Here is a 53820-nt window from a genome sequence, read left to right on the forward strand (position 1 = left end):
GGAGCCCTCCACCGCGTACCAGACGGGTGTCGCGACCCCCGTGCCGTTCCTGCGGAAGGTGGTCAGACTGACGTAGCGGCCGCGCCGCAGCTCCTCGGGAATCATGCCCGGAGCCTAAGCCCGGGGGCACCCCTCCCCCTCAGGCGGGGACCGGGACGCAGAGCGTCACCAGTTCGTCCATGGAGAGCCGGAGGACTCCGGCGAGGGCCGCGACGGTGAAGAAGGCCGGGGTCGGGGCCCGGCCGGTCTCGATCTTGCGGAGGGTCTCGGCGGAGAGGCCGGCGGCCGCCGCGATCTCGGCCATGGACCGCTCGCCGCGCGCCTCGCGCAGGAGCAGGCCCAGGCGCTCGCCGCGCTCGCGCTCTTCGGGGGTCAGGGGTGTGCGCACCATGACGCCATTCTAATACCGGTATAGTAATTGGCATGGTGGAGATCAAGACGAACGAGTCCCTGGCGGCCATGCGCGAGAGCGGACGGGTGGTGGCCCGTGCCCTGGCGGCCGTGCGGGAGAAGGCCGCGCCCGGCGTCCGGCTGACGGAGCTGGACCGGGTCGCGCGCGAGGTGCTGGCCGAGGCGGGCGCCGACTCGCCCTTCCTCGGCTACCACCCGGAGTGGGCGCCGGTGCCGTTCCCTGCGGTGGTGTGCGTCTCGGTGAACGACGCGATCGTGCACGGCGTCCCGGACGACACCCGGCTCGCGCCGGGCGACCTGGTGTCCGCGGACTGCGGGGCGCTGCTCGGCGGCTGGGCGGGCGACTCGGCCGTCAGCTTCACGGTCGGCCGGGCCCGGCCGGAGGACGCCCGGCTGATCGCCACGGCGGAGGAGGCCCTGGAGGCCGGCATCGCGGCGGCCGTCGTCGGCAACCGGATCGGGGACGTCGCGCACGCGATCGGCCGGGTCTGCCGGGCCGCCGGGTACGGCATCCCGGACGGCTTCGGCGGGCACGGGATCGGCCGCACCATGCATGAGGACCCGGGCGTCCCCAACGAGGGACGCCCGGGCCGGGGCATGAAGCTGCGCCACGGGATGACGCTCGCGATCGAGCCGATGCTCGTCGGCGGCGGCACGGACGACTACTACACGGCGCGGGACGGCTGGACGATGCGCACGGTCGACGGCTCGCGCGCCGCGCACGCCGAGCACACGGTGGCGATCACGGACGACGGCCCGCGCATCCTGACGGCGCTGTAGGCGCCTCCGGATCGCCCCGCGAGAAAGCCGCCTACCTCCCCGCCGGCCGCACCACCATCGCGGACCCCCCGCCCCGGCGGACCTTCTCCGCGGCGGCCACCCAGCGGCCGTCCGGCAGGCGCTGGACGCCGGTCGCGGCGCCGATCTCCGGGTTCTGTCGGAAGCCGTGCCCGATCGCCTCCAGTTCGGCGCGGACGGGGCTGTTCCACAGGGCGGGTTCGAGTTCGGTGGTGGCCTGGTTGCGCTGGCTGGCGCGCGGCGCGGCGATCGCCTCGACGAGCGGCAGGTGCCGGTCGACGACCCCGGTGAGGGTCTGGAGGACGGTGGTGATGATGGTCGCGCCGCCCGGCGAGCCGAGCGCGAGGACGGGCCTGTCGTGCCGGTCGAGGACGATCGTCGGGGAGATCGAGGAGCGCGGCCGCTTGCCGGGTCCGGGCAGGTTCGGGTCGTGGACCGCCGGGTTCGCCGGGGCGAAGGAGAAGTCGGTCAGCTCGTTGTTGAGTAGGAAGCCCCGGCCGGGCACGGTGATCCCGCTGCCGCCGGTGGACTCGATGGTGAGGGTGTACGCGACGACGTTGCCCCACTTGTCGGCCACCGTCAGGTGGGTGGTGTTCTCGCCCTCGTACGTGGTCGGGGCGGCGGTCCCGCCGGGGGCGCACGGCGCCGGGTCGCGGGGGTCGCCGGGCGCGAGCGGGCTGGTCAGGGCGGCGTCGTCGCGGATCAGGCAGGCGCGGGAGTCCGCGAACCGCTGGGAGAGCAGGCCGCGCGTCGGCACGGACTCGAAGGCCGGGTCCCCGACCCAGCGGCCCCGGTCGGCGAAGGCGATGCGGCTGGCCTCGACGAAGCGGTGCAGGTAGCGGGTCTGCGAGGCCCGGGAGAGATCGGTGCCCTCCAGGATGTTGAGCGCCTCGCCGACGCCGGTGCCGCCGGAGGAGGAGGGGGCCATGCCGTAGACGTCGAGGCCCCGGTACGAGACCTTCGTCGGCGCGCGGAACACGGTCCGGTACGACGCCAGGTCGCGTTCCGTCAGGTCGCCGGAGCGGACGTTCCGGGTGGCGCCGGGGCGGACGGGGGGCTTGCGGACGGTGGTGACGATGTCCCGGGCGAGCGGCCCCTCGTAGAGCGCGCCGACGCCCTCGCGGCCGAGCTTCTCGTACGTACGGGCGAGGTCGGGGTTCTTGAAGCGGGAGCCGACCGCGGGCAGTCGCCCGCCGGGCAGGAAGAGCCGCGAGGTGGCCGGGAAGTCACGGAAGCGGGCCTCGTTGGCGGCCGTCTGGGAGCGGAAGGTCTCGTCGACGGCGAAGCCCTCGCGGGCGAGCCGCTCGGCTGGTTCGAGCAGGGCGGAGAGCCGCTTGCTGCCCCAGGCGTCGAGGGCGGACTCCCAGGTCGCCGGGGTGCCGGGGGTGCCGACGCCGCGGCCGCTGGTCATGCCCTCCTCGAACGGGATGGGGGCGCCGTTCTCCACGAAGAGGTGCGCGTCGGCGGAGCGGGGCGCGGTCTCGCGACCGTCGATCGTGTGCACGGAGCGGCTCTTCGCGTCGTAGTAGACGAAGTAGCCGCCGCCCCCGATGCCGGCCGAGTAGGGCTCGGTGACGCCGAGCGCGGCCGCGACGGCGACGGCGGCGTCGACCGCGTTGCCGCCCTTGCGGAGCACCTCGATCCCGGCGGCCGAGGCGTCGGCGTCGACACTGGCGACGGCGCCGCCGTATCCGGTCGCGACGGGCTCCTTGAGGGGTGGTTTCGCCACCGCCGCCGGCGGAGCGGCGGCACCCATCGAGAGGACCGTCGCCGTGACGGCGAGAACGGAGACCTTGCCAGCGGCGGAGCGACGCATTCGTACCTCCAGTCAACAACCGTCCGCGCAGCGTAACTTCCTCCGCCCCCTCCCGTCAGGAACGCCTCGAACGACAGGCCGAACGGCCGCTAGCATGCGCGCCCATGAACGAAGACGTGCGCAACATCGTGCTCGGGGTGCTCGCCACCGGTGTCAGCGCCTCCCTCGGCTGGCTCGGCCGCACGTACGGGTGGCGGCGGAGACTCCGCCGCAAGCAGGCGTTCTTCGGGCTCCCCGGGGGCTCGGAGTGCCTGCTCGTGGTCAACAGGGAGTCCGGCGGGGACAACGTGGTGCACCGCTACGACGTCTTCGCGCTGCTCGAACTCTCCGCGCTCGTCAAGGACTGCGGCGCGCAGGCCCGCATCCTGCCGCACGACCGGGCCCACCAGGGCTTCGGCGACCGCACGGAGTTCTGCGTGGGAGGCCCGTACTCGAACAGGCGCATGGCCGCTCACCTCACCACCCTGCTGCCGGGCGTGCGGATGAACGTGGAGGTCGAGCCGCCCGAGCTCCGGGGCTCGGTCACGATCGGCGGCGAGCGGTACCTCATGGAGAAGGGGCTGTCGGAGTACGTGCTCCTGGCCCGGCTCACGGCCGGGGAGGACCACCGGCCGGTCTTCCTCTTCTGCGGCCAGCGGGCGATCACCAACCAGGCCGCGACCCGCTATCTGGCCCGTCACCACGAGGCCCTGAGCCGGCGTCACCGCGACGGCTCGTTCGTCCTGCTCCTGAAGGTGGTCAACTCGGAGGCGTACGGCCCCGACGTGGTCGAACTGGTGGCCGACGTGACGCGCGCGGCCCGCACGGCTCCCCCGGCTCCCGAGCCCTCCGCCGCCGAACCGGCGGCGACGGCCTGACCGGCAGGGGTCCGACGAGGTGAAGACGTCACCATCATGACAGGTCAGAGGCGTTTTTCGTAGGACCGAACGCACAGTTCGCGAGCCTTGTCCGGTCCCTCCTCCGGCTTCCAGAATCGCCGTCATGAATCACTCCGGGAACATCAGTCAGAACATCGATCAGGACGCGGTCCTGCGGGCGAGGACGATGCTGCTCGGATCGGGCAGGCTCAGCCTGACCGAGGAGTTGGGGGCGTACCGAATCCTGGCGGAGGTGAGCCCGGCGGCCTATCTGCCGAAGCTCGTCGGAGCACTGCTCTCGTACGGGTCCGGGGCGAGCCACGGGCACGACATGGAGCGGAGGCTGGCGCTGCGCGCGGAGGCCCTCGACACGGCCCGGCGCATCGACGCCGACCACCCGAAGAGGACGGAGGTGCTCACCGACGCCCTGAAGCACTACGGACACGCGCTCATCCAGTCGGGGCGGCGGGCCGAGGGGCGGGCCGCGTACGAGGAGATGGCCGCGGTCGGGCGGGACGGCTTCGAGCGGGGACAGGTGAAGCACCCGTCGTACGGAAGCGGCCGGCTGGCGGTCGTACTGGCCGAGGAGGGGCGCCACGGGGAGGCGGCGGACCTCCTGCCGCAGGGCAACCGCTCGCACAGGGACTTCTTCTTCTGGTCCGTGGTCGAGAAGACGGCGGAACTGGAGGCGGCCGGCCGGCGGGAGGAGGCGGTGGAGGTCTTCACCGACCTCGTGGACGACACGAGGAAGGAGCGGAGACAGAACCTCCTGGTGTGGGAACTCGTACACCGCTCCCGGATGCTGGACGCCGCCGGGCGGCACGGGGAGGCCGGCGCGGACCGGTGGGAGGCCCTGTCGGTCCTCACCCGGCTCGCCGATCCCGACGCGTCCGAACGCCAGGACGGGCTTCACTCCTGGTGGAACGTCCTGCACGGCCTGTCGGCCCGGGCGGTGGAGCCGGACGGGTCCCCGGACGCCCCGATGCCGGCGTTCGGCAACTCGCTCCTCCACTGGTCGTGGGACGTACGGACGGCCTACTTCGACGGCATCCCCGCCCTGGAGGCCGAGGCCGCGCGCCTCTCGGCGGCGGGGCGGCTCACCGAACTCGCGACCGTGCACCACCGGCTGACCGTACGGTCCACCCTGATGTGGACCGACCGCACCCACCTGTTCGAGGAGCCGCTCCGGCCGCTCTTCGACGAGGAGGTGGCGCTCGCCCGGCGTTCGGCACGGGAACTCCCCCGGGCCCTGACCGACCGGGCGATGTTCTTCGTCGCGGCCGAGCGGTACGAGGAGGCCCGCGCGGACTTCGCGGAGGCCGTGGGCCTGCTCGACGGCACCGACCGGGCGCCAATCGTTACCGCCACGTAACTTACCGAGGAGTTACCTCCGGTAAGTCTCCGCCGTTACCGTCGGGTCACTTTCACTGCCCCCCCATCGCCGACCACCCATCGGCGCCCCCAGTGAGGAGTGCCCCGTGCGCACATCCCTGGTCCTCGCCGTCTCGGCCGCGCTCGTGGCCGGGACGGCCCTCGGGCTCGCCCCCGCCGCCCAGGCGGCTCCGGCCTCTCCGGCCTCTCCGGTCGCGGAGGCCGGTGCCGCCGACTCGGCCGGCATCCGCTTCGTCGACATCCCCGGTGAGGGCGGCACCGTCCTCAAGGCGAACGTCCTCACCCCCGCCGGGTCCGCACCCGGCGCCCGCCACCCCCTGATCGTGCTGCCCACCAGCTGGGCCATGCCCCAGATCGAGTACCTCGTCCCGGCCCAGAAGCTCGCCGACTCCGGTTACGTCGTGGTGAGTTACAACTCGCGCGGCTTCTGGCAGTCCGGCGGGGAGATCGAGACCGCGGGCCCCAAGGACGTCGCCGACGCCTCCAAGGTGATCGACTGGGCCCTCGCCCACACCCCGGCCGACCCCGCCCGGGTGGGCATGGGAGGCGTCTCGTACGGCGCCGGAATCAGCCTGCTCGCCGCCGCGCACGACCCGAGGGTCAAGGCCGTCACCGCGCTCAGCGGCTGGGCCGACCTCATCGAGTCCATCTACAGCGGCCGGACCCAGCACCTCCAGGCCGCCGCCCTGCTCGGCGGCGCCGGGTACCTCACCGGCCGCCCGGGACCCGAACTCAAGGAGGTCCTGGGCGACTTCCTCTCCTCCAACCTGGCCAAGGAGGGGGACATGATCGCCTGGGGCGCCAAGCGCTCCCCCGTGACGTACCTGGACCGCATCAACGCCAACGGCGCCGCGATCATGCTCGGCAACGCCTGGGGCGACACCATCTTCCCGCCCAACCAGTACGCGAGCTTCTACGAGAAGCTGACCGGCCCCAAGCGCCTGGAGTTCCGCCCCGGCGACCACGCCACCGCCGAACTGACCGGTCTCTTCGGACTGCCCAACGACACCTGGACCAACGCGCAGCGCTGGTTCGACCGCTACCTCAAGGGCGCCGACAACGGCATCGACCACGAGCGGCCCGTCCAGCTCAAGTCCCGCTCGGACAACGGCTACGAGGGCTACCCGGACTGGAAGTCCGTCAACGCGAACCAGAGGAAGTTCGACCTCGGCGGTACGCAGCGGGTGTGGGCGAACGTCGACTCGGGCGCCAACGGCGGGGTCACCCTGCTCACCAACGCCCTGGACCAGTTCCTCCGCACCCCGCCCGTCGTCTCCGTCCCCCTCCTCCCCCGCTCCTTCGCCGGCGTCTGGCAGTCCGAGCGGTACGACACCGCGCAGCGGGTGCGCGGCACGGTGGAGGTGCACACCACGGTCGCCTCCACGAAGGAGAGCGGCACCCTCGTCGCGTACCTCTACGACGTGGGCCCGCTCGGCGTCGGCAAGCTGGTGACCAACGCCCCGTACACCTTCCACGGGAAGACCCCGGGACAGCCGTTCGGCGTCGACCTGGAGCTGTTCTCCACGGCGTACGACGTGCCCGCCGGGCACCGGCTCGCGCTGGTCGTCGACACCGTCGACCCGCTCTACATCGAGCACAACCCGACCGGCGCGCAGCTGACCTTCTCCTCCCCGGCCGCCGACCCGTCGTACGTGTCGGTGCCGCTGCGGGAGGAGTGATCTCCGGCTGCCGCCGGGCGGGTGCGGCTCGTACCCGTCACCGCCGTCCCGGCGGCGGCCCTCCCGGTCCGGCCGGAGCGACGTCCACGGCCTTCGTCCTCGGGTCGCGGCGCTCCCGCCGGGCCACCCAGGTGGCGCACCAGGAGAGCAGCATGCACATCCCGATGTAGATCGGCGAGACGACGAGCACGACGGGGATGAACGGCAGGTCGTAGTCGAGGTTGGACGCGATCAGCTTGCCCGCGTGCAGGAACTCCTCGTAGGTGATGAGGAATCCGAGCGAGGTGTCCTTCAGTGCCACCACGAGCTGGCTGATGATGGCGGGGAGCATCGCGCGGACGGCCTGGGGCACCAGGACGTGGGTCATCACCTGCGTCTTGCGCATGCCGAGCGCGTACGCGGCCTCCCCCTGTCCGCGGGCGACGGAGTGGACGCCGGTGCGGAACACCTCGGCGAGCACGGAGCCGTTGTAGAGGGTCAGTCCGGTGACCAGGGCGGGCAGCGGCTGGACCTTCAGCGCCACGAAGACGAAGAAGATCATCACGAGGACGGGCATGGCGCGGAAGAACTCCACGAAGAGGGTGGAGGTCCAGCGCAGGGCGCGGTGTTCGGAGAGGCGCCCGCAGGCCAGGAGGGCGCCGAGGGCGAGCGAGAGGACAGACGCGCAGGCGAAGGCCTTCAGGGTGTTGCCGAGCCCCCTGAGCAGCAGCTCCTGGATGCCCTCGTAGAGGAAGGGCGACCACTTGGCGGAGGTGAACTGGTCGGTGTCGAGGAGGAGGTACAGGATCCAGCCGGCCAGGGCCAGGATCACGACGGTGGAGGCGGTGCCGTAGAGGAGGTGGCGCCGCCGGGCGCCGGGCCCGGGGACGTCGTAGAGGGCGGTGGACTCGGTGGTCATCGGGCGACTCCCCAGCGCTTCTCCATGACGTGGAAGAGGGCGCTGATGGTGAGGGTGATGATCAGGTATCCGACGGCGATCCAGACGAAGGTCCAGACGATGTTGTAGCCGAGTTCGCTCAGCGTCTTGTAGGTGCCGAGGAGTTCGGTGACGCTGAACGCCCCCGCGATCGCCGAGTTCTTGGCGAGGGCGATGAGGGTCGAGCCGATGGGCGGGATGACGCTGCGGAAGGCCTGCGGCAGGACGACCGTGCCGAGGGTCCCGGTGAAGGTCATGCCCAGGCTGCGGGCCGCCTCGCCCTGGCCGCGCGGGACGGTGTTGATGCCGGAGCGCAGCACCTCGCAGACGAACGCCGAGGTGTAGCAGCCGAGGGCGAGGACCGCGAACAGCTGGAAGGGCAGGACGAGTCCGAAGCGGGGCAGTCCCAGCATGACCGCGAAGAAGAGCAGGGTCAGCGGGGTGTTGCGCAGGACGGTCACCCAGACCGTGCCGAAGACCCGGAAGGAGCCGACGGGCGCGACGCGGAAGGAGGCCATGACGAAGCCCAGGACGAGGGCGAGCGCCGAGGCGTAGACGGTGAGTTCGACGGTGCCGAGGAATCCCTTTCCGTAGAGCGAGAAGTTGTCGGTCAGGACGTCCATGTCGGAAGGCTCCTGCGGATCAGCCCGCGGGGTAGCGGTCGATGGCGGGCGGCGGCGGGGCGGGGACCCCGGAGAGGCCGAGGGTGGCGTCGTACGCCTTCTTCCAGTCGCCGTTCTTCTCGTGGGCGGCGACGGCGTCGTCCAGGGCGAAGCGCAGGGCGTCGTCGCCGCGCGGGACGCCGATGCCGTACGGCTCCTCCGAGAACGGCTTCCCGACCACCTTCAGCTCGTCGGGGACCTTGGCGGCGTAGCCGAGCAGGATCGTGTCGTCGGTGGTGACCGCGTCGACCTGGTAGGTCAGCAGGTTGTCCACGCAGGCGGAGTACGTGTCGTACGCGACGAGTTCGGCCTTCGGGTGGTCCTTCTCGATCCGCTGGTACGGGGTGGAGCCGGCGGCCGAGCAGACCCGCTTGCCGTCCAGGTCCTGGGGGCCCCGGATGTCCTTCTCGTCGGCGCGGACCAGGAGCGACTGCCCGGCCCGGTAGTAGGGCCCGGCGAAGCCGACGAGCTTCTTGCGGTTGTCGTTGATGGTGTACGTGCCGACGTAGTAGTCGATCTGGCCGTTCTGCAGGGCGGTCTCGCGGTTGGCGGAGGCGATCGTGCGGAACTCGACGCGGGCCGGGTCGAAGCCGAGGGAGGCGGCCATCATCCTGGCGATCTCGATGTCGAAGCCGGAGTAGCGGCCGGAGGCGGGGTCCTTCTCGCCCATGTAGGGCTGGTCCTCCTTGACGCCGACGACGAGCCGGCCGCGCTTCTTCGCCCGGTTCCAGGTGGGCGAGTCGGGCAGGGTGAAGTCCGACCGCACCTGGTAGACGGGGAGTTGGTCGGGCTGCGGGCCCTTGACGGGCGGGCTTCCTTCGCGGCCGCAGCCGCCGAGCGCCGCCGTCGCGGCGAGCAGCAGGGCGAGCGCGGCCAGGGTCCGGTGCGTACGCTGCATGGTTCCCACCCGGTCAGTGCTTGAGGATCTTGGAGAGGAAGTCCTTGGCGCGCTCGCTGCGCGGGGCGGTGAAGAACTCCTCCGGCGTGCGGTCCTCGACGATCCTCCCGTCGGCCATGAAGACGACCCGGTTGGCGGCGGAGCGGGCGAAGCCCATCTCGTGGGTGACGACCACCATCGTCATGCCCTCCCGGGCCAGTTGCCGCATGACCTCCAGGACCTCGTTGATCATCTCGGGGTCGAGCGCGGAGGTCGGCTCGTCGAAGAGGAGGGCCTTGGGGTCCATGGCGAGGGCGCGGGCGATGGCCACGCGCTGCTGCTGGCCGCCGGAGAGCTGGGCCGGGTACTTGTCGGCCTGCGCGGCGAGTCCGACCCGGTCGAGGAGGTCGCGCGAGCGCCGGTCGGCCTCCTCCTTCTTGCGCTTGCGGACCTTGATCTGCGCGAGGGAGACGTTCGCGAGGACGGTCTTGTGCCCGAAGAGGTTGAAGGACTGGAAGACCATGCCGACCTCGGCCCGCAGCCGGGCGAGCTCCTTGCCCTCCTCGGGGAGCGGCTGCCCGTCGATGAGGATCTCGCCCGACTCGACGCTCTCCAGGCGGTTCATCGCCCGGCAGAGGGTGGACTTGCCGGAGCCGGAGGGGCCGATCACGACGACGACCTCCCCGCGGCCGACGGTGAGGTCGATGGACTGGAGGACGTGCAACGTGCCGAAGTGCTTGTTGACGCCACGCAGTTCGATCAGCGGATCGTCGACGGCCATGCGCTGCCCTGCCCCCTTTCTCAGCGGTGTCGCGGTCCACGCAAACTATCCACCGGAAAAGGGACTTCAGGGACGACACGCACCAAACGGCAATAAGCCGTATTTACTGCGGAAGGGTGGCGCCGACGGGGGTGCGCGTCAGTACTCGGCGGCCTCCGCGTACACCTGGGAGAGCTGCGGCGCGCCCGTCATCGCCCAGTCGAGACCGGCCTCGACGACCTGGATCTCCCGGCCGGAGGCGAGCCGCACCACCGGGCCGCCGCCGGGACGCATCTGCCAGCGGGCGGCCGGGACGTTCCGGACGATCACCGTGCCGAGGTAGAGCCCGGCGTCGTTCCCGAACCAGGGCAGCTCCTCCGGGTCGTCCCGCCAGCGGGGCGGCAGCTGGTCGAGCGCCTGGAGCGAGCGCGGGGTGTCGTCGAGCGCCACCCCGGCCTCCGCGACCCGGGCGCGCAGCAGCTCGCACTCGGCGAACAGCTCGGCCATCCCGTCCGGGGCGCGGTCGAAGGCGGCGACCGGCGGGGTGGCCGGGGAGCCGGGGCGGTGCCGCTTGCGCCAACTGTCCAGAAACGGAATGTTCATCCGAACAGCCTCGCACCGGCACCTCCCGGTCCACCACTCGGCGCGCGGAGATCGTTTCCGGGCAGCCCTCAGACGTCGAGGTCGACGACGACGGGGGCGTGGTCCGAGGCGCCCTTGCCCTTGCGCTCCTCGCGGTCCACATAGCCGTCCGTGACCGCCTCGGCGAAGGGCTTGTTGCCGTAGACCAGGTCGATGCGCATGCCCTTGTTCTTCGGGAAGCCGAGCTGGCGGTAGTCCCAGTAGGTGAAGGGGTGGTCGTACTTGAGGGGGCGCGGGACCACGTCGCGCAGGCCGGCCTCGCGCAGGCCCGCGAGCGCGGCCCGCTCCGGCTCCGTCACGTGCGTGGCGCCCTCGAAGACGGTGATGTCCCAGACGTCCTCGTCGGCCGGCGCGATGTTGTAGTCGCCGAGGACCGCGAAGGGCCTGTCCCCCGCCGCGTCCTGCGCGACGGCCGCCCTGAGCGCCTCCAGCCAGCGCAGCTTGTAGGCGTAGTGCTCGTGAGTCACCTCGCGGCCGTTCGGCACGTAGACCGACCAGACGCGGACCGGGCCGCAGGTCGCGGAGACCGCCCGGGGCTCCTGCGCCCCGTCGTACTCCGGGCCGCCGGGCAGGCCCGTGACGACGTCGTCGAGGCCGACGCGGGAGAGCAGTGCGACGCCGTTCCAGCGACCGGTGGCGTTGACCGCCGACTCGTAGCCCAGTGCGCGCAGCTCCTCGGTGGGGAACTGCTCGGCGGTGCACTTGGTCTCCTGGATGCACAGCACGTCGGTGCCGCTGCTCTCCAGCCAGGCCAGGAGGCGGGGCAGCCGGGCGGTGATCGAGTTGACGTTCCAGGTGGCGATGCGCATGGGCGCCAGCCTACTGGCGGGCACCGACAACGGCCGGTCGCCGGCGTTCTAGACCTCGGTGGAGTTCCCGGGGGCGAGGCGGGAGTGGTCGGTGCCGCCGAGCTCCCCGATCTGACGGTCGTAGATCGGCCGGGCGAGGTCGGTGAGGAGGGCGTCGTGGATGTCGTACGCCCGGCGCGGCTTCAGCTCGCGCACGTAGTCGATGACCTCGGAGATCTTGTTCCAGGGGGCCATGACGGGGAGCAGCAGGGTGTCGACGGGGTGGTCGGGCACGGTGAGCGCGTCGCCGGGGTGGAAGACCGAGCCGTCGACGAGGTAGCCCACGTTGGTGATGCGCGGGATGTCCGGGTGGATCACCGCGTGCAGCTCGCCGTGGACCTGGACGTCGAACCCGGCGGCCGTGAAGGCGTCGCCGTGGCCGACGGTGTGCACCCGGCCGGGGAAGGCCGCCGAGATCCGTTCGGCGACGCTGCGCAGCGTCCAGATCTCGGCGGCCGGGTTGGCCTCCAGGGCGGCCCGCAGCCTGCCCTCGTCGAAGTGGTCGGCGTGCTCGTGGGTGACGAGCAGCGCGTCGGCCCCGAGGACCGCGTCCTCCTCGGTGAACCCGCCGGGATCGAGGACGAGCGTCCTTCCGTCCTTTTCGAGGCGGACGCAGGCGTGGGACTTCTTCGTCAGCTTCACGCCACCAGGCTACGCCGGGGGCGTGGTCTCCTCCGCGATGACGCGGGCGACGACGCGCAGGGCGGTCTCGGCGGCCGGGAGGCCGCAGTACACGCCCGCGTGGAGCACGATCTCGCGGATCTCGTCGGGCGAGAGGCCGTTGCGGAGGGCGGCCCGGGTGTGGTCCGCGAGGGCCTCCCGGTGGCCCCCGGCGAGGAGGGCGGTGAGGGTGACGGCGCTGCGGACGCGCCGGTCGAGGCCCTCGCGGCTCCAGACCTCGCCCCACTCGTACCGGTTGGCGAGTCCCTGGAGGGCCCCGTCGGGGTCCTCGGCGAGGGCCCGGTCCACCTGGGCGTCGCCGAGCACCTCGCGGCGCAGCCCGAGCCCCTTCTCGTACGGGTCGGGGCGCCCGTCCCCGGCGGGCTCGGCGACCGGGGCGGGGGCCGCGGGCTCGGCGGCGGGCGCCGGTCCCGCGGGGTGCGGCGGCACGGCCAGGGCGCCGCTGGTGTCCTGGGCCGTCCCGGCGAAGTGGTCGAGGAGCAGGTCGGTAACGGCGGCGGGCTGCTCGACGGGGGCGAGGTGGGAGGCGCCGGGGACGACGGCGAGCCGGGCGTCGGCGATGCCGGCGACGAGGGTGCGGGCCTCGGCGGGCCCGGTGACCTGGTCCTCGGAGCCGACGAGCACGAGCGCGGGGACGCCGATGCGGCCGAGGGCCTCGCGGACGTCGAAGACGGCGAGGGCCTCGCAGGCGGCGATGTAGCAGGCGGGGTCGGTCGTACGGACCATCTGCACGGCCCAGTCGACGATGGCGGGCTGGGCGCCGGCGAAGAGCGGCGTGAACCACTGCTCGGGGGCGGTGCGGGCCATCGGCTCCAGACCGTTGGCCCGCACGATGACGCCCCGCTGCCGGAACTCGTCGGCGGTGCCGAACCGGGGCGAGGTGGCGACCAGGGCGAGCGAGGCGACCCGGTGGGGCGCCCGCAGCGCGAGGTCGAGCCCGACGGCCCCGCCGAGGGAGCAGCCCGCGTAGCCGAAGCGCTGGACCCCGAGCGCGTCGAGGGTGGCCAGCAGCCGGTCGCCCAGCTCGGCGACGGAGCCGAAGGGCTGCGCGGGCGCGCCGCCGTGCCCGGGGAGGTCGAAGCGTACGATCCGCCAGTCCCGCGCGAGCTCGGGGATCTGCCGGTCCCACATGTGGAAGGTCGTGCCCAGGGAGGGCCCCAGGACCAGGACCGGCGCGTCCTCTCGTCCGTCGACGCGGTGCTGCAGGGTGTTCGGTGGTGTCTCGCTCACCCGCTAGACCCTCTCATCTCTCACGAGCCCTCACATCGCCGGGTCGAACCTAGCGCCTCCCGCCCCCGGGCGGACGCCGGATCCGGAACCGGCCGCCCGCGACCGACTCGCTTGTCGCGCCCCTGCGTCCGACGTGCACTGCGATCACGCCCGGGACGGCCTTCGGTCCTCGGCGCCTCACCTGGCGTCGAAGTCTTCTCGCGCCCGTTCGATCCGGGGCATGTACGTGCGCGCCCAGTCCAGGAGGACGTCGACGGGCGGACGCATGGTCTTTCCCAGCGGAGTGATCCGGTACTCCACCGCGACAGGTCTGTCGTTCACGACCTCGCGCTCGACGATGCCGTTGCGTTCCAGTCTGCGCAGGGTGGCGGTCAGCGATTTCTGCGTGACCGCGGGGATCGCGCGGCGCAGTTCGTTGAACCGGCGGGGTCCTTCGCACAGTTCGCCGAGCACGCTCAGCGACCACTTGTCCAGCACTTGGTCGAGCAGTTCGCGGTGCGGCGCCGCGATGCGGAGTCCGCCGTCGCGGGAAGGGGCGGTATCGCTCATGAAACCTGGTCTCGTTGAAGTGTCCTGCGTCTCCCAGGTATCAAAGGTATACCAATGGTCGTCATCGACGAGGAGACCGTCATGTCCGTTCGGCGCTTCACCCCCGAGGGCCTGTTGCGGCCCACGCCGTATCACCACGTCGCCGTCGGCACCGGCAGCAGACACGTCCACGTCAGCGGGCAGATCTCCGGTCTCGCCGACGGGGTGCCCGTCCCGGAGGGGGATCTCTCCGGGCAGGTCGCGCAGGCGCTGCGGAACACCGCGCACGGACTCGCGGGAGCCGGCGCGACGTTCGACGACGTGCTGCGGCTGACCTTCTACGTCACGCGGTGGGAGCCCGGGAAGATGGAGGCCTTCATGGCCGGGGTCGAAGGCGTCGCGGACGAGATCGGGCTGCCGCTGCCCCTTCCTCCGTCGTCGCTCATCGGCGTGGACTGCCTCTTCGTACCCGGCGTCCTCGTCGAGGTCGAAGCCACCGCCCTCGTCGACTGAACGTCCGCGCGGGTCCGTCCGCAGGCCGGCGGCCGTCTCTCCCGGCGGCTCACGGTCACCGGACCGACGTCCGGGCGGAGCCGGTTCTTCACGGTCTCACCCTCGGACACCCGTACGAACACCGGGGTGGGCGGCGTCCGGCGGAACCGGACCTCCTCGACGGTCGGCGCCCGGGGGGCCGCGTACCGTTCGGACGTCGTCGGCCCGGGGGGCGCGGAGAGCCGGTCCGGAAACCCGGGTGATCCTTCGGCGTCCCGTCTGTCAGACTCGCCGCGGTGAGCGGGGGTTCGAGATGTACGAGGTCGACGAGGTCGACGGCGTCTGCGAGACGCACGTGACGGTCCGGTGCCGGACCGAGGGGGAACGGGTCCGGCTCGAGGCGTGGGCGGCGGGCCGGGGGCTGAAGGTCACCACCATCGTCCTCGCCCGGGGCCGGACGCCGGTCCAGCCGATGCTGACCCTGCCCGGCAGGACCGGCCACCCGGCCGTGGTCGCCGGGCTGCGGGAGGCCGGTTTCGAGCCGGTGCGGGTCAAGGTCGAGACGGTGCCGTGGAGCACGGAGCCCGCGGGTCCCGGCGGGGGCTACTACGAGCACCACCTCAAGCTGGCGCTGCCCTCCGCGTACGACCGGGCCGCGCTCGAGGCGCTCGTCGTGCCGCACGGCGCCCACGTCTCGTGGAACGCCCGCCGGGTCCTGCCGGGGCCGGGCGGGCGGCACGAGCGCTTCGTGACCCAGCGGCACCCGGGGCCCGCGGACGCGGCGGGACGCGCCTGCGACGCGCTCGTCGCCGCGCTGGTCGCCGCCGGGCACGAACCGGTCGCCCAGGAGCGGGAGTTCGTCCTCTCCGACAGCGACCTGTCATGGGACGAGGGCTGGCTGGAGGAAGCCGTATGAACGAGGAACAGTGGACGCCGGCGATCCCGGACGGTCCGGGCACCGGCACGGAGCCCCGTGCCGACCACGTGCGCCGCAAGAACGACCTCCCGTCCACCCTGACCGCCGGCATCGGCGACGCGGCCGTCCGGCACCTCGTCTTCGACCCGGCCCTCAAGCACTTCGACGAGGCCTACCGGCCCGGCGACGGCGTCGTGGAGGATCCCGGGCTGCGGGCCCGCTGGCAGACCGCCCGGCGCGCGGCCCTGGACCTCGTCCTCGCGGCCGTCGCCGGGTCCCGGTGGGCCGACTCCCTCGTGCTGCGCGGCAGCATGCTGATGTCCGCCTGGTTCGGGGAGGCCGCCCGCGACCCGAAGGACATCGACTTCGTCGTCGTCCCCGAGACCTGGCGCATCGAGGAGCCGCGCACCCGCGCCCTGCTCGACGGCATCGCCGAGGCGGCGGAGCGCCTCGCGAGGGAGAGCGGTACGGAGCTGTCGATCCCGGCGGCCGGTGCCGTCTCCGAGTACATCTGGACGTACGAGCGGGTGCCCGGCCACCGTCTGGTCCTGCCGTGGACGGCCCCCGGGCTGCCCGGCGGCCAGGTCCAGCTCGACTTCGTCTTCCAGGAGCGCCTTCCGACCCCGCCCCGCCCGACCGGGGTCGCGGGCGTGCGCCTGTCGGCCGCGGACCGGGAGCTCTCCCTGGCGTGGAAGCTCGTGTGGCTGAGCTGCGACATGTACCCGCAGGCCAAGGACCTGTACGACGCGGTCCTCCTCGCCGAGAGCTGCGCCCTGCCGCTCGCCCTCCTGGAGACGGTCCTGCGCGAGGCGGACGAGTGGCCGGGGCGTCCCGACGAGCCCCTGAACCCCGGGATGTTCGAGAACGCCCTCCGCGAGGTCGACTGGACGGGCTTCGACCACGGCCACGCGGGCACCGAGGCGGAGCGGCGGGCCCTCGGCGCCCGTCTGACGGCCGCGCTCGCCCCGGTGTTCGGGACGTCCTAGGCCGTGTCCGGCCCCGATCCGCCGGACGGCTTCGTGGCGTTCCAGTCGTCGTGGGCGTCGGTCAGCGGGGCCAGTTCCTCGCCGGGCACGGCGAGCCGTACGGTTCCCGGGTCGCCGAGCCGGTCGGGCGGCTCGTGGGCGGCCACGGCCGGCCAGGGCGCCCAGCGGGCGTTGCGGGCGGCCCACCGGGCCAGCCGCGACAGCGGCCAGGGGCCGTCGACGGGCCGGTGGTCGTAGGCGATCAGCCGGCCGCGGGCGCGGGTGGCCACGACGAGGCCCTCGACCTTCAGGACGGCGCCCGCCGGGCCCGGGTGCTCGCGCAGCCGTACGTCGCTGACGTGCCCGATCTCCCGGCCGTCGCGGTCCCGGACGCGGGCCCCCATCAGATCAGCCAGACGCATGGCCGGCCCCCGGGAGTCGTCCGACGACGTTCTCGCGCGTCCAGTCCTCCAGGGCGTGCACCCCGACGTTCTCCTCCGGCAGGTCGACGCGGACCACCGCCCCGATGCCGGTGACGCGGCCGAAGTCCAGCCGGGCCGGGCCCTCGCCCTCGCCGACGCTCAGGCGCCGCTGCACCGCGGCGAGCCACCGGGCCGCCTTCCCGCCCAGACGCGGCGCGAGCGCGGCCGGTCCGACGAGGACGGCGGTGACCCGAGGGGGGCCGTCGGGGTCCGGTTCCAGCTCCAGGTCGTCGACCTTGCACACCGGCCGGTCGTCCCCGTCGACGACCTGCCGGTCCAGGAGGTGGAAGCGGGCGCTGTACGCGCGTCCCGCCCGCCGCTCCTCCGGCCCGCGCCGGTTCTCGTCGCGCGCGTTCTCGTCCTCGTCGGGCATCACAGGCCTGCCTTCGTCGCGATCATCAGCGGGATGGCGGCCACCGCCGCCACCAGGACGACGACGAGGTACAGGCCGCCCATCAGGTTGGCGAACCTGCCGTTCCTCGCCTCGCCCATGTACTCCGGGTCGTTGGCCACCACGAGGATGGGGAGGTAGGTCAGCGGCAGCGCGACCGCCGCGAAGACCAGCGAGTACTCGGTGACCATGACCGGGTCGACCCCTGTGAGGACCAGCATCATGCCCGCCACCAGGGCCACGATCACCACGGCGTGGAACCGCGACGCCGTCCGGGGGGCGGCCGTCTTCCCCCAGGTCCAGCCGAAGTACTGCGCCACGGTGTAGCCCGAGGACAGCGCCGTCTCCAGGGCCGCGCCGAACGTCGCCGCGAAGACGCCGATCAGGACGAGGCCGAGCCCGACCTTCCCGAGGGCGTAGCCCACCGGGAGCACGACCTGGGACAGGTGGTCCACCGCGATCCCCGCCGGGTGCAGCAGCAGCGCCGCCGCCGTCATGATCGACAGGGCGAGGAGCCCGCCGAGGGGGAAGCCGAGGAAGACGTTGATCCGGGCCGTGAGCAGGTCCTTGCGCTTCCACTTCTCCTCGATGCCGCCGGAGGAGAAGAAGAACACCTCGTACGGGGTCATGGCGCTCGCGAACAGGGCGATGGCGTAGTAGAAGTACGTCGGCAGGCCCTCGCCGCCGGGGACCTCGGGGTGCGTGACCCGTTCGAGGACGGAGCCCCAGGACGGGTCGAGCCGGAAGACGGCGACCACGAAGACCACCAGGGTGAGGCCGGCCAGGCCGAAGACCCGTTCCATGGTCTCGAACCGGGTCCGCCAGATCACCAGCCAGACCGCGAGGCCCACCAGCGGGATCCACAGCAGGTGGGCCACGGAGCTGATCAGCTCGATCGCGAGCGCCACGCCCGCGAGTTCCGCCGCCAGGGTCAGTCCCGTGACGAGGAGCGAGCCCACCAGGTTGGCGAGGGCCGTCCGCGGTCCCAGCCGCTCGCGGACCAGGTCGAAGGTGGGGCGTCCGGCGACGGCGGCGACCCGGCCCGCCATCTCCGCGTACACGCAGATGCCGACCACGCCGACGAGGAGCACCCAGACGAGGGAGAAGCCGAACCGGGCGCCCACGAGGGAGGAGGCGACGAGGTCGCCGATGTCCACGAAACCGCCGATGGCGGTCAGGATGCCGAGGGTGACGGCCAGGAGGCGTTTCACGACGACATCTCCTCCTCGAACCCTTCCAGCCGCTCGGCCGCCCCGCGCAGCTCCCCGGTGCGCTCCGCCAGTTCGCGCACCTCGCCGCGGCGGGCTCCGATGCGTACCTCCGCCAGCGCGTCCGCCGCGTCGTCGAGGAGGGTGCCGAGGCGTTCGCGCACGGCGTCGGCCGCCTCGCCCGGCGGCTGCCGGGACTCGAACGTCCCCTGGGCGGCGAGGAGGTCGGTCTCCGCCTCGCCGAGCAGCACCGACACGTACGGGCCGGTCAGCCGGCCCTCTCCTGCCGCCTCCACCGCGAGGCGGGCGGTGGACACCGCGGAGGCCGCGGCCTCCGCGGTGTTGGCCGCCTTGTGCCGGTAGTCCTCGTCCGAACGGGAGGACCCCGCACACCCGGCCACCGCCGCCACGACCACGAGCGTCACCACCCCGAGGGCCCCCGGCCGTCGTCCCCGCACCCGCACCGGCGCCCTCACCGGCCCCTCAGCACGAAATAGGCGCCCACGGCGAGCAGCAGCCCGAGCTGTGCCCACGCCGCGAGCAGCACCAGACCCTGATCCACAGGCATCACCCCACCACAGACGAAGGAGCCGATCTTGTACCCGTACGGGGGGAGGGAAACGTGTCGATGGTCCGCCCACTCGTTCGGACACCGCCCGCTCGTTCGGTCGCGGTCCGTTCGCGCGGTGCGGGGATGTCGCGTGGGATGGGAGCGGTGCCGAGTGAGGCGCCGGCCGCCGGGTAACCGGACGGGCACGCGCGGCCGGACGGGCCGCGACCCACGGAGAGGGAAACGCGATGCCGGCAGGATCGAACGCGAAGCGCGAGCGCCAGTACGAGCACATCAAGGAGGGCGCCGAGAAGCGCGGCACCTCCGAGAAGCGGGCGAAGGAGATCGCCGCGCGCACCGTGAACAAGGAACGGGCCCGCTCCGGCGAGGCCGCGACCGCGAGCAAGACCTCCACCCAGGACAGGAAGTCCGCTTCGCAGCGCGGCGGCGAGCGCTCGCACAGCGGCGCCCAGGGGCCGACGAAGGACCAGCTCTACGCGGAGGCGAAGAAGCGGGGGGTCGAGGGCCGCTCGTCCATGAACAAGCAGGAGCTCAAGAAGGCCCTGGGCCGCTGAGCCCGGCCGTTCCGACACACGGCGCGGCCCCGTCCTCGAGGACGGGGCCGCGCCGTGTCGATCGCCGGGCCGTTGCTACTACTGCCCGGGCTCGCGGCGGTCGTCGGTGTACGAACGGCGGACCGCGTCGGCGGCCTTGTCCGTCTGGGCGTCGTACTTGTTCCCGGTGCGCTCGTCCGCCAGGCGTTCCGCGCGGTCCACGCCTTGGTTCGCCTGGTCCGGGTGCCCCTTCGCCATCTTCTTGACCTTGTCGGCCATGTCGCCCAGCTTGCCCATGAGATTCCTCCCGGGGTGTGTGCTCGTGCGTCGTACGAGGTCTCCACTACCCCGTCACGGCGGTCCGATACATCCGTTCCGCCCTTTTCGGCGGTCGACCCTCCGAGCGGGACGCCCCAGGTTTAAAAAGCTCCGGACGGTGCAGACGCAGTACTGACACAGACCTTATGTCGGCAGGTAGGAGACACATCATGGGCATCATCGCGTGGATTCTCATCGGCCTGATCGCCGGATTCATCGCCAAGGCGATCATGCCGGGCAAGGACCCGGGCGGCGTCATCATCACGATCCTGATCGGCATCGCGGGCGGTCTCCTGGGCGGATGGCTCGGCAAGGTCATATTCGGCGTCGACTCCGTCGACGGCTTCTTCGAACTCTCCACCTGGATCGCCGCCATCATCGGCTCCGTCATCCTCCTGGCCCTCTACCGCCTCGTCACCGGCAACCGACGCCACGCCTGAGCGCGTCTCCCGGCCCGCGTCGCGGACGGAACGGAACGGCCCCGCCCCTCACCGGGGGGCGGGGCCGTCGCCGTGCGCGGGCCGGTGGGCGCCGCTCAGCCGCTGCTCCAGGGCCTCCAGGAGGCCGGGCAGGTCGGGGGCGACGGCGAGGTCGTCGAGGGTGGACGCGGCGAGGAACCCGGTGGCGGAGATGCCGCGCAGGGCGCCGAGGAGCGGTGTCCAGAAGCCCCCGGCGTCGAGGAGGCCGACGGGCTTGGCGTGGAAGCCGAGCTGGCGCCACGACCACACCTCGAAGATCTCCTCCAGGGTCCCGAGCCCGCCGGGCAGGGCGGCGAAGGCGTCCGCGCGGTCGGCCATGATCGCCTTGCGCTCGTGCATCGTGTCGCAGACGACCAGCTCCGTCACCCCCTCGTGCGCCCACTCCCGCTCGATCATGCTGCGCGGGATGACGCCGACGACCTCGCCGCCCGCCTTCAGGGCCGCGTCCGCCACGACGCCCATCAGCCCCGTGCGGCCGCCGCCGTAGACGAGGCCGATCCCGCGCCGGGCCAGGTCGGTGCCGACCGAGGCGGCCAGCGCGGCGTACGCCGGGTCGTGCCCGTCGGAGGAGGCGAGGAAGACGGCGAGACGGCGCATGGGGACCTCCCGGGGCCGGGGCTGCGGCGGACGGTCCGGTCTACCACGGACGTCCCCGCTCCGACCAGGCGCTTTCGGGCTCTCCCGCGACCTCGGGGACTCGCTGCCTCAGGGGCCCGTCGTCTCAGCGGCCCGTCGTCTCAGGGGCCCGTCGTCTCAGGGGCTCGTCGTCGAGACCGCGTACACCCGGGGGAACGCCGGTTCCGTGAGGTCGACCGTGATGTCCGTGGTCGGGCGGGGTTCCTCGCGGGTGACGGTGGCGCCCGACCAGGTCGGACTGTTCGGGAAGGTCCAGGCGGCGATGGAGCGGTCGCGGTCGCCGATGGTGATCCGGCCCGGGGTGAGCTGGGAGCGGGCGGCGCCGGACTCGGCGAGGAAGGTGTCGAGACCGGTTGCGGTCGTCGTGAACCGGACGTACAGCCGGCTGGTCTTCCAGTTGCTGGTCTCGTAGTAGGCGACGTCCCAGGCTCCGGAGGGGATCGGGACCTCGAAGACGCGGCGCTTCATCTGGGAGGGCCAGTTGTCCTGGAGGCCCGCCGCCGAGGACTCGCGTTCCTTGTCGCGGCCGCTGTCGCGGCTCTGACCGGCGGAGATGACGAGGTAGCCGGCCGGGATGCCGACGAGGAGCACGATGATGACGGCCGTCAGCCAGCGGCGGCGGATCATGTGCCGGTGGTCCTCGGGCATCCTGTCCCTCGGTGCGCGGGGCGGGGCGGACGGCAGCCGGGTCGGGGTCATGCGGGCGGGTCCTCAGGGGTGCGGGGGGCCCGGGCCGAGGTCCCGCTGCGCAGGGCCTGGGCGTAGCGCTCGTACCGTTCGTACCGCTCGACGCGGCGCCGGTTGGCGCGGCGGAAGCGGCGGGCGACGAGCCGGGCGAGGTCGGCGGCGCCGACCATGCCGGCCTCGGGGCCGAGCTGGGCGCGGACGAGCCGGGCCTCGGGGCGGTAGCCGCGGCCGGTGAGGTGGCGGCGGAAGGAGTCCCGGGCGGGGCCGATGAGCAGGTCGTCGGCGGCGGAGACGCCCCCGCCGATGACGAAGCAGGAGGGGTCGAGGGCGGCGGCGAGGTTGGCGATGCCGACGCCGAGCCACTGGCCGATGTCCTGGAACAGCTCGACGCACATGGCGTCGCCCTCGCGGGCGAGCTCGGTGATGAGCGGGCCGGTGATGTCGGGGACGTGGCCCTTGACCCGCTCGATGATGTTGTACGCGACCGGGGAGTCGGCGGCGGCCAGCTCGCGGGCCTCGCGGACCAGCGCGTTGCCCGAGCTGTACTGCTCCCAGCAGCCGCGGTTGCCGCAGGGGCAGCGGTGGCCGCCGGGGACGACCTGCATGTGGCCGAACTCGCCGGCGACGCCGTACCTGCCCCGCTTGACCTGGCCGTCCTCCAGGATGGCGCCGCCGATGCCGGTGCCGAGGGTGATCATGACGAGGTGGTCCTCGCCGCGTCCGGCGCCGAAGCGCCACTCGGCCCAGGCGGCGGTGTTGGCGTCGTTGTCGACCATGACGGGGACGGCGAGGCGGCCCTGGAGGGAGTCGCGCAGCGGCTCGTTGCGCCAGGCCAGGTGGGGGGCGAAGAGGACCCGGGCCCGGTCGGCGTCGACCCAGCCGGCCGCGCCGATGCCGACGGCGTGCACGTCGTGCCGGTCGGAGAGGTCCAGGACCAGTTCGACGATGGTGTCCTCGACGACCTTGGGGCTCTTGGACTTGTCCGGGGTCTCCGTGCGGAGCTTCTCCAGGATGTTGCCGTCGGCGTCGACGACTCCGGCCATCACCTTCGTGCCGCCGATGTCGATGCCGACGGTCGGCACCCGGGGGGCCGTCAGGTGGGAGCGCCGTTCCCGGGTCCCCACGGTCCGCAGCACGGTGCCGCGGGCGGAGCCGCGGTGGGCGAGGTCACGGTAGGTACTCATCGGCTCCGATTCTGCCAGGCGGGGCGTGCGGGGGCCGTGACGGCGGGGAGGACCGCGTCACGTGGCGGAGGGGCGCTCCAGCTCGTGGCGCAGGTCCTCCAGCTCGCTGCCGCCGGCCATCTGCCGGGTCAACTCGTCGAGGGTGACGGAGTCCTTGGTGTGGCTGCCGGCCATGACGCCCCGCTTGAGCAGGACGAAGCGGTCGCCGACGAGGTGGGCGTGGTGGGGGTTGTGGGTGATGAGGACCACGCCGAGGCCCTGGTCGCGGGCGGCGGCCACGTACTTCAGGACGACTCCGGACTGCTTGACGCCGAGGGCGGCGGTCGGCTCGTCGAGGACGAGGACCTTGGCGCCGAAGTGGACGGCGCGGGCGATGGCCACGCACTGGCGCTCGCCGCCGGAGAGGGTGCCGATGGGCTGGTCGACGTCGCGCAGGTCGATGCCCATGCGGAGCAGGGCCTCGCGGGTGGTGGCGCGCATGAGGCCGGCGTCGAGCCGCTTGAGGGGGCCCTTGCCCTTCGTCGGCTCGGAGCCGAGGAAGAAGTTCCGCCAGACCGGCATGAGCGGGACCACGGCGAGGTCCTGGTAGACGGTGGCGATGCCCCGGTCGAGGGCGTCGCGCGGGTTGGCGAGCGCGACCTCCTCGCCCTCGATGCGGAAGGTCCCGGCGTCGTGCCGGTGCAGTCCCGCGACGATCTTGATGAGGGTGGACTTGCCGGCGCCGTTGTCGCCGAGGACGCAGGTGATCTCGCCCGCGCGGACCTCCAGGGAGACCCCTTCGAGGGCGCGGATGTTGCCGTAGTACTTGCTGACGTCGTCGAGCTCGACGAGGGGGGCGGTCTCGGTCGTCACAGAGGTGCCGGTCGTCACTTGGTGGCCTCCACGCGCTTGCGGATCCAGGCGTTCAGGAGGGTCGCGAGCAGCAGCATCGCGCCCAGGAAGAACTTGAACCAGTCCGGGTTCCACTCGGCGTACACGATGCCCTTGCTGGTCATGCCGAAGATGAGGGCGCCGACCGCGGAGCCGATGGCCGAGCCGTACCCGCCGGTGATCAGGCAGCCGCCGATGACGGCCGCGATGATGTAGATCAGCTCGTTGCCGACGCCCTCGCCCGACTGGACGACGTCGAAGGAGAAGAGCAGGTGCTGGCCGGAGATCCAGGCGCAGAGGGCCACGCCCGCGTAGAGGCCGATCTTGGTGCGGTGGACGGGGACGCCGACCGCGCGGGCCGCGTCGGCGCCGCCGCCGACGGCGAAGATCCAGTTGCCGAAGCGGGTGCGGAGCAGGATCCAGGTGGCGAGCGCGACCAGGCCGAACCACCACAGGATGGTGACCTTGAACTCGACCCCGCCGAGGGTGAGCTGCGAGGCGAAGAGCTTGCGGGCGGAGGGGAAGCCCTCCATGTCGGCGATGGTCTTGGTGGAGACGGTGCCGCTGATCAGCTTGGTGAGGCCGAGGTTCAGGCCGGTCAGCATGAGGAAGGTGCCGAGCGTGATGATGAAGCTGGGCAGCTTGGTACGGGTCAGCATGACGCCGTTGAAGACGCCGATCGCCAGGGTGACGAGCAGCGAGACGCCGACGCCGACCCAGACGTTCGCCGTCATCCGGTAGCTGAACATCGAGGAGACGAGCGCGGAGCTGGTGACCATGACGCCGGCGGAGAGGTCGAACTCGCCGCCGATCATGAGCAGGGCGACGGGGACCGCCATGATGCCGATGGTGGAGGCCGCGTAGAGGACGGTGCCGAGGCTGGAGGGGCGCAGGAAGCTGTCGGCGAAGACCGCGAAGAAGACGAAGACGGCGGCGGCGCCGACGACCGAGCCCAGCTCGGGGCGGGCGAGCAGCTTCTTCAGCGGGGTCGTGCGCAGGAGGCGTTCGTCGACGTGGTCGATGCCGGACGGCGGGGCGGTGGAGCTCATCGGGTGCCCCGATCCGCATAGGCGACGAGGTCGGCGGCGTTGTCCTTGGTGATGATCTGGGGGCCGGTGAGGACCGGCTTGCCGCCGCCGAGGACGTCGGCGTTGTAGCGGTACAGCCAGAGCAGGTCGACGGCCTCGTACCCCTGGAGGTAGGGCTGCTGGTCGACGGCGAAGCCGAGGGTGCCGGCCTTGAGGGCGGTGGCGACCTTGGCGTTGAGGTCGAAGGTGTCGATCTCGGCCTTGCTGCCGGCGCTCTTCGCGGCCTGGACGGCGGTGTCGGCGAAGGGGGCGCCGAGGGTGACGACGGCGTCGACGTCCTTGTCGGACTGGAGCTTGGCCTCGATGGAGGCCTTCACGTCGGGCATGTTGGTGCCGTCGACGTACAGGTTGACGAGTTCGCCGCCGAAGGTCTTCTTCGCTCCGGCGCAGCGCTGCTCGTGGCCGACGTTGCCCTGCTCGTGCAGGACGCAGAGCGCCTTCTTCTTGCCGCGCTTGTCGAGCTCCTCGCCGACGGCCTCGCCGGCGACGGTCTCGTCCTGGCCGATGTGGGTGAGGGCGCCGTAGGCCTTGGACTGCTCGGCGCCGGAGTTCACGGTGATCACCGGGATGCCGGCCTTGACGGCCTTCTCGACGGCGGCCTTCATGGCGTCGGGCTTGGCGAGGCTGACGATCAGGCCGTCGACGCCCTTGGCGATGTACGAGTCGACCAGCTGCGCCTGCTGCTGCGCCTCGTCGTCGTGGGCGTAGAGGAAGTTGATGTTGTCCTTGACGGCGGCCTGCTGGGCGCCCTTCTGGACGATGTCCCAGAAGGTGTCGCCGTCGCCCGAGTGGGTCACCATCGCGAAGGTCCAGCGGGGGGTGTCGACGGCCGCCCTGCCCTGGGCCTGCGCGGCCTTGCGGGCGTCCTCCGCCCGCTTGCCGCCGGTGCTGCTGCATCCGGCGAGCGCCGTGGTCAGCGCGAGCGCGAGGACGGCGCCGAGCGCGGCGCGCACCCCTCCTGTCCGAAGCCTGGTCACGAGGCCGTGCCCTCCTTTGTGTCCTTTGCACGCATTGCAGGCGTGCAGTGCAGTATCGGTCATGCGGGTCGCGCGGCTCGCCGCGGGGCCCCGCCGCGGGTCGCCGCCCCGGGTCACGGCCGGGCCAGCAGGCGGAACTCGAAGGAGTGGCGGGCGGCCCGGTAGAGGTGGGAGCCGTACTCGACGGCCCGGCCGGTGTCGTCGTAGGTGACGCGCTCCATGGTGAGCAGCGGGGCCCCCTCCTCCTCGTCGAGCAGCGCGGCCTCGGCGGCGGTCGCGGCGCGGGCGCCGACGGTCTGGCGGGCGCTGTGCAGGGTGAGCGCGGCGGAGCGCAGCAGCCGGTAGAGGCCGGTGGTCTCCAGGAGGGCGGTGTCCGGCTCGACGAGCCCGGCCGGGAGGTGGTCGCGCAGGTGGGCCAGGGGTTCGCCGTGCGCGGTGCGGAGCCGTTCCAGGTAGTGGACCTCGCTGCCCTCGGGTACGCCGAGGGCGGCGGCGACCGGCCCGGAGGCGGGTTCGAGCCGGTTGACGAGGACGCGGGTGGCGGGGCGCCGTCCCGCGGCCTCCAGGTCGTCGTAGAGGCTGCTGAGCTCCGGGGGGCGGCGGACGCCGGTGTGCACGACCTGGGTGCCGACGCCCCGGCGGCGGACCAGGAGTCCCTTGTCGACGAGGGTCCGCAGGGCCTGGCGGACGGTGGGCCGGGAGAGGCCCAGACGGGTGGCGAGGTCGATCTCGTTGCCGAGGAGGGTGCCCGGGGGCAGCGTCCCGTCCTCCACGGCGCTCTCCAGCTGCCGGGCGAGCTGGAAGTAGAGGGGGACCGGGCTGGTGCGGTCCACCGAGAGCGGCGGAAGAGCGGGGCCGGACCGTGGTGGGAGGGCCGGGTCGGAGCGCGGCGGGAGCGCGGCGCCGGACCGCGGGGTGGAGGGGGATCCGGGCCGCGGGGGAAGGGCTGAGCCGGACTGCGGGGGCACGGAGGGAGCGTAGCCCCGGGGCGCGGACGGCGGGAAGCCGATGACGGGAGGTCGTGACGTCCTGTTGTCCTGACAAACCTTGACAGGGGGGACCTGCGACCCCACGGTGGGGCCATGCGCATCGGACTCATCGGTACGGGACGGATCGGGAGCTTCCACGCGGGGGTGCTGGCCCGCCACCCGGAGGTCGGGTCCCTGGTCGTCGCGGACGCGGATCCCGCGCGGGCGGCCGGGGTCGCGGAGGCGCTGGGGGCGGAGGCGGTGCCGGACGCGGCCGCGCTGCTGGGGAGCGCCCCGGACGCGGTGGTGATCGCCTCGGCGACGGCGGCGCACGCGGAGCTGATCGCCCGGGCCGCGGGGGCGGGCCTGCCGGCCTTCTGCGAGAAGCCGATCGCCCTGGACGTGCCGGGGACGCTGGCCGCGCTCGACGCGGTGGCGGCGGCGGGCACGGAGCTCCAGCTCGGTTTCATGCGCCGCTTCGACGCCGGGTACCGGGCGGCCCGCGAGGCGGTCCGGTCGGGGCGGCTCGGCCGGCTGCACACCGTACGGGCGGCGACCTCCGACCCGGAGCCGCCGCCCGCCGCGTACCTGCCGCTCTCCGGCGGTCTCTTCCGGGACTGTCTGGTGCACGACTTCGACGCGGTGCGCTGGGTGACCGGGCGCGAGGTCGTCGAGGTGTACGCGACGGGGTCGGACGCGGGTCCGGCGATGTTCCGGGAGGCGGGGGACGTGTCCTCGGCCGCCGCGCTCCTCACCCTGGACGACGGCACGCTGGTGACGGCGACCGCGACCCGGTGCAACGGCGCCGGGTACGACGTGCGGATGGAGCTGGCGGGCGAGCGGGGCCAGATCGGGGTGGGCCTGGACGGCCGGACCCCGCTCACCTCCGTGGAGCCGCAGGGGCCGCCCGCGCCGGAGAAGCCGTGGCCCGGGTTCCTGGAGCGGTTCGCCCCGGCGTACGAGGCGGAGCTGGACGCCTTCGTACGGCTCGTGCGCGGCGAAGCGCCCAATGCGTGCGACGGGCGGGAGGCCCTGGCGGCGCTGCGGATCGCGGAGGCGTGCGAGCGCTCGCGGCGGGAGGGGCGGCCGGTGCGGGTGGAGACCGCCTGACCGGCGCCCCGGTCCCTCAGGGGTTCGCCGTGCGGACCGTGCCCTGGGCCAGGGCGCACAGCGTCTCCGTACCGTCCCCGTCGGCGGTCAGCAGCTCGCAGCGGACGACGGCCTGGCGGCGGCTCGCGTGGAGGACGGTGGCGCGGGCGCGCAGGGTGGTGCCGACGGCGGGGCGGACGTAGTCGATGGAGTAGCCGGCGGTCAGGACGGCCGGGCCGAGCACCGTGCCCGCGGCGAAGGTGATCGCGTTGTCGGCGGCGTACGAGAGGACTCCGCCGTGCACGAACCCGTTCTGCTGGCGCAGTTCCTCACGGATCGTCAGTTCGAGGACGGCGCCGCCGTCGCCGAAGGCGGTGACCTCGGCGCCGAGGAGGCGGCTGAACGGCTGGGCGTCGAGGATCTCGCGGGCGAGTTCCAGCCCGTGGAGGCCCGTGCCGGTGTCGGTATCGGTGCCAGTGCCAGTGCCAGTGCCGGTGTCGGTATCGGAGCCGGTGTCGGTGTCGGTGTCGGTGTCGGTCATCGGGTCAGCCTATGCGTCGCCGTCGTCGTCGAGGAGGCCCGCGTCGTGGACGAGGAGGGCGATCTGGACGCGGTTGTTGAGGCCGAGCCTGGCCAGGATCCGGGAGACGTACGTCTTGACGGTCGGCACGCTCATGTACAGCTCGGCGGCGATCTCCGCGTTGGCGCGGCCGTGGCCGACGGCGACGGCCACCTCCCTCTCGCGGTCGGTGAGTCCGGCGATCCGGTCGGCCGCCGTGGTGCGCCGGGGCTGTTCCGGCCGGCCCGCGACGTGGGTCATGAGCTGGCGGGTGACGGCCGGGGAGAGGACGGGGTCCCCGGCGGCGACCCGGCGGACGGCGGCGACGATCTCGGCGGGCGGGGTGTCCTTGAGGACGAAGCCGGCGGCGCCGGCCCGCAGGGCGCGCAGGACCTGCTCGTCGGCGTGGAAGGTGGTGAGGACGACGACCTCGGGGGCGCCGGGCCGGGCCCGCAGGAGTTCGGTGGCGGTGAGGCCGTCGACGTGCGGCATGCGGATGTCCATGAGGACGACGTCGGGGGCGTGCCGGGCGACGAGGTCGGGGACGTCCCGGCCGTCGGCGCCCTCGCCGACGATGTCGAGGTCGTCGGCGCCGCCGAGCATGAGGGTGAGGCCCGCGCGGACCAGGGGGTCGTCGTCGACGATGAGCAGCCGGATGGTCATGGGGGCCACGGTAGCCAGGCGTGCAGGGCGAACCCGCCGTCGGGGGCCGGGCCGTGGGCGAGGCGGCCGCCGGCGAGGGCGGCGCGTTCGGTGAGTCCGATGAGGCCCTGGCCGGAGCCGGGGACGTGCGGGACGGGTCCGGCGGGGGCCGGGTTGCGGACCTCGACGGTGAGGCCCTCGCCGGGGCGGCCGCGGACGGTGACGGTGACGGGGGTGCCGGGGGCGTGCTTGCGGGCGTTGGTGAGGCCCTCCTGCGCGATGCGGTAGACGGTGCGGCCGGTGGCGGCGGGGACCGCGTCCGGGTCGTCGACCGTGGTGTCGAGGACGACCTCGGCGCCGGCCTCGCGGGACTCGTCGACCAGCGCGCCGAGGGTGGCGAGGGTGGGCTGGGGCCGGTGCCCCTCGCCGTCCTCGTCGGGGGCGCGCAGGACGCCGATGATCTCGCGGAGGTCCTGGAGGGCCTCGTGGGCGCTGTCGCGGATGACGCCGGCGGCGCGGGCGATCTGCTCGGGCGGGGCGTCGGGCCGGAACTCCAGGGCCCCGGCGTGCACGCTGAGCAGGGTGAGCCGGTGGGCGAGGACGTCGTGCATCTCGCGGGCGATGGCCTCGCGGGCCAGCCGCTGGGCCTGGGCGGCGCGCAGTTCGGCCTCGGCCTCGGCGCGGCGGGCGCGCTCCCTGAGGGCCTCGACGAGCTGGCGCCGGGAGCGGACGAGCATGCCCCAGGCGGTGACGAGCAGGATGAGGACGAAGCCGAGGACGAGGGAGAGCGTGAGGCTGGTGGTGGGGTCCGGGCGGAGGAAGGCCTGGGCGGTCGAGGTGGCCACGGCCAGCGCCCCGATCCAGGCGACCTCGCGGAAGGGGCGGCGCACGGCGACGCTGAACAGGCTCGCGAGGACGGCGCCGGCGGCGACCGGGGCCACGAGGTTCACCAGGGAGAGGCCGACCGCGAGCCCGGCCGGCCACCGGCGGCGCAGCCAGAGCGCGCAGCAGGCGAGGGCGCCGGCGAGCTGGTCGAAGAGGGTGACGGCCTCGCTGGTGTAATCCGCGCTGGTGTCGGCGACGACCAGGCCGACGAGGGCGGCGAGCAGGAAGAGCGAGGTGTCCACGATCCAGTCGCGGACGGTGCGGCGGGGCCGTGCCGCCCCGCTCCCTCCCGGTTCGACCAGGTGGGAGGGGAACAGCCAGCGCTGCCGGTCCGTGCGGGTCATGTCCGCAATGTACGCAGCCGGGGGCGCCCGGGAGGGGCGGGAGCGACCGGGTCGCTACCGAAGTCGCGGAGGTCGGTACTTCGGTAGCGGCGGGTGGGGACCGGAGTCGGACGCGGGCGCTCCCCCGCCCCGGTCATGATCGGGACATGAAGAGATTCCTGGAGACCGTCGGGTTCCTGATCGCCCTGTCCGGTGTGTGCGGGGTGGTCCGCGAGCTGACGGACGGCTGGTTCGGGTTCATGAGTCTGACCCGGTTCCTTACGGAGAACGTGGGGTTCCTGGAGGGGCGGGAGCTGTTCGCCAACATCGTGATCGCGGTGCTCGGCGGAGTCGTCCTGATCGTCTCGGACCGGGTGCCGAAGTCCTGAGCGGGGGTCTCAGGCGCTCGCGGAGTCCAGGCGGGTGACCTCGGCGAGGTAGTCCGCCGTCCGGTGCGCGGCGGAGCCGCCGGTGTAGAGGGCGGCGCCGGCGACGGCGAAGGGGAGGGAGCCGCCGAGGAGGGCGACGAGGCCGGGCCAGTCGCGCGACTCGACGCAGTCCTCCTGGTGGACGTACTCGCTGGTGAGGAGGGAGGGGCAGGGGCTGCCGCCGTCGCTCTGCTCGTACGGGGTGACGAGGAGGACGGCGAACCAGATCCAGAGGAGACCGGCGACGGCGAGCAGGCCGATCCCCCAGCCCTGGGTGCGGCGGGCACGGGCCCTGAACTCGTTGCTGTGGACGAGGGAACGCGTGGACGAGGACGACGTGGACATGGCGGAGAACCTACCGCGCGTCCGTCCCGGCCCGGTCGGCCGGGTCGAGCCGGTCGGCCCGGTCGGTCTCGTCGGCCCGGTCGGCCCGGTTGATCTCGCCCGCCCGGTCGGTCTCGCCGGTCCGCCCCGGCCCGTCGGTCCGCCCGGTCCCGTCGGCGGCGCGGCGACCCCAGGCGGTGCCCGCGAGGACGAGGGCCGCGCCCGCGAGGCCGAGGGCGCCGGGGCGGTCGCCGGCCAGGGCGATGCCCGCGGCGGCGGCCCAGAGGGGTTCGGTGCCGAGGAGGAGGCTGACCCGGGACGGGGAGGTGCGGCGGACGGCCCACATCTGCACGAAGAAGGCGAAGAGCGTGCAGAAGACGGAGAGGAAGAGCAGCCCGGCCCATGCGCGGGGGCCGAGGTCGAGGGCCGTGGCCCAGGGGGAGGCGCCGGTGCCGGGGAAGAGGGCGATGACGGCGAACACGGCGACGGCGGAGCCGAGCTGGACGGTGGTGAGGGAGAGGGAGTCGGCCGAGCGGACCGCCTTGATCCGGGACATGGCCAGGACGTGGACGGTACGGGCGAGGGCGGCGAGCAGCATGAGCAGGTCGCCGGTCGAGGGGGCGGTGAAGCCGGCGCCCTGGGTGAGCAGGACGACGCCCGCGACGGAGAGCGCGGCGGCGGCGAGGAAGGCGCGCGTGGGCCGGGCCCGGGTGACGGCGGCCTCGGCGAGCGGGGTGAAGATCATGGTGAGGCTGATGATCAGGCCCGCGTTGGTGGCGGAGGTGTGGACGACGCCGTAGGTCTCCAGGAGGAAGATCCCGCCGAGGATCAGCCCGAGGGTGCCGGCGCCGCGCCACTGGGCGGCGGTCAGGGCGCGGAGCCTGCTCCACCCGGCGGCGACCAGGACGGGCAGCACCACCGCGAACCGCAGGACGAGGACGGCGATGACGGTGTGGGGGGTGGTGATGCCCTTGGCGGCGAGGTAGCTGGTGCCCCAGAAGACGGCGACGAGCAGGACGGGCAGGTCGGTGAGCCAGGCGCGGCGCGGGGCGCCGAGGGGCAGGGGTGCGGCGAACGACGGAGCCGTCATCGGGCCGTTTCTCCAACTCTCTGGGCGGGGTGGAGACTTCGGCGGCTCGCACGCGGGGGATCACCGTACCCGGAGCGGCCCGTGGTGGCTACACCTTTCGGGGGCCGCTCAGTAGCTGCCGTACGCGGGGCGGCCTTCGAGCTCGTACGTGTGGATGGCGACGCCCGTGCCGGTGGTGCGCGCCCCGGCGGGGCGGAAGGCGGTGGGGCGGACCCCGTCGGTGAAGAGGCGGCGGCCCGTGCCCAGGACTACGGGGAAGACGAGCAGGTGGAGGGTGTCGATGAGGTCGTGGTCGAGGAGGGTGCGGGCGAGGCCGGCGCTGCCGTGCATCTGGATCTCGCCGCCGAGCCGTTCCTTGAGGCCGGTGACCTCCTGGACGGCGTCGCCGCGGAGCAGGGTGGTGCCGGCCCAGTCGGCCTCGGTGAGGGTGGTGGTGGCGACGTACTTGGGGAGGCCGTTCAGCTTGCTCGCGACCGGGTTGCCGGGGTCGGTCTGCCGGGGCCAGTAGCCCGCGAAGATGTCGTAGGTGCGGCGGCCGAGGAGGAAGGCGGTCGGCCGGGCGAAGACCTCGTCGACGAACCGTCCGAAGTCCTCGTCGCCGTACGGCACGGACCAGCCGCCGTGCTCGAAGCCGTCGCTGCGGTCCTCCTCGGGGCCGCCGGGGGCCTGGACGACGCCGTCGAGGGTGAGGAACTGGGTGAGGCTGAGGGTGGCCATGGCGGGTGCCCTTTCTGTTCTCGGGACCATCGTGTCCTGGAAGCCGAGACCGCGCCGCCGGACGAAACTCATCGGTACTCATCGGTACTCATCGGTACTCAGTGGCATTCATCGGAACTCGTCGGCGCCGGACTCGACGTCCGATTGCCGCCGGTCTTCGTCCGCTCCCCCACCTTTCATTGAACCCGCAACCACTTAGTACGGCACGGAGGTTCGGGATGTCCACGATGAACGGCACGGCGGTCCTGGTGACGGGCGGCAGCAGGGGGATCGGCGCGGCGACGGCGGTACGGCTCGCCCGGGAGGGCGCGGACGTGGCCTTCACCTACGTACGGGGCGAGGCGCGGGCGGCGGAGGTCGCGGCGCGGATCGAGGCGGTGGGCCGGAAGGCGCTGCCGCTGCGGGCCGACGCGGCCGATCCCGGGGACGCGGCGGGCGCGGTGGCGTGGGCGGCGGACGCCCTGGGCCGGCTCGACGTCCTGGTGAACAACGCGGGCATCGGGGTCCTCGGCCCGCTGCCGTCGTTGTCCCTCGCGGACGTGGACCGGGTCCTCGCCGTGAACGTCCGGGCGGTCTTCCTCGCCTCCCGGGCGGCGGCGGGCCGGCTGCCCGACGGCGGCCGGATCGTCACGATCGGGAGCTGCGTGACGCAGCGGGTGCCGGGCCCCGGCGCGACCCTCTACACGATGAGCAAGACCGCCCTGATAGGTCTGACGAAGGCGCTCGCCCGCGAACTGGGCGGTCGCGGCATCACCGCGAACCTGGTCCACCCCGGCCCCGTCGACACCGACATGAACCCGGCGGACGGCCCGCTCGCACCGGGCCAGACGCCCCTCACGGCCCTCGGCCGCTTCGGCACCCCGGACGAGGTGGCCTCGATGGTCGCCTTCCTGGCGGGCCCGGAGGCGCGGTACGTGACGGGGGCGGAGTTCTCGGTGGACGGGGGGCACGCGGCGTAGCGCCCGGCGGGATCCGGGGCTACGGGCGAACGGTGGCAGGGGCGGCAGGAGTCGAACCTGCGGCATCCGGTTTTGGAGACCGGCGCTCTGGCCTCTGAGCTACGCCCCTTCGGTGTCCCCACCATGACACCCGCTGTGCCCCGGCCGCCACGTGTTTTACGGGTGCGCCGCCCGGAAGCGTACGGCCGGGACCGCGGGATCACAGGGAGTCGAGGAACTCCCGGACGACGGCGGCGAACTCCTCCGGGAGGGTGGCGTGGACGGCGTGTCCGGCCGGGAGTTCCACGAAGCGGGTGCCGGGGCGCCGGGCCGCCATCTCCTTCGCGTGCTCGGCGTCGAGGACGGGGCTGTCGCCGCCGCGGACGAGCAGGACGGGGCACTGGACGGCGAGCCAGTCGTCCCAGTGGTCCCCGTTCAGCTCCCGCTGCGAGACGACGACGTCCCGCGCGTCGAAGGCGAGGCCCCAGCCGTCCGGGTACTCGCGCACGGAGTCCGTCAGGTGGACCGCCGACGTGCCGAGCAGTTGGAGCAGTTCGGCGCGGGTCGTCGCCCGGTGCGGCCAGGACAGGCCGAAGGAGAGGTCGTCGTCGACCACGGCGCCGATGTCCTCGACGACCAGCGCCTCCACGAGTCCCGGGTGCCGGGCCGCGAGCTGGTAGGCGTTGACGCCGCCGAGGGAGTGGCCGAGGACGACCGCGCTCTCGATCCCCAGGTGCTCCAGGACGGTCGCGGCGTCCTCGACGTAACCGGCGCGGGAGAAGTCGTCGGGGCGGTCGGAGTGGCCGTGGCCCCGCTGGTCGGGGGCGACGACCCGCCAGGAGTCGCCGAGCTCCCGGGCCAGGCGCGTGAAGGTGCGGCCTTCTCCGAAGTGCCCGTGCAGGGCGAGCAGGGGGCGGCCCGGGCCGCCGAAGTCGAGGTAGGACAGGTGACGCCCGGCCACCGTCACGGCCGCGCGCTTCGGTTCGGGCGAGGAGTTCGACGTCATGCCACCAGTGAACACGCCGGTGGCGGGCCGGCCCAGGAGATCGGAGGAATGCGCGAGGGCGCACCGGTGCTGTCGGGCCGGTGCGCCCTCGGGGGCCGGGCGGGGTGTCGTGTCCCGCTCGGGTCGTGGGGGCCGGGCGGGTCGCCCGGCCGGGGGGCGGGGCCGGGGGTGCTCCGTCGGCGGGGCGCCCCCGGGTGGTCAGCCGCCCAGTTCCTGGTGGCGGGCGGTCAGCCGCGCCGTGCCGGCCTCGGTGAGGGAGCCGAAGAGGCGGAGGCGGGAGATGCCGCCGTCCGGGTAGATGTCGATCCGGACGCGGGAGCCGACCGCCGGGGCGTCCAGGACGAAGCGGTGGTTGGTGTCGGGCTGGAGGCGGGTCCGGGGCAGGATCTCGGTCCACTCCTCGGAGCCCTCGGCCGCGACGGAGAGGGCGGCCCAGCCCGCGCTGTTGCCCTTGAGGTAGGCGGTGTCGATCTCGACGGCGCGGATCTCGGACTCGGCGACCAGGGCGTAGCGGATCCAGTCGTTGCCCTTGTCGCGGCGGCGGCGGGTCTCCCAGCCGTCGTCCATCTTGTGGGAGCGGCCCGGCTGGATGGTGTTGGTGGCCGGGGAGTAGAAGCGGTCGGAGGCGTCCTCGACCCGGCCGCCGTTCTCCAGGGCCGCGAGGTCGAAGGTGCCGAGGACGCCCAGCCACGCCGGGTCGGGGGCGACCTCGCCGTAGACGCGGAGGCGGGCGATGCCGCCGTCGGGGTGCTGGTTGACGCGCAGGTGCGTGAAGCGCTGCTCGGCGTCGACGGCGAAGCCGTTGGCGGCGTGGCCGCCGACGGCGGTGCGCGGGACGAGCACCGTCCACTTCACGTCGTCGGCGAGGAGCTCCTCGGGCGAGGGCGAGCCGGCCACGGAGGCGGCCTCGACGGAGACGGCCTGCGGGTAGTTGCCGCGGAAGTGGGCGGTGTCGACGACGACGCCGCGGATCACGCCGGGCGCGCCGAGCCGTACGAGGGCCCAGTCGTGGTCGTCCTCGGTGGGGTGCGGCTGCTGTGCGGAGATCCCGCGGCGGCGGCGGGTCTCCCAGCCGTCCATGATCTTGCCCTTGTGGCCGAAGTGCTCCGGGTCGAACTCGGCGGCACCGGGCTTGAGCAGGTTCTCGCGCTCCGCGAAGAACTCGTCGTTGGCCGCGATCACGCCCGCGCCCAGGCGCCGGTCCGCGAGGTCCGCGTACTGGGTGAAGGGGAAGTCGGCCGTGCGGTAGTCGGCGTACGGGTCGCCGCCTCCGAAGGGGCTGGCGTCGCCGGTGAAGGAGGGTATGCCGGTGCTCACGGGTCAGTTGTTCCTTTCGAGGAGGCGGCCGGAGGGCTCGGCGAGGACACCGCGGTCGGCGATCCGCTCGCCGCGCAGCCAGGTGGAGGTGACGACGCCGTGGAGGGTCTTGCCCGCGTAGGCGGTGATCCGGTTGCGGTGCTGGAGCTCGGCCGGGTCGACGGTGAAGGTGGCCTCGGGGTCGAGGACGGCGAAGTCGGCGTCGCGGCCGGCCTCGATGGCGCCCTTGCGGTCGAGTCCGGCGAGCCGGGCGGGGCCCTCGGACATCCAGCGGACGACGTCCGTCAGGTCGTGGCCGCGGCGGCGGGCCTCGGTCCAGATGGCGGGCAGGCCGAGCTGGAGGGAGGAGATCCCGCCCCACGCGGAGGCGAAGTCGGGGGTCTTGAGGTCGGCGGTGGACGGCGAGTGGTCGGACACGATGCAGTCGATCGTGCCGTCCGCGAGCCCCTGCCACAGCGCGTCCTGGTTGGCGGCCTCGCGGATCGGCGGGCAGCACTTGAACTCGGTGGCGCCGTCCGGGATCTCCTCGGCGGTGAGGGTGAGGAAGTGCGGGCAGGACTCCACGGTGACCTTCACGCCCTCGGCCCGGGCGGCGGCGATGACCGGAAGGGCGTCGGAGGAGGAGAGGTGCAGGACGTGGACGCGGGCGTCGAGCCGGCGGGCCTGGTTGATCAGGTTCTCGATGGCCGTGTTCTCGGCGTCCCGGGGCCGGGAGGCGAGGAAGTCGGCGTACGCGCCGCCCGTCCGCTGGGGCGCGGCGGCGAGGTGGTGCGGGTCCTCGGCGTGCACGATCATCAGGCCGTCGAAGCCGGCGACCTCGGCGAGGGAGGTCGCCAGTTGTTCCTGGTCGAGCTCGGGGAACTCCTCGACGCCGGAGGGCGACAGGAAGCACTTGAAGCCGAAGACGCCGGCGTCGTGCAGCGGCCGCAGGTCCTTGACGTTGTCGGGCAGGGCGCCGCCCCAGAAGCCGACGTCGATGTGCGCCTTGCTCCGGGCGACCTCCTGCTTGACGCGCAGGTTCTCCACGGTGGTGGTCGGCGGCAGCGAGTTGAGCGGCATGTCGAGCAGCGTGGTGATGCCGCCGGCGGCGGCCGCGCGGGTGGCGGTCCAGAAGCCCTCCCACTCGGTGCGGCCGGGGTCGTTCACGTGCACGTGGGTGTCGACGAGGCCGGGCAGGACGACGTCGTCGCCGACGTCCTCCAGCCGGGCGCCGGCCGGTACCTCGGCGTCGTGGGGCAGCACGGCCGCGATCGTCCCGCCGGAGACGGCGATCGACGCCGGGCGCGTCCCCTCGGGGGTGATGACGCGCGTCGAGCGCAGGACCAGGTCGATGTCCACCCGTACCCCTTCTTCCACTGCTCCTGGGAGGAGCCGCCCCTGCTCGGGACGGGCTCCGCGGAGAAATTCAACGAACTGTTGAAGGAGTCTTCACTTCCGGACGACATGTCGTCAAGGGCACACTTCCAGCATCGACCGCCGCCGAACCTGGCTTGGACGTTTCCACGAAGTGGAATGTAAATTTCGTACAGTAGAACGTAGCTCCGCACAGGCAGGGCCGTCCCGGGCCGTTCCGGGCCGCCGCCGACACCGGACAAACACCCCCTGACCGGCGCCGACGCCGGGACCGGGGCCGTGTGCCCCGGCCGGTGGCCCGGTAGGCTGCTGCCTTGCCCGCCCGCCCCGAAAGGACCGTGACGTGCCGACGTCCAGCGCCAGCACCACCGACGCCGCCAAACCCGCCGCGAGCGGGGGCGTCCAGTCCCTCGAGCGCGCCTTCGACCTCCTGGAGCGGATGGCCGACGCCGGGGGCGAGGTCGGGCTGAGCGAGCTCTCCGCCAGCAGCGGGCTGCCGCTCCCCACCATCCACCGTCTGATGCGCACCCTGGTCGCCTGCGGCTACGTGCGCCAGCAGCCCAACCGGCGGTACGCGCTCGGCCCCCGGCTCATCCGGCTCGGCGAGTCCGCCGCCCGCCTCCTCGGCACCTGGGCCCGGCCGTACCTCGCCCGGCTCGTCGAGGAGACCGGCGAGACCGCGAACATGGCGCTGCTCGACGGCGACGAGATCGTGTACGTGGCGCAGGTGCCGTCCAAGCACTCGATGCGCATGTTCACCGAGGTCGGCCGGCGGGTCCTGCCGCACTCGACCGGCGTCGGCAAGGCGCTCCTCGCGCACACCCCGCCGGAGGAGGTGCGCGCGCTGCTCGCCCGCACCGGCATGCCGGCCGCGACCGAGAAGACGATCACCACGCCCGAGGGCTTCCTCGACGCGCTCGTCGCGGTCCGCGAGGCGGGGTACGCGATCGACGACAACGAGCAGGAGATAGGGGTCCGCTGCCTCGCGGTCTCCGTGCCGGACTCCCCCACCGCCGCGGCCATCTCCATCTCGGGCCCGGCGGGCCGGGTCACCGAGGCGGCCACGGAGAAGATCGTCCCGATCCTCCAGGAGGTGGCGCGCGACCTGTCGACGGCGCTGGCGAACACGGCGGGGAACGGCCAGGCCTGAACCGGGCCCGAACGGCGGCGTGCGCGAGGGCGCCCGGAACCACGGGGGTTCCGGGCGCCCTCGCGCGTGCCGGGGGATCACACCGGTGCCGGGAAGGTCGAGCCGGTGCCGGAAAGATCAAGCCGGTACGGCCTCCGAGAGCCGTCCGTCCCGGACCGTGACCGTCCGGTCCGTCCGGGCCAGGTGGGTCCGGTCGTGGGTGACCAGGACCGTCGCCGTGCCCCGCTCCCCCGTCAGCCGGGCGAGCAGGTCCATGACCGCCGCCCCGCGCTCGTGGTCGAGGGCGCTGGTCGGTTCGTCGACCAGGAGGACGGACGGCTCGTTCACCAGCGCCCGCGCGATGTTGACGCGCTGGCGCTGGCCGCCCGACAGCTGGTGCGGCCGGCGGCCGGCCAGGTCCGCGAGGCCCACCGCGTCGAGCAGTTCCAGGGCCCGGCCCCGTACCGCCTTCGGGGAGCGGCCCGACAGGTGGGCCATCACCTGCAGCTGCTCCGCCGCGCTCAGCGAGGGCAGCAGGTTGGGCTGCTGGAAGACGATCCCGATGTGCTCGCGCCGCAGCTCCGCCTTGCCGGCCGGAGTGAGCGCCCCCGTGTCCGTACCGGCGACGACGACCCGTCCCCGGTCCGGGGTGACGAGGGTGGCGGCCACCGCGAGCAGGCTGGACTTGCCGGACCCCGAGGGGCCGGCGACCGCCGTGAGCGTCCCGGCGGGGACGGTGAGGGAGACGGCGTCGAGGGCGGTGAGCCGGTCGTCTCCGTCGGGGTAGGTGAGGGTGACGTCGTCGAGGACGAGGCTCATCGGGTGCTCCGCGGGACGAGGGGGAGGACGGAACGGCTCGGGGCGCTCCGGCGGGTGGCGAGCGGGCTCACCGGGCGCTGCCCAGGGCCGTGAGGGGGTCGACGGCGGTGATCCGCCGGATGGACAGGGCCGCGCCGAGCACGCCGAGCACGACGATGACGGCGGCCGGCCCGAGGACGGTGAGCGGTTCCAGGACGAAGGGCACGTCCCCGCCGCCGACCAGGGCGCCGATGCCGACCGCGAGCGCGGTGCCGAGCAGGGTCCCGGCGGTGAGCATGAGGACGGCCTGCCCGAGGGCGTCCTTCAGGAGGTACGGGGTGGAGGCGCCGAGCGCCTTGAGGACGGCGACGTCGCCGGCGCGCTGGATGGTCCAGACGGTGAAGAAGGCGCCGATGACCAGGGCGGAGATGGCGAAGAGGAAGCCCCGCATGAGCTGGAGGGAGCCGTTCTCGGCCTGGTGGGAGCCGATGGCGGTCAGGGCGTCGTCGACGGTCCGCGCCTCGGTGCCGACGGCCTCGTCCCCGGCCGCCCAGTCGGTCCCGTCTCCCCCGCTCAGGGCGACGACGGTGGCCTGCTCCCGCGCGGCGGTGCCGCTGTGCCCGATCCTCTGCCAGTCGTCGAGCGAGGTCCACACCACGGGCGTGTGGCTGTACGAGGCGTCGCCGGAGACCGCCGCGACGGTGACCTCCAGGGGCCCGAGGCGTACGGCGTCGCCGGCGTCCGCGCCCAGCTCCTCGGCCGCCGACTCCGACAGGACCGCCTTCCCGGGGGCGACCGGGCCGGGCGCGAGCCCCGACTCCGGTTCCGTACCGAAGGCGGAGACGGCGGCCGTGCGGTCGCCGGCGGCGGCGTCGAGGGTGCGGATGCCGAGCGGCGCCGCGCCCGTCACCCCGGGCCGCTCCGCCCACGCCCGCCACTGCTCCTCCGTCACCGTCGAGTCGGTGAAGGAGACCGACCGGCCGGACGGCGGCGCCGCGAAGGCCAGCCGGTCGGCGGGCAGCCCGGTGATCGCGGAGACGTTCTCCCGCGCCAGCCCGGCGGTCAGCCCGGACAACAGTCCCACGAGCAGGGTGATCAGCACGATCACCGTGCCCATGAGGGTGAACCGCCCCTTGGCGGATCTCAGGTCTCTCCATGCCACGAACATGCCGACCAGCCTGGTCCGCGCACCCCCTCGCGGGCATCGCGCGGCGGATGGCTCCGGGATCGAACTTTCGGTTGAGTCCGGATCGTCCCCCGCTGTCTACCCTGGGGGGATCATGCATCCCCACTCCTCCCCCCGCCCCGCCCGGCGTTCCCTCACCCCCGCCCCGTTCGTGCTGCGCCTCTGTCTGCACCTGCTGATGGCGGGCCTGCTCGTCCTGGCGGCGGTCCGGGCGCACTCGACGGCCGGGACGGTGGCGGCGGCGGTGACGGGGGCGGTCTACGCGGCCGGGTCGCACCTGCCCGCGGTACGGACCTCCCGACGGGCGGCCGCCGTCTGGCTGGGGGTCCTGGGGGCGTCCTGGCTGGTGGTGCTCTGTCTGACGGCGGAGGCGCTCTGGGTGGCGTTCCCGCTGTACTTCCTCCAGCTCCACCTGCTGCCCGCCCGCTGGTCGCTGCCGGCGGTGGCGCTCACGGCGGGCGCGGCGATCCTGTCGTACGTGGGGCACGGCGCCGCGCTCAACCCGGGGGTCTTCATCGGGCCGCTGCTCGGCGCGGCGGTCGCGGTGGCGACGGTCCTCGGCTACCAGGCCCTCTACCGGGAGAGCGAGCGGCGGCGCCGGCTCATCGAGGAGCTGATCGCGACGCGGGCGGAGCTGGCGGCGGCGGAGCGGCACGCGGGGACGCTGGCCGAGCGGGAGCGGCTCGCGCGGGAGATCCACGACACGCTCGCGCAGGGCCTGTCCTCGATCCAGCTGCTGCTGCGGGCGGCCGAGCGGGCGCTGCCGGCGGCCTCCCCCGCCGCCGGTCACATCGAGCGGGCGCGCCGGGCCGCGCAGGACAACCTGACGGAGGCGCGGCGCTTCGTGCGGGCCCTGACGCCGTCGGACCTGGAGCACGGGTCCCTGGCGGCGGCCCTGGAGCGCCTGTGCGAGCCGGGGGCGGATGCCTACGGGCCGGGGGCGGGGCCCCGGGTCCGGTTCTCGGTGAGCGGGACGCCGGTGGAGCTGCCGACCCCGTACGAGGTGGCGCTGCTGCGGATCGCGCAGTCGGCCCTCGCGAACACGGTGCGGCACGCCTCGGCCTCGCGCGCGGAGATCACCCTGTCGTTCATGGACGCGTCGGTGACCCTGGACGTGGTCGACGACGGGGAGGGCTTCGAGCCCGGTTCCGTACGCACCTCGTCCGAGGGCGGTTTCGGGCTTCCGGCGATGCGGTCGCGGGCGGAGTCGCTCGGCGGCACGTTCACCGTGGAGTCCGCGCCGGGCCAGGGCACCGCCGTCGCCGTCTCCCTGCCGCTGTCCGACAGGGGTTCCCTTCCCTCCGGAGGTTCCGCATGACCGTCCGTCTCCTGCTCGCCGACGACCATCCGGTGGTACGGGCGGGCCTGCGCGCGGTCCTGGACACCGAGCCGGACTTCGCGGTCGTCGCGGAGGCCGCCACCGCCGAGCGCGCGGTGGAGCTGGCGGCCGCCGGGGGCGTGGACGTGGTCCTGATGGACCTCCAGTTCGGCGCGGGCATGCACGGCTCGGAGGCGACGGCGGCGATCACGGCGGCGCCGGGCGGGCCGAAGGTGCTGGTCCTGACGACGTACGACACGGACGCGGACATCCTGGCGGCGGTGGAGGCGGGCGCCTCGGGCTACCTCCTGAAGGACGCGCCGCCGGAGGAGCTGGCGGCGGCGGTCCGGACGGCGGCGGCCGGGCAGTCGGCCCTCGCGCCGGCGGTGGCGCACCGGCTGATGGACCGGATGCGGACCCCGGCGGAGGCGCTGACCAAGCGGGAGCTGGAGGTGCTCCAGCTCGTCGGCGAGGGCCTGTCGAACGCGCAGATCAGCAAGGCGCTGTTCCTGAGCCAGGCGACGGTGAAGTCCCATCTGGTCCACGTCTTCGCGAAGCTGGGCGTGGACTCCCGCACGGCGGCGGTGGCGGCGGCGACGGCCCGGCGGCTGATCAGGCGGTGACTCCCCGCTTCCGGGCGGCTGCTTGACGGCCCCTCAGCCACCCGTACCGCGCTCGGGCGGCGCGCCGAAGAGTTCGACGGCGCGGCGGACCCCGGCGAGGGCCCCGGCGAGCGCGCTGACGGAGCCGACGCAGCCCGCGACGATCAGCAGGGAGCGGCGCAGCCGCCGTACCTCCGGAGCGCCGCCGAGCGCCATGGCGTCGAGCGCCGCGAGCTCCCCCTCCGCGATCTCGCGGTCGGCGAACTCGGCGCGGTGCAAGGCCAGTTCGCGCCGCAGCCGGGACACGGCCGACCTCAGCTCGGCCACCCTGGGGTCCACGCCCTCGCTGCCCACCGGCCTCTGCTCCACGCTTCGCAACATGGCTCTCCCCCTCGCACGACACTGTGCGCAGAACTCCACACCCCGAGTACGCGGAACGCCCCGGACCGGTCCTCCGGACGACGGTCGGGCGCCGCGAGTCGGGCCAGTTAACTCCTTCGCCACCCCGCCGCGCCACCCCCCGCAAGGCTGATTCGGACGACAGCGTGTTTCCGTCCGAATGCGGTATGCAGTCCCCATGACGCCTTCGGAAGACCGAACCGCCCCGTCCGCCTCCGCCCCCTCCCCCGTCGTGGCCGGCCTGCTGCTCGCCGCCGGGGGCGGGCGGCGGCTCGGGGGCCGCCCCAAGGCCCTCCTCACCCACCGGGGCCGCCCCCTGGTGGAGCACGCGGTGGGGGTGCTGCGCGCGGCCGGGTGCGAGGTGGTGCACGTGGTGCTCGGGGCGTCGGCCGGCGTCGTGCGGGAGCGGGCGGAGCTGCCCGGATGCGTCCTGGTGGACAACCCGGAGTGGGCGGAGGGGATGGGCTCCTCGCTCCGGGCCGGGCTCGCGTCGCTCGCCGCCGATCCGCGCGGGGTGGACGCGGCGCTCGTGTCCCTGGTCGACCAGCCGGGGATCGGGGCGGAGGCGGTGGCCCGGGTCCGGGCGGCGTACGGCTCGCGGGACTCGCTCGCGGCGGCCTCGTACGACGGGAGGCGGGGCCATCCGGTGCTGTTCGGCGCCGGGCACTGGGCGGGGGTCGCGGAGACGGCGGTGGGCGACCGGGGCGCGCGGGACTATCTGGCGGCGCACCGGGATGCGATCACGCCGGTGGACTGTTCGGATGTGGCCGAGCCCTATGACATCGACACGGAGGCGGACCTGTCGCGCCTGGAGTGAACGACTCGGAATGAACGGCTCCGAGTGAACGACCCGGAGTGAGCGACCTGGCACTGAGCGCCGTGTTCTGTCGATCCGGAGAATCTCGACATCAACAAACCATTGAACTTCCACCATGAGGAAACTAGTATCCACTGTTCAGAAGCGCCTGTCCGTCCAGAAGGCGCTCGCGGCCGTATCTCGGCTTCGGTGGCACTCCGTGCCCTCCCGTGACGCCCGGCGGCCGCCTGGCACCGCCCGCGAAGTCCGCTGAAGGAAGTGACAGTTCATGTCCGCACCAGCGCCGTCCCCCCTGGCCGTCGTCGATGCCGAGCCCCTGCCGCGCCAGGAAGAGGTGCTCACCGAGGCCGCCCTGGCCTTCGTCGCCGAACTGCACCGCCGGTTCACCCCGCGCCGGGACGAGCTCCTCGCCCGCCGGGCGGAGCGCCGCGCCGAGATCGCCCGCACGTCCACCCTGGACTTCCTGCCGGAGACCGCCGCGATCCGCGCCGACGACTCCTGGAAGGTCGCGCCGGCCCCGGCGGCCCTGAACGACCGCCGGGTCGAGATCACCGGTCCCACCGACCGGAAGATGACGATCAACGCGCTCAACTCCGGCGCGCGGGTGTGGCTCGCCGACTTCGAGGACGCCTCGGCGCCGACCTGGGAGAACGTGGTCCTGGGCCAGCTCAACCTGATCGACGCGTACACCCGGAACATCGACTTCACGGACCCGCGCTCCGGCAAGTCGTACGCCCTCAAGCCCGCCGGGGAGCTGGCCACGGTCGTCATGCGGCCGCGCGGCTGGCACCTGGAGGAGCGTCACCTCGCCTTCGAGGGACGGCCCGTGCCCGGCGCGCTCGTCGACTTCGGCCTGTACTTCTTCCACAACGCCCGGCGTCTGATCGACCTCGGCAAGGGCCCGTACTTCTACCTGCCGAAGACGGAGTCGCACCTGGAGGCCCGCCTCTGGAACGAGATCTTCGTCTTCGCCCAGGACTACGTCGGCATCCCGCAGGGCACCGTCCGCGCCACGGTCCTCATCGAGACCATCACGGCCGCGTACGAGATGGAGGAGATCCTCTACGAGCTCCGCGACCACGCCGCGGGCCTGAACGCGGGCCGCTGGGACTACCTCTTCTCCATCGTCAAGAACTTCCGTGACGGCGGCGCCAAGTTCGTCCTGCCGGACCGCAACGCGGTCACGATGACGGCCCCGTTCATGCGCGCGTACACCGAACTCCTCGTGCGCACCTGCCACAAGCGCGGCGCGCACGCGATCGGCGGCATGGCGGCCTTCATCCCGTCCCGCAGGGACGCCGAGGTCAACAAGGTCGCGTTCGAGAAGGTCAAGGCCGACAAGGACCGCGAGGCCGGCGACGGCTTCGACGGCTCCTGGGTCGCCCACCCCGACCTGGTGCCGATCGCGATGGCCTCCTTCGACGCCGTCCTGGGCGAGAGGCCGAACCAGAAGGACCGCCTGCGCGAGGACGTCTCCGTCGCGCCCGGCGACCTGATCGCGATCGACTCGCTCGACGCGAAGCCCACCTACGACGGCCTGCGCAACGCCGTCCAGGTCGGCATCCGCTACATCGAGGCGTGGCTGCGCGGCCTCGGCGCCGTCGCCATCTTCAACCTGATGGAGGACGCGGCCACCGCCGAGATCTCCCGCTCCCAGATCTGGCAGTGGATCAACGCGGGCGTCGTCTTCGAGAACGGCGAGGCGGCCACCCCGGAGCTGGCCCGCAAGGTCGCCGCCGAGGAACTGGCCGCGATCCGCGCCGAGATCGGCGAGGAGGCCTTCGCGGCCGGCACGTGGCAGCAGGCGCACGACCTGCTGCTCCACGTCTCCCTCGACGCGGACTACGCGGACTTCCTGACCCTTCCCGCGTACGAGCAGCTGGTCGGCTGACTCGATCCGTACGGTCGCCCCGTACCGCTGATCCGGCTGCCCGCACAGTCGTCGGACGGCGTTCCGGACGGGCCCCGCCCCTGGTGTCGCACAGCACCGGGAGCGGGGCCCGTCCCTTTTTCCGGCGTCACGGCTTTCAGGTCGTCACGGCTTTCAGGTCGTCACGGCTTTTCCGTCGTCATGGCTTTCCGTCGTCACGGCAGGGCGATGCCGAGCGGGCCGAGGACGCGTTCCGTCTCGTGGCGGTCCGCCTCGGTCATCGCGCGGACCAGGGCGGCGGAGCCGCCGGGCCAGGCGGCGGCCGTTTCGTCGAAGGCGGCGCGGCGGGACTCCAGGGGGCCCTTCTTGGCGGGCAGCCCGTCGAGGACGTGCAGGGCGCGGGCCGAGGTCGGCACCTGGATCGGGTCCGCCTCCTCGCCCCGGTCCTCCAGGGCGCGGAGGGCGTACGCGCCGAGCACCGGGTCGCGGAGGACGGCGCGCAGCGCCCCGGGCGGGGCGGTGGTGGTGTCCAGGAGGGTGAAGAGCCCCCGGGTGGCGGCCGCTTCGGAGGTGCCGGCGTGGACCGTGCCGAGGGCGTCGAGCAGTTCGGTCCAGGCGTGGGCGGTGTCCACGCGCGCGTGGAGCCAGTCGGCGAGCACGCGCGCGGCGACGGGCGCGGACCAGCCGCCGGCGGCGGCGACCAGGACGGGCGCGGGCCAGGCGGCGGCCTCGGCGGCGTCGGGCGCGGCGACCCCGCGCGCGGCGAGCAGGTAGCGCACGGCGCCCGCGCCGCGCGGGGTGAGGCCGAAGGCGTCGCCGCTCCGGAAGACCAGACCGGTGGCGGCGAGCCGGTCGAGGACGACGGCCAGGTCCCGGGCGGGCCCTTCGAGCCGGGCGCGGTCGGCCTCGGTCAGCCCCGGGGTGCCCAGGAGCCGGACGAGCTCCGGCACGGGCGGGACCGCGTACGCGCCGGGCGTGCCGTCCGGCACCGCGACGGGCAGGTCCTCCAGGGCCGGGTCGACGGTCCAGTCCTCGTACTCGGCGGCCTTGCGGGCGACGGACTCGGCGGAGCAGCCACGCTGGTAGACCACGTAGAGGAGGTGCGGGGCCTCGCCCCCGTACGGTTCGAACTCCTCCTCCGCGAGCTCCTCAACGGCGGTGAGGAGGGTGTTCGCGTCGTCCTCGACGCCCTCGGGGGACCCGGGCTCGATCGCGGGCGGCGGGGGCACGGGGGCGGCGGGGTCGCCGTGGTGGTCGAGGTGCTCGTCGAGGAGGGCGTCGGCCAGGACGAGGTGCGGGAAGGCGTCGGGGCCCGGGGCGTAGTGCGCGTACGGCCCGGCGAGCTGTCCGGAGAGTCCGGCGGCGGTCCACCGGTCCTGGAGGGCGGCGGCCACCTGTCCGATGCCGGTCGCGACGGCGTGGTCCGTGAGCAGCGGCCCGACGGGCGGCGGCGCCTCGGCGTCCCGTACGTACGCGCGCGTGAGGGCCTCGGTGAGCAGGACGTCCGCGAGGGCGGTCCGCCCCATGAGGTCGGCCCGGCGCGCGCCGTCGGGCAGGGGCGCGCCGTCGAGGGCGGCGAGCCGGCGCCGTACGTCCTCGGGGTCGGTGAGGTCGGCGCCGCAGGCGCGCAGGAGGGAGGCGTACCAGCGGTGCCAGGTGAGGTTGCCGGGGTCGTTCATGGCCCGTTCGAAGTCGGGCGCGGCCTCTTCGACCACTCCGGCGATCCGCTCGGCGCAGTCCCCGTCGAAGCGCGCGGCGAGCGCCCCGAGCACGGCCGGGTAGAGCGCGAGCTCGCCGGGCGGGACGTACACGAACGACGGCAGGTCCTCCACGAGGAGCTGCCGCGTCAGCCCGGGCGTCGGCTCGGGCAGCCCCGTCCCCCGGTCGGCGCCCCGCAGCGCGAGGAGCCCAAGCACCGCCTCGGCGGCACGCGCGAACGCGGGGTCGCGGTGCTCGGGCGCTCCGTCGACGAGTTCGAGGAACCTGTCGAGCCCGGTGTTGGTGAGAACGGTCTCGGCCACGCTTCCAGGGTAGATCGGCGGAGGCATGGAATGCCCGCGACGCGTGGGCCGCGTCCCCGGCTTCTCACTGTCTCCGCTTTCCCGCGCGGCGCCGGAGCGCGGATACCTCCCCTGTGGTTCCGCTGGACCGCCATACGGGTAGCCGGCGGTATCGCCCCCCGGTGGCCCGACGGTGATCGCCTCAGATCGCTCCACCGGCCCGAGGATTCGGCCGGGCCTTGCCGACCGTCACTCGGCCTTGGGACAGGCGGTCTTCCCTTCGCCCTTCCCCACCGGCACCGTGCGTACCTGGTCCGAAGGGATCGTCATGGCGCCGTCGGCCGCGACGTTCCAGACCACCACACCGCCCTGTCCCTCGCCGAAGACGATGTAAGGGCGCTCCGGACGGAGCACTCCCCCCTTCGTGTTCAGTTCGGAACGGGAGACCGTGGGCTGCAGACACATCCATTCGGGCTCGATGCCGAAATACGGGGGTGGTGTCCGTCCGTCCACGGCCGCGCGCTTCAGCGCGTCGGCCGCGTGCTTCGGCGATTGCAGCCCGAGCATTCCCGCTTCGAGTACAAGGATGAGCGCCGTCAGACCGAAGCCCAGAGCGGCGGTGCGGCCGCCGGATCGAACGAGGTGGTAGTGCCGCGCCACAGCCCACGCCGCGGGTACCAGCAGAAACATGCTGAGCAGTGTGAGGAGTTTGAGCGCGGACGCGGCTTCCCAGAGTCCCGAGGCTTCCGCCCCGTCCGCCTCCAGGTCGAGTTCGTCCCGGTAGGCCCAGTGCAGGATCTTTCCCAGCACCGCCAATACCGGAATGGACACGGTGAGCACGGCGGGGCCGACCCAGACAATGGGGCCGTTCCCGGCCCATCGCCGCGCGAGCAGGCCGATGCCGACGCCCACGAAGAGGAACAGGGGCCCCAGCAGGGCTTGCCCCCTCGTCATTCCCGAATCGCCGGACGAGAGGCCGAACGGCCCCCACCCCAATGCCGTGACCATCACGAACAGGGTCACGCAGGCCACCACGACGCGGCCTGCGGCTTCTCCCCCGGTCCGATGGAGTCTCCCACCCATCGTCACCATGACGCAGAAGGCCGCTGCGGTGCAGACTGCCCAGACCCAGAAGAGAGCCCCGTCCGAGCTTCCGGCCAGTACGGTGAGGGTCTCTGTCGTTATCAGACCGACCGCGAGCCATCTCAGGCGGCGGTCCTGGTCCTCCTCCCGGCGAAGCACTGCCCGACTGCCGTCACGGCCGTCGAGGGGACGCACATCGACGCCGGCCCGGAGCTCCTCGTCCGGCTCCCGGCCGATGCGGGCAAGCACACTGGCCTCGTCCTTCGGGCCGCTCACGATCTCCCCGGTGTCGTACCGTCCCAGCCGCTCCGACCATCTCGCGGTCGTCCGGTGCCACCACAGGGCCCATCGTTCAGGGCGAGACGACAGTTCGAGGTCCGGCCGGACGGGACGGTGCTCCGTCGTGTGTACGCGCCATCGAGCCAGTACCTCCCGGTCACGATCGAGCGCCGCCTGTTTACGCGGGTACATTTCGATCGCGTGGGTCCTGGCCAGACTCATGACCAGCCATTCCGCCTCGTTCTCGGCCCTCGACAACGCACCGGGAGTCCGTACCTCCACCCGGAAGGCCTTGCGTGTCGGGTCGGCGCTCAGCCCGGAGGTCAGGCCCGTACCGAGCGTCCCCTCGTCGCGGTAGTTCCATGAGTGCCGGGTCCAGACCTCTTCGGCGGCGGCCCATCCCGCCGGACCGCCCCGCACCTCGACGAGGGTCCACACCCTCTGCTCACGACGGACACGTGCCACGGTTCTCCCCCTCCGCATCGTCACGGCCACCATCAGCCGTCCCGATGCCGGGACCACATCCCGTGGCACCGAATCCGTCACCTGCGGAAGGACGACTGCTCAGCCGCCGATGAGCCGGTGGCCTGTCGGCAACGCGAATCCTGCGGCAGTCAGCCCCGCTGCCACCGCCATCGGCCACGGTTGGCCGGCGGCGCGGGCGAGGCCTCCGCTCAGGAGGCCGATGACGGCGGCGATCAGGAAGACGACGGCCGCGTGGTGGGAGATCAGCGGCACGTCATCCCGCTCCTCGGCTCCCCGAGGCGGACGTGACTCACTCATTATGCTCAGACCTCTCACTTTCCTGCTTCGGAGGTCTGCGCCCCCCGGATCGCCTGAAGCCTGGCGCCGCTGGCGTCCACCACCCAGAAGGACCACCCGTTCCGGTGGGGTGCGATTCCCGGGTTGTAGGCCTGGAGCACCGCGGTCGCCGCGCCGCTGGGCGACTTGTAGTGCCCTGCGGCGGGACCCGACAGAATGGTCACGCTCTCGGATCCGGGATCGAATTCAGCGGCGATCCGGTGCCCTTGATACCGCGCGTGCACCCTGACCACACCGACGGAGACGGCAGACGCGTCGACCACCGGCCCTTCCGCACCTTTCTCGAAGTACTCCAGCAAGCGGTGCACGACTCCGGCCTCGTCCGTGTCCCACGCCCGCTTGAGCAGCGTCACCTTCGCCGCGTCTCCCTTGTCCAGCTTGACTTCCATCACACGTCCCCGTTCATCGACCAACCCGTTGCTCGGCATTTATAACACGCGCTGAGATTTTCTGCAAGAAAAATGAGTAGATTGCTTGTCGTGCCGGAGCACCCCACTAGAGTGGATCACCGCCCGGCGCGCAGTCCGGTCACGTTGGGCGAGACCATGCCGAGAAGCACACGGGGGTCGCGCATGAGGAACAGCGCCGTATCGGGGTACGCGGCACGCCGATCCGTGGACGTGGTCCGCTACTGGCGCGCCATCGAGCTGTTCAGTCCACCGCAACTACCGCGTCCCCCGCGAACCGGGCCACGTGTCTCGGCGCGCGAATGGGTGCAGCAGCTGGACGTCCGCCCCGGACAGCCCTGGCCGCTGCTGCCCTGGGAGCCGGGACACCCGCTCCGGCACGAGCCGATCGACACGTCCAAGGAAGTCTGGCGGCACATCGTGTACGGCGGGGTGTTCCCGTTGACCGCCATTCGGGAGGCCCTCGAACGTGCCTTCGGCGGAGGGGAGGAGGATTACGCGGGTACGCACCAGAAGGGCGAGACCTCCGTCTTCTCCATCACCGTGGACGATCGAGGCGTCCTCCTCGGCGGGGCCACGACGTTCTCCAGCTGCGCGTGGGCGACCGGACGGGTACGCGATCCTGGGCCCGAGGACCCCGAGTGGCTCGACGGTTTCGAAGACGCGGAATCGGCCTGCAGCCGTTCCATCTCGCTCCTGACGAGTCAAGACATTCCGTACCGTGACGAGTCTCCAGCCCCTGACACGCCGCCCGCCGGCGTTCCGTCTCCTCGCGCTGAAGGAATCCCCGACACCACTCGCTCCCCCGGCCGCGGCTGGCAGGCCGTCGTCCGTGAGATCCTCGGCAGCGCCGCGGTCGGGGCTCTGGGCGTGCTCATCGGAGACCTCGGGGCCGGTGCCGTCGCGGGCGCGCTACGGCCGGTCGGCCGCCGTGTCGCGGCGCACCTCCGGGGTCGCACCTCCGAAGCACGGGGCCCGCAGCCGGTCACGCCCATCGCGCCGGCGGTCCGGGAGGCCGTCGCCGACGACGCGCCCCACGGACTCGTGGGCGGCACCGCCGGAGAAGCCGAGGATGAGGGCCGCCCCGTACAGCTGCCCGATCTCGTGGCCTTCGCCGCCCATGTGGCGGATCTGTGCGGCGTCTCCGATCTGCTCTCCCCCCACAGCATCCGCATCCACAGCCAGCGCGTGCGCCGCCGCAAGGACGGCTCCCTTCCCGACGCCGAGCCCGCGTTCCTCAACAGCCTGCTGCCCCAGGACCTGCAACAGGTCGCCGACGCCGAGGGCGGATACGGCCGGGCTCTGACCGCCTACCTGGCCGACGGCCGGAGCGTCCCGCGCGGTGCCCGCGTGGACGTACGTTCCGCGCCATGGACCGTGCTGGAGAATGTCGCGCCCCGGACCGTCCCGCTGGGGCGCTGGCCGGCGCCCAAGAAGCAGTCGCTCGCGCTGAGCCAGCAGTTCGCCGTCAACCGCGTCATGGCGGAGCTCGGCACGGGTACCGGGCTCTTCTCCGTGAACGGTCCGCCCGGCACGGGAAAGACGACGATGCTCCGTGACCTGATCGCCGCGATCGTGGTGGAACGCGCCACGGCACTGGCCTCCTTGGAGACACCGGGAGAGGCGTTCGGCGGGCGGGCCACATGGCAGGACGAGGGGCGCACTCGCAGCGTCAGGAAGCTGCGGCCGGAACTGACCGGTCATGAGGTCGTCGTCGCGTCCTCCAACAACGGCGCGGTGGAGAACATCACCACCGAACTTCCCTCTCTGGACGCCATCGGCGACGAGTGGGCCGCCGAAGCCTCGTACTTCCTGGACTTGGGCGTGGCGCTGCTGAACGGCGCGCCAGCCTGGGGCGCCATCGCCGCGCCTCTCGGCAAGGCGGAGAAGCGCAAGGAGTTCATGGACCGCTACTGGTGGGGTGACAAGCCCGAGCCGGAGAACCGCACGGGCCGCGGTGCCGACCGCGGCCACCGGTCCGGTTCCGGCTCGGCAGGCAGGCGGGCAGGGGGCTCGTCACGGAATACGGCCGGGCACAAGATCCCCGGGATGCAGTACGTCTTGCAGAGCGTGGAGTGCGACGCCACCCTGATCGACCCTCCGGCCGGTACGCGCTTTTCCGGCGAGGACTCGGGGCGACTCGTCCCCGTGCCCGAAGGCACGCCTCCCGTCGTGGAGTGGGCGGAGGCCAAGACCGCGTTCCAAGAGGCGACACGGGCCGCGGAGGTTCTTCGTTCACAGCGCGTCGCCGCCTGGTCGGCGCTGTGCTCCGTCGACGGTCTGGTCCACGCCGTACACGTGGCCGAGGAGGCCGAGGAGACGGCTCGCGCGCATCAGGACGAGATGCGGAGGCTTCAGCGCGATGCGAGGTACGCGGTGGAGACTTCGGCGGCCGAACTACGACGTGCGGAGGAACTTTGGGAGGCCCATGCCGCCACCCCCAGGCCGAGCGGTTGGCCAGGACGCCGGAGAGAGAACGCCCGCCGCGACTGGCAGGCGGCGGGAGACCGACTCGAGTCCCGTCGCAGCCTCGCACGTGACGCGGCCGACCGGCAGAGGAGCAGCCTCACAGTCGCGACCACGGCTCTGTCGCTGGCGGAGGTCGGCTTCCGTTCGGCCCAGGCGGAAACGGTACGCGCGACCCGTGCACTGCGTGACGCCCGGGAGACGCTCGCCCGGGCGCGCGCCTCCTGGCCGGGCCACCTGCCGTACGACTGGGAGACGTTCACCGACGAGGAGCGCGAACTCCGCGCGCCTTGGTCGGATCCCGAATTCTGCGCCGCACGCACCCGCGTGTTTCTCGCCGCCCTGGATCTGCACCGGGCGTTCGTCGTCTCCCAGGCCGGGGCCGTCCGCGCCAATCTCCGTCACCTCAAGGAGGTGTTCGCCGGCGTACTGCCCGAAGAACCGACGTTGGTGGTCTGGCAGACGCTCTTCTTGCTGCTTCCGGTCGTCTCCACGACGTTCGCCTCCTTCGGACGTCTCTTCCGGGGGCTGGGCCGAGAGGCGTTGGGGTGGCTGCTCGTGGACGAGGCCGGGCAGGCGACGCCGCAGGCTGCGGTGGGCGCCCTGTGGAGGACCCGGCGAGCCGTGGTGGTGGGCGATCCGCTCCAGCTCGAACCGGTCGTGCAGCTGCCGTTGTCCGTACAGCAGCGGCTTCGTTCGGCCTACGGCGTCGCCGAGGAGTGGGTTCCCTCACTGACCTCCGCGCAACGCGTCGCCGATCGGACGAACCCCTGGGGCACGAACGTGGAGTACCGCCGGGCCGACGGCGAGACCGAAGCGGTGTGGGTCGGCGCGCCGCTCCGTGTGCACCGTCGCTGTGAGCGGACGATCTTCGAACTGAGCAATGACATCGCCTATGAGGGGCTGATGGTCTACGGCACGAAGGAACGGCTTTTCCCTGGTCCCGATCCGTGCGAGAGGTGTCGAGGGTCGGAGCACGAGGGCTGCGGCGCCTGCGTGTATCCGGTCAGCTGCTGGGTGGACGTGGCGCCGGCCGAAGCGAGGGGCAAGTGGAACCCCGAAGAAGGCAGGGCCCTCGCCCAGATGCTGAGAAAACTCCACCAGGAGTGGG

The 53820-nt window shown here is 73.0% G+C and carries 58 protein-coding genes and 1 tRNA gene (2 of these 59 running past the window's edge); 18 read left to right on the forward strand and 41 right to left on the reverse strand.

Annotated features, from left to right (window positions below):
• Positions 1–105, reverse strand: the 5' end (the start) of a protein-coding gene (locus ACIP5O_RS30165) for a PPOX class F420-dependent oxidoreductase (RefSeq protein WP_401298838.1). Its footprint begins 279 nt before the window's first position; only the first 105 of its 384 coding nucleotides appear in the window; the start codon lies at positions 103–105; its stop codon lies off the left edge, out of view.
• 34 nt (positions 106–139) lie between these two features.
• Positions 140–391 (reverse strand): helix-turn-helix transcriptional regulator, encoded by a 252-nt coding sequence (locus tag ACIP5O_RS30170; protein WP_356548838.1) that lies wholly within the window; start codon positions 389–391, stop codon positions 140–142.
• 32 nt (positions 392–423) lie between these two features.
• Here ACIP5O_RS30170 and map point away from each other — a divergent pair, with 32 nt between their 5' ends.
• Entirely contained in the window at positions 424–1191 is a 768-nt protein-coding gene (gene map, locus ACIP5O_RS30175; protein WP_401298842.1) for a type I methionyl aminopeptidase, read from the forward strand.
• Between the two features lie 31 nt (positions 1192–1222).
• Here the strand turns inward: map and ggt are convergent, their stop codons facing one another.
• Entirely contained in the window at positions 1223–3025 is a 1803-nt protein-coding gene (gene ggt, locus ACIP5O_RS30180) for a gamma-glutamyltransferase (RefSeq protein WP_401298845.1), read from the reverse strand.
• A gap of 104 nt (positions 3026–3129) precedes the next feature.
• On the opposite strand from ggt, the gene ACIP5O_RS30185 reads away from it, so the two are divergent.
• From ACIP5O_RS30185 to ACIP5O_RS30195, 3 genes are all read left to right on the forward strand, one after another.
• Entirely contained in the window at positions 3130–3882 is a 753-nt protein-coding gene (locus tag ACIP5O_RS30185) for a hypothetical protein (protein WP_401298848.1), read from the forward strand.
• Between the two features lie 124 nt (positions 3883–4006).
• Positions 4007–5254 (forward strand): hypothetical protein, encoded by a 1248-nt coding sequence (locus ACIP5O_RS30190; protein ID WP_401298851.1) that lies wholly within the window; start codon positions 4007–4009, stop codon positions 5252–5254.
• A gap of 106 nt (positions 5255–5360) precedes the next feature.
• The gene (locus ACIP5O_RS30195) at positions 5361–6953 is read left to right on the forward strand and encodes an alpha/beta fold hydrolase (protein ID WP_401298854.1); all 1593 of its coding nucleotides are present in this window, start codon (positions 5361–5363) and stop codon (positions 6951–6953) included.
• 37 nt (positions 6954–6990) lie between these two features.
• On the opposite strand, the gene ACIP5O_RS30200 is transcribed toward ACIP5O_RS30195, so the two are convergent.
• The 9 genes from ACIP5O_RS30200 to ACIP5O_RS30240 all read right to left on the reverse strand — a co-directional run bounded on the left by ACIP5O_RS30200 (position 6991) and on the right by ACIP5O_RS30240 (position 14118).
• Positions 6991–7851, reverse strand: a complete 861-nt coding sequence (locus tag ACIP5O_RS30200; RefSeq protein ID WP_401298857.1) for an amino acid ABC transporter permease — start codon at positions 7849–7851, stop codon at positions 6991–6993.
• Positions 7848–8492: an amino acid ABC transporter permease gene (locus ACIP5O_RS30205; RefSeq protein ID WP_401298859.1), complete on the reverse strand. Its 645-nt coding sequence runs from the start codon at positions 8490–8492 to the stop codon at positions 7848–7850. Before ACIP5O_RS30205 ends, ACIP5O_RS30200 begins: the two co-directional genes overlap by 4 nt.
• Positions 8493–8511: 19 nt before the next feature.
• The gene (locus tag ACIP5O_RS30210) at positions 8512–9429 is read right to left on the reverse strand and encodes a glutamate ABC transporter substrate-binding protein (protein WP_401298862.1); all 918 of its coding nucleotides are present in this window, start codon (positions 9427–9429) and stop codon (positions 8512–8514) included.
• A 13-nt stretch (positions 9430–9442) separates the two neighbouring features.
• Complete coding sequence (locus tag ACIP5O_RS30215) at positions 9443–10189, reverse strand: amino acid ABC transporter ATP-binding protein (RefSeq protein ID WP_401298865.1); 747 nt, start codon at positions 10187–10189, stop codon at positions 9443–9445.
• 138 nt (positions 10190–10327) lie between these two features.
• Entirely contained in the window at positions 10328–10771 is a 444-nt protein-coding gene (locus tag ACIP5O_RS30220) for a DUF6278 family protein (protein WP_401298868.1), read from the reverse strand.
• A gap of 68 nt (positions 10772–10839) precedes the next feature.
• On the reverse strand, positions 10840–11619 hold the full coding sequence (locus ACIP5O_RS30225) for an exodeoxyribonuclease III (protein ID WP_401298871.1): 780 nt from the start codon (positions 11617–11619) through the stop codon (positions 10840–10842).
• Positions 11620–11667: 48 nt separating this feature from the next.
• Positions 11668–12300 carry an MBL fold metallo-hydrolase gene (locus ACIP5O_RS30230; protein ID WP_401298874.1) on the reverse strand — a complete coding sequence of 211 codons (633 nt, stop codon included), beginning with the start codon at positions 12298–12300 and terminating at the stop codon, positions 11668–11670.
• 9 nt (positions 12301–12309) lie between these two features.
• A complete protein-coding gene (locus tag ACIP5O_RS30235) occupies positions 12310–13569 on the reverse strand; it encodes an alpha/beta fold hydrolase (RefSeq protein ID WP_401298877.1) in 1260 nt (419 codons plus the stop codon).
• A gap of 177 nt (positions 13570–13746) precedes the next feature.
• On the reverse strand, positions 13747–14118 hold the full coding sequence (locus ACIP5O_RS30240) for a winged helix-turn-helix transcriptional regulator (protein ID WP_401298879.1): 372 nt from the start codon (positions 14116–14118) through the stop codon (positions 13747–13749).
• A gap of 81 nt (positions 14119–14199) precedes the next feature.
• On the opposite strand from ACIP5O_RS30240, the gene ACIP5O_RS30245 reads away from it, so the two are divergent.
• The 3 genes from ACIP5O_RS30245 to ACIP5O_RS30255 all read left to right on the forward strand — a co-directional run bounded on the left by ACIP5O_RS30245 (position 14200) and on the right by ACIP5O_RS30255 (position 16491).
• Positions 14200–14610 (forward strand): RidA family protein, encoded by a 411-nt coding sequence (locus ACIP5O_RS30245; RefSeq protein WP_401299084.1) that lies wholly within the window; start codon positions 14200–14202, stop codon positions 14608–14610.
• 292 nt (positions 14611–14902) lie between these two features.
• Positions 14903–15505 (forward strand): hypothetical protein, encoded by a 603-nt coding sequence (locus tag ACIP5O_RS30250; RefSeq protein ID WP_401298882.1) that lies wholly within the window; start codon positions 14903–14905, stop codon positions 15503–15505.
• Positions 15502–16491 (forward strand): nucleotidyl transferase AbiEii/AbiGii toxin family protein, encoded by a 990-nt coding sequence (locus tag ACIP5O_RS30255; RefSeq protein WP_401298885.1) that lies wholly within the window; start codon positions 15502–15504, stop codon positions 16489–16491. The genes ACIP5O_RS30250 and ACIP5O_RS30255 overlap by 4 nt, the downstream gene beginning before the upstream one ends.
• On the opposite strand, the gene ACIP5O_RS30260 is transcribed toward ACIP5O_RS30255, so the two are convergent.
• From ACIP5O_RS30260 to ACIP5O_RS30275, 4 genes are read right to left on the reverse strand one after another with little or no spacing between them, the layout of a single operon-like run.
• Positions 16488–16892 (reverse strand): PRC-barrel domain-containing protein, encoded by a 405-nt coding sequence (locus ACIP5O_RS30260; protein WP_401298888.1) that lies wholly within the window; start codon positions 16890–16892, stop codon positions 16488–16490. The two genes, ACIP5O_RS30255 and ACIP5O_RS30260, sit on opposite strands and share 4 nt — an antisense overlap.
• On the reverse strand, positions 16879–17325 hold the full coding sequence (locus ACIP5O_RS30265; RefSeq protein ID WP_401298891.1) for a hypothetical protein: 447 nt from the start codon (positions 17323–17325) through the stop codon (positions 16879–16881). The genes ACIP5O_RS30260 and ACIP5O_RS30265 overlap by 14 nt, the downstream gene beginning before the upstream one ends.
• Entirely contained in the window at positions 17325–18554 is a 1230-nt protein-coding gene (locus tag ACIP5O_RS30270) for an NRAMP family divalent metal transporter (RefSeq protein ID WP_401298894.1), read from the reverse strand. The genes ACIP5O_RS30265 and ACIP5O_RS30270 overlap by 1 nt, the downstream gene beginning before the upstream one ends.
• Positions 18551–18979, reverse strand: coding sequence for a hypothetical protein (locus ACIP5O_RS30275; protein ID WP_401298897.1), 429 nt, complete (start codon positions 18977–18979; stop codon positions 18551–18553). Before ACIP5O_RS30275 ends, ACIP5O_RS30270 begins: the two co-directional genes overlap by 4 nt.
• 370 nt (positions 18980–19349) lie before the next feature.
• Here ACIP5O_RS30275 and ACIP5O_RS30280 point away from each other — a divergent pair, with 370 nt between their 5' ends.
• Positions 19350–19676 (forward strand): plasmid stabilization protein, encoded by a 327-nt coding sequence (locus tag ACIP5O_RS30280; RefSeq protein WP_401298900.1) that lies wholly within the window; start codon positions 19350–19352, stop codon positions 19674–19676.
• 78 nt (positions 19677–19754) lie between these two features.
• On the opposite strand, the gene ACIP5O_RS30285 is transcribed toward ACIP5O_RS30280, so the two are convergent.
• Complete coding sequence (locus tag ACIP5O_RS30285) at positions 19755–19952, reverse strand: antitoxin (protein WP_401298903.1); 198 nt, start codon at positions 19950–19952, stop codon at positions 19755–19757.
• A 191-nt stretch (positions 19953–20143) separates the two neighbouring features.
• Between ACIP5O_RS30285 and ACIP5O_RS30290 the strand changes: the two genes are divergently transcribed.
• Positions 20144–20413 carry a GlsB/YeaQ/YmgE family stress response membrane protein gene (locus ACIP5O_RS30290; RefSeq protein WP_401298906.1) on the forward strand — a complete coding sequence of 90 codons (270 nt, stop codon included), beginning with the start codon at positions 20144–20146 and terminating at the stop codon, positions 20411–20413.
• A 48-nt stretch (positions 20414–20461) separates the two neighbouring features.
• Here ACIP5O_RS30290 and ACIP5O_RS30295 read toward each other — a convergent pair whose 3' ends face one another.
• From ACIP5O_RS30295 to ACIP5O_RS30325, 7 genes are all read right to left on the reverse strand, one after another.
• On the reverse strand, positions 20462–21049 hold the full coding sequence (locus ACIP5O_RS30295) for a TIGR00730 family Rossman fold protein (protein ID WP_401298909.1): 588 nt from the start codon (positions 21047–21049) through the stop codon (positions 20462–20464).
• 156 nt (positions 21050–21205) lie between these two features.
• Positions 21206–21787 (reverse strand): hypothetical protein, encoded by a 582-nt coding sequence (locus tag ACIP5O_RS30300; RefSeq protein WP_401298912.1) that lies wholly within the window; start codon positions 21785–21787, stop codon positions 21206–21208.
• A complete protein-coding gene (locus ACIP5O_RS30305; protein ID WP_401298914.1) occupies positions 21784–22959 on the reverse strand; it encodes an ROK family glucokinase in 1176 nt (391 codons plus the stop codon). Before ACIP5O_RS30305 ends, ACIP5O_RS30300 begins: the two co-directional genes overlap by 4 nt.
• Before the next feature lie 57 nt (positions 22960–23016).
• Positions 23017–23811 (reverse strand): ATP-binding cassette domain-containing protein, encoded by a 795-nt coding sequence (locus ACIP5O_RS30310; protein WP_401299087.1) that lies wholly within the window; start codon positions 23809–23811, stop codon positions 23017–23019.
• Positions 23812–23825: 14 nt separating this feature from the next.
• The gene (locus tag ACIP5O_RS30315; RefSeq protein ID WP_401298917.1) at positions 23826–24878 is read right to left on the reverse strand and encodes an ABC transporter permease; all 1053 of its coding nucleotides are present in this window, start codon (positions 24876–24878) and stop codon (positions 23826–23828) included.
• The gene (locus ACIP5O_RS30320; protein WP_401298920.1) at positions 24875–25894 is read right to left on the reverse strand and encodes a sugar ABC transporter substrate-binding protein; all 1020 of its coding nucleotides are present in this window, start codon (positions 25892–25894) and stop codon (positions 24875–24877) included. The genes ACIP5O_RS30315 and ACIP5O_RS30320 overlap by 4 nt, the downstream gene beginning before the upstream one ends.
• A gap of 113 nt (positions 25895–26007) precedes the next feature.
• Entirely contained in the window at positions 26008–26727 is a 720-nt protein-coding gene (locus ACIP5O_RS30325) for a GntR family transcriptional regulator (protein WP_356548923.1), read from the reverse strand.
• A 249-nt stretch (positions 26728–26976) separates the two neighbouring features.
• On the opposite strand from ACIP5O_RS30325, the gene ACIP5O_RS30330 reads away from it, so the two are divergent.
• Positions 26977–27972 carry a Gfo/Idh/MocA family oxidoreductase gene (locus ACIP5O_RS30330; protein WP_401298923.1) on the forward strand — a complete coding sequence of 332 codons (996 nt, stop codon included), beginning with the start codon at positions 26977–26979 and terminating at the stop codon, positions 27970–27972.
• A 16-nt stretch (positions 27973–27988) separates the two neighbouring features.
• On the opposite strand, the gene ACIP5O_RS30335 is transcribed toward ACIP5O_RS30330, so the two are convergent.
• From ACIP5O_RS30335 to ACIP5O_RS30345, 3 genes are read right to left on the reverse strand one after another with little or no spacing between them, the layout of a single operon-like run.
• Positions 27989–28492, reverse strand: coding sequence for a PaaI family thioesterase (locus ACIP5O_RS30335; RefSeq protein WP_401298926.1), 504 nt, complete (start codon positions 28490–28492; stop codon positions 27989–27991).
• A 9-nt stretch (positions 28493–28501) separates the two neighbouring features.
• Positions 28502–29173: a response regulator gene (locus tag ACIP5O_RS30340; protein WP_401298929.1), complete on the reverse strand. Its 672-nt coding sequence runs from the start codon at positions 29171–29173 to the stop codon at positions 28502–28504.
• The gene (locus ACIP5O_RS30345) at positions 29170–30381 is read right to left on the reverse strand and encodes a sensor histidine kinase (RefSeq protein WP_401298931.1); all 1212 of its coding nucleotides are present in this window, start codon (positions 30379–30381) and stop codon (positions 29170–29172) included. The genes ACIP5O_RS30340 and ACIP5O_RS30345 overlap by 4 nt, the downstream gene beginning before the upstream one ends.
• Before the next feature lie 146 nt (positions 30382–30527).
• Here ACIP5O_RS30345 and ACIP5O_RS30350 point away from each other — a divergent pair, with 146 nt between their 5' ends.
• Entirely contained in the window at positions 30528–30749 is a 222-nt protein-coding gene (locus ACIP5O_RS30350) for a hypothetical protein (RefSeq protein ID WP_401298934.1), read from the forward strand.
• A gap of 9 nt (positions 30750–30758) precedes the next feature.
• Here ACIP5O_RS30350 and ACIP5O_RS30355 read toward each other — a convergent pair whose 3' ends face one another.
• From ACIP5O_RS30355 to ACIP5O_RS30365, 3 genes are all read right to left on the reverse strand, one after another.
• Positions 30759–31133, reverse strand: coding sequence for a hypothetical protein (locus tag ACIP5O_RS30355; protein ID WP_401298937.1), 375 nt, complete (start codon positions 31131–31133; stop codon positions 30759–30761).
• A 10-nt stretch (positions 31134–31143) separates the two neighbouring features.
• On the reverse strand, positions 31144–32202 hold the full coding sequence (locus ACIP5O_RS30360) for a DMT family transporter (protein ID WP_401298940.1): 1059 nt from the start codon (positions 32200–32202) through the stop codon (positions 31144–31146).
• Between the two features lie 108 nt (positions 32203–32310).
• Positions 32311–32919 carry a dihydrofolate reductase family protein gene (locus tag ACIP5O_RS30365; protein ID WP_401299090.1) on the reverse strand — a complete coding sequence of 203 codons (609 nt, stop codon included), beginning with the start codon at positions 32917–32919 and terminating at the stop codon, positions 32311–32313.
• A 218-nt stretch (positions 32920–33137) separates the two neighbouring features.
• Between ACIP5O_RS30365 and ACIP5O_RS30370 the strand changes: the two genes are divergently transcribed.
• Positions 33138–33878 (forward strand): SDR family oxidoreductase, encoded by a 741-nt coding sequence (locus tag ACIP5O_RS30370; RefSeq protein ID WP_401298943.1) that lies wholly within the window; start codon positions 33138–33140, stop codon positions 33876–33878.
• A 33-nt stretch (positions 33879–33911) separates the two neighbouring features.
• On the opposite strand, the gene ACIP5O_RS30375 is transcribed toward ACIP5O_RS30370, so the two are convergent.
• The 4 genes from ACIP5O_RS30375 to allB form a co-directional block, all read right to left on the reverse strand.
• Positions 33912–33987, reverse strand: a tRNA-Trp gene (locus tag ACIP5O_RS30375).
• A 90-nt stretch (positions 33988–34077) separates the two neighbouring features.
• On the reverse strand, positions 34078–34863 hold the full coding sequence (locus ACIP5O_RS30380) for an alpha/beta fold hydrolase (protein WP_401298946.1): 786 nt from the start codon (positions 34861–34863) through the stop codon (positions 34078–34080).
• A gap of 198 nt (positions 34864–35061) precedes the next feature.
• Entirely contained in the window at positions 35062–36180 is a 1119-nt protein-coding gene (alc, locus tag ACIP5O_RS30385; protein ID WP_401298949.1) for an allantoicase, read from the reverse strand.
• 3 nt (positions 36181–36183) lie between these two features.
• Entirely contained in the window at positions 36184–37518 is a 1335-nt protein-coding gene (allB, locus tag ACIP5O_RS30390) for an allantoinase AllB (protein WP_401298952.1), read from the reverse strand.
• A 358-nt stretch (positions 37519–37876) separates the two neighbouring features.
• Here allB and ACIP5O_RS30395 point away from each other — a divergent pair, with 358 nt between their 5' ends.
• The gene (locus tag ACIP5O_RS30395; protein WP_125666230.1) at positions 37877–38683 is read left to right on the forward strand and encodes an IclR family transcriptional regulator; all 807 of its coding nucleotides are present in this window, start codon (positions 37877–37879) and stop codon (positions 38681–38683) included.
• Between the two features lie 117 nt (positions 38684–38800).
• Here the strand turns inward: ACIP5O_RS30395 and ACIP5O_RS30400 are convergent, their stop codons facing one another.
• Complete coding sequence (locus ACIP5O_RS30400) at positions 38801–39481, reverse strand: ABC transporter ATP-binding protein (RefSeq protein WP_401298956.1); 681 nt, start codon at positions 39479–39481, stop codon at positions 38801–38803.
• Positions 39482–39548: 67 nt separating this feature from the next.
• Positions 39549–40628: an ABC transporter permease gene (locus ACIP5O_RS30405; RefSeq protein ID WP_401298959.1), complete on the reverse strand. Its 1080-nt coding sequence runs from the start codon at positions 40626–40628 to the stop codon at positions 39549–39551.
• Positions 40629–40740: 112 nt separating this feature from the next.
• Here ACIP5O_RS30405 and ACIP5O_RS30410 point away from each other — a divergent pair, with 112 nt between their 5' ends.
• The gene (locus ACIP5O_RS30410) at positions 40741–41964 is read left to right on the forward strand and encodes a histidine kinase (RefSeq protein WP_401298962.1); all 1224 of its coding nucleotides are present in this window, start codon (positions 40741–40743) and stop codon (positions 41962–41964) included.
• The gene (locus ACIP5O_RS30415; RefSeq protein WP_401298965.1) at positions 41961–42587 is read left to right on the forward strand and encodes a response regulator; all 627 of its coding nucleotides are present in this window, start codon (positions 41961–41963) and stop codon (positions 42585–42587) included. Before ACIP5O_RS30410 ends, ACIP5O_RS30415 begins: the two co-directional genes overlap by 4 nt.
• Before the next feature lie 33 nt (positions 42588–42620).
• Here the strand turns inward: ACIP5O_RS30415 and ACIP5O_RS30420 are convergent, their stop codons facing one another.
• Complete coding sequence (locus ACIP5O_RS30420) at positions 42621–42947, reverse strand: DUF5955 family protein (RefSeq protein ID WP_401298968.1); 327 nt, start codon at positions 42945–42947, stop codon at positions 42621–42623.
• A gap of 196 nt (positions 42948–43143) precedes the next feature.
• On the opposite strand from ACIP5O_RS30420, the gene ACIP5O_RS30425 reads away from it, so the two are divergent.
• Positions 43144–43782, forward strand: coding sequence for an NTP transferase domain-containing protein (locus tag ACIP5O_RS30425; RefSeq protein ID WP_401298971.1), 639 nt, complete (start codon positions 43144–43146; stop codon positions 43780–43782).
• A gap of 268 nt (positions 43783–44050) precedes the next feature.
• Complete coding sequence (gene aceB, locus ACIP5O_RS30430; RefSeq protein WP_401298974.1) at positions 44051–45673, forward strand: malate synthase A; 1623 nt, start codon at positions 44051–44053, stop codon at positions 45671–45673.
• Between the two features lie 194 nt (positions 45674–45867).
• Here aceB and ACIP5O_RS30435 read toward each other — a convergent pair whose 3' ends face one another.
• The 4 genes from ACIP5O_RS30435 to ACIP5O_RS30450 all read right to left on the reverse strand — a co-directional run bounded on the left by ACIP5O_RS30435 (position 45868) and on the right by ACIP5O_RS30450 (position 50225).
• Positions 45868–47673 carry a hypothetical protein gene (locus tag ACIP5O_RS30435; protein WP_401298977.1) on the reverse strand — a complete coding sequence of 602 codons (1806 nt, stop codon included), beginning with the start codon at positions 47671–47673 and terminating at the stop codon, positions 45868–45870.
• Positions 47674–47901: 228 nt separating this feature from the next.
• Entirely contained in the window at positions 47902–49479 is a 1578-nt protein-coding gene (locus tag ACIP5O_RS30440) for a hypothetical protein (RefSeq protein WP_401298979.1), read from the reverse strand.
• Between the two features lie 99 nt (positions 49480–49578).
• Positions 49579–49752, reverse strand: coding sequence for a hypothetical protein (locus ACIP5O_RS30445; RefSeq protein WP_401298982.1), 174 nt, complete (start codon positions 49750–49752; stop codon positions 49579–49581).
• Between the two features lie 59 nt (positions 49753–49811).
• The gene (locus ACIP5O_RS30450) at positions 49812–50225 is read right to left on the reverse strand and encodes a hypothetical protein (protein ID WP_401298984.1); all 414 of its coding nucleotides are present in this window, start codon (positions 50223–50225) and stop codon (positions 49812–49814) included.
• A gap of 183 nt (positions 50226–50408) precedes the next feature.
• On the opposite strand from ACIP5O_RS30450, the gene ACIP5O_RS30455 reads away from it, so the two are divergent.
• Positions 50409–53820: the 5' portion of an AAA domain-containing protein gene (locus tag ACIP5O_RS30455; RefSeq protein ID WP_401298987.1), read on the forward strand. Its footprint extends 425 nt past the window's final position; the window shows 3412 of its 3837 coding nt (coding positions 1–3412); its start codon is at positions 50409–50411; its stop codon lies beyond the right edge, outside the window.

Source organism: Streptomyces sp. NPDC088915 (genome assembly GCF_044749825.1).
In the GTDB taxonomy this organism is placed as follows: domain Bacteria; phylum Actinomycetota; class Actinomycetes; order Streptomycetales; family Streptomycetaceae; genus Streptomyces.

Excerpts from the sequence above, each read along its gene's own strand:
- ACIP5O_RS30450 (WP_401298984.1), bottom strand. The coding sequence starts at position 50,225 with ATGGAAGTCAAGCTGGACAAGGGAGACGCGGCGAAGGTGACGCTGCTC.
- ACIP5O_RS30255 (WP_401298885.1), top strand. The coding sequence starts at position 15,502 with ATGAACGAGGAACAGTGGACGCCGGCGATCCCGGACGGTCCGGGCACC.
- ACIP5O_RS30295 (WP_401298909.1), bottom strand. The coding sequence starts at position 21,049 with ATGCGCCGTCTCGCCGTCTTCCTCGCCTCCTCCGACGGGCACGACCCG.
- ACIP5O_RS30340 (WP_401298929.1), bottom strand. The coding sequence starts at position 29,173 with ATGACCATCCGGCTGCTCATCGTCGACGACGACCCCCTGGTCCGCGCG.
- ACIP5O_RS30415 (WP_401298965.1), top strand. The coding sequence starts at position 41,961 with ATGACCGTCCGTCTCCTGCTCGCCGACGACCATCCGGTGGTACGGGCG.
- ACIP5O_RS30225 (WP_401298871.1), bottom strand. The coding sequence starts at position 11,619 with ATGCGCATCGCCACCTGGAACGTCAACTCGATCACCGCCCGGCTGCCC.
- ggt (WP_401298845.1), bottom strand. The coding sequence starts at position 3,025 with ATGCGTCGCTCCGCCGCTGGCAAGGTCTCCGTTCTCGCCGTCACGGCG.
- ACIP5O_RS30405 (WP_401298959.1), bottom strand. The coding sequence starts at position 40,628 with ATGTTCGTGGCATGGAGAGACCTGAGATCCGCCAAGGGGCGGTTCACC.
- ACIP5O_RS30285 (WP_401298903.1), bottom strand. The coding sequence starts at position 19,952 with ATGGGCAAGCTGGGCGACATGGCCGACAAGGTCAAGAAGATGGCGAAG.
- map (WP_401298842.1), top strand. The coding sequence starts at position 424 with ATGGTGGAGATCAAGACGAACGAGTCCCTGGCGGCCATGCGCGAGAGC.
- ACIP5O_RS30290 (WP_401298906.1), top strand. The coding sequence starts at position 20,144 with ATGGGCATCATCGCGTGGATTCTCATCGGCCTGATCGCCGGATTCATC.
- ACIP5O_RS30350 (WP_401298934.1), top strand. The coding sequence starts at position 30,528 with ATGAAGAGATTCCTGGAGACCGTCGGGTTCCTGATCGCCCTGTCCGGT.
- ACIP5O_RS30380 (WP_401298946.1), bottom strand. The coding sequence starts at position 34,863 with ATGACGTCGAACTCCTCGCCCGAACCGAAGCGCGCGGCCGTGACGGTG.
- ACIP5O_RS30190 (WP_401298851.1), top strand. The coding sequence starts at position 4,007 with ATGAATCACTCCGGGAACATCAGTCAGAACATCGATCAGGACGCGGTC.
- ACIP5O_RS30410 (WP_401298962.1), top strand. The coding sequence starts at position 40,741 with ATGCATCCCCACTCCTCCCCCCGCCCCGCCCGGCGTTCCCTCACCCCC.
- ACIP5O_RS30365 (WP_401299090.1), bottom strand. The coding sequence starts at position 32,919 with ATGGCCACCCTCAGCCTCACCCAGTTCCTCACCCTCGACGGCGTCGTC.
- ACIP5O_RS30345 (WP_401298931.1), bottom strand. The coding sequence starts at position 30,381 with ATGACCCGCACGGACCGGCAGCGCTGGCTGTTCCCCTCCCACCTGGTC.
- ACIP5O_RS30355 (WP_401298937.1), bottom strand. The coding sequence starts at position 31,133 with ATGTCCACGTCGTCCTCGTCCACGCGTTCCCTCGTCCACAGCAACGAG.
- ACIP5O_RS30330 (WP_401298923.1), top strand. The coding sequence starts at position 26,977 with ATGCGCATCGGACTCATCGGTACGGGACGGATCGGGAGCTTCCACGCG.
- ACIP5O_RS30205 (WP_401298859.1), bottom strand. The coding sequence starts at position 8,492 with ATGGACGTCCTGACCGACAACTTCTCGCTCTACGGAAAGGGATTCCTC.
- ACIP5O_RS30400 (WP_401298956.1), bottom strand. The coding sequence starts at position 39,481 with ATGAGCCTCGTCCTCGACGACGTCACCCTCACCTACCCCGACGGAGAC.
- ACIP5O_RS30335 (WP_401298926.1), bottom strand. The coding sequence starts at position 28,492 with ATGACCGACACCGACACCGACACCGACACCGGCTCCGATACCGACACC.
- ACIP5O_RS30200 (WP_401298857.1), bottom strand. The coding sequence starts at position 7,851 with ATGACCACCGAGTCCACCGCCCTCTACGACGTCCCCGGGCCCGGCGCC.
- ACIP5O_RS30210 (WP_401298862.1), bottom strand. The coding sequence starts at position 9,429 with ATGCAGCGTACGCACCGGACCCTGGCCGCGCTCGCCCTGCTGCTCGCC.
- ACIP5O_RS30220 (WP_401298868.1), bottom strand. The coding sequence starts at position 10,771 with ATGAACATTCCGTTTCTGGACAGTTGGCGCAAGCGGCACCGCCCCGGC.
- ACIP5O_RS30360 (WP_401298940.1), bottom strand. The coding sequence starts at position 32,202 with ATGACGGCTCCGTCGTTCGCCGCACCCCTGCCCCTCGGCGCCCCGCGC.
- ACIP5O_RS30245 (WP_401299084.1), top strand. The coding sequence starts at position 14,200 with ATGTCCGTTCGGCGCTTCACCCCCGAGGGCCTGTTGCGGCCCACGCCG.
- ACIP5O_RS30170 (WP_356548838.1), bottom strand. The coding sequence starts at position 391 with ATGGTGCGCACACCCCTGACCCCCGAAGAGCGCGAGCGCGGCGAGCGC.
- ACIP5O_RS30250 (WP_401298882.1), top strand. The coding sequence starts at position 14,903 with ATGTACGAGGTCGACGAGGTCGACGGCGTCTGCGAGACGCACGTGACG.
- ACIP5O_RS30305 (WP_401298914.1), bottom strand. The coding sequence starts at position 22,959 with ATGAGTACCTACCGTGACCTCGCCCACCGCGGCTCCGCCCGCGGCACC.
- ACIP5O_RS30265 (WP_401298891.1), bottom strand. The coding sequence starts at position 17,325 with ATGCCCGACGAGGACGAGAACGCGCGCGACGAGAACCGGCGCGGGCCG.
- ACIP5O_RS30425 (WP_401298971.1), top strand. The coding sequence starts at position 43,144 with ATGACGCCTTCGGAAGACCGAACCGCCCCGTCCGCCTCCGCCCCCTCC.
- ACIP5O_RS30260 (WP_401298888.1), bottom strand. The coding sequence starts at position 16,892 with ATGCGTCTGGCTGATCTGATGGGGGCCCGCGTCCGGGACCGCGACGGC.
- ACIP5O_RS30300 (WP_401298912.1), bottom strand. The coding sequence starts at position 21,787 with ATGACCCCGACCCGGCTGCCGTCCGCCCCGCCCCGCGCACCGAGGGAC.
- ACIP5O_RS30420 (WP_401298968.1), bottom strand. The coding sequence starts at position 42,947 with ATGTTGCGAAGCGTGGAGCAGAGGCCGGTGGGCAGCGAGGGCGTGGAC.
- ACIP5O_RS30280 (WP_401298900.1), top strand. The coding sequence starts at position 19,350 with ATGCCGGCAGGATCGAACGCGAAGCGCGAGCGCCAGTACGAGCACATC.
- ACIP5O_RS30315 (WP_401298917.1), bottom strand. The coding sequence starts at position 24,878 with ATGAGCTCCACCGCCCCGCCGTCCGGCATCGACCACGTCGACGAACGC.
- ACIP5O_RS30370 (WP_401298943.1), top strand. The coding sequence starts at position 33,138 with ATGTCCACGATGAACGGCACGGCGGTCCTGGTGACGGGCGGCAGCAGG.
- ACIP5O_RS30215 (WP_401298865.1), bottom strand. The coding sequence starts at position 10,189 with ATGGCCGTCGACGATCCGCTGATCGAACTGCGTGGCGTCAACAAGCAC.
- aceB (WP_401298974.1), top strand. The coding sequence starts at position 44,051 with ATGTCCGCACCAGCGCCGTCCCCCCTGGCCGTCGTCGATGCCGAGCCC.
- ACIP5O_RS30240 (WP_401298879.1), bottom strand. The coding sequence starts at position 14,118 with ATGAGCGATACCGCCCCTTCCCGCGACGGCGGACTCCGCATCGCGGCG.
- ACIP5O_RS30185 (WP_401298848.1), top strand. The coding sequence starts at position 3,130 with ATGAACGAAGACGTGCGCAACATCGTGCTCGGGGTGCTCGCCACCGGT.